General features: G+C 42.7%; 44 protein-coding genes, 2 tRNA genes and 1 pseudogene. 32 read left to right on the forward strand and 15 right to left on the reverse strand.

Features of this window, described 5'->3' with window-relative positions:
- Positions 1–167 precede the first annotated feature (167 nt).
- Positions 168–1,391, reverse strand: coding sequence for an HDOD domain-containing protein (locus tag ABFY09_RS13855; protein ID WP_347984870.1), 1,224 nt, complete (start codon positions 1,389–1,391; stop codon positions 168–170).
- A 190-nt stretch (positions 1,392–1,581) separates the two neighbouring features.
- Here ABFY09_RS13855 and ABFY09_RS13860 point away from each other — a divergent pair.
- From ABFY09_RS13860 to ABFY09_RS13895, 8 genes are all read left to right on the forward strand, one after another.
- A tRNA-Ala gene (locus ABFY09_RS13860) sits at positions 1,582–1,657 on the forward strand.
- Positions 1,658–1,843: 186 nt separating this feature from the next.
- Positions 1,844–3,310, forward strand: coding sequence for an NAD-dependent succinate-semialdehyde dehydrogenase (locus ABFY09_RS13865; RefSeq protein ID WP_347984871.1), 1,467 nt, complete (start codon positions 1,844–1,846; stop codon positions 3,308–3,310).
- Between the two features lie 99 nt (positions 3,311–3,409).
- The gene (gene recC, locus ABFY09_RS13870; protein WP_347984872.1) at positions 3,410–6,796 is read left to right on the forward strand and encodes an exodeoxyribonuclease V subunit gamma; all 3,387 of its coding nucleotides are present in this window, start codon (positions 3,410–3,412) and stop codon (positions 6,794–6,796) included.
- Positions 6,793–10,557 carry an exodeoxyribonuclease V subunit beta gene (recB, locus tag ABFY09_RS13875; RefSeq protein ID WP_347984873.1) on the forward strand — a complete coding sequence of 1,255 codons (3,765 nt, stop codon included), beginning with the start codon at positions 6,793–6,795 and terminating at the stop codon, positions 10,555–10,557. The genes recC and recB overlap by 4 nt, the downstream gene beginning before the upstream one ends.
- On the forward strand, positions 10,544–12,532 hold the full coding sequence (gene recD / locus ABFY09_RS13880) for an exodeoxyribonuclease V subunit alpha (protein ID WP_347984874.1): 1,989 nt from the start codon (positions 10,544–10,546) through the stop codon (positions 12,530–12,532). The genes recB and recD overlap by 14 nt, the downstream gene beginning before the upstream one ends.
- A gap of 174 nt (positions 12,533–12,706) precedes the next feature.
- Entirely contained in the window at positions 12,707–13,714 is a 1,008-nt protein-coding gene (locus tag ABFY09_RS13885; RefSeq protein WP_347984875.1) for a tryptophan--tRNA ligase, read from the forward strand.
- 22 nt (positions 13,715–13,736) lie between these two features.
- Positions 13,737–14,582, forward strand: a complete 846-nt coding sequence (locus ABFY09_RS13890; RefSeq protein ID WP_347984876.1) for a Tim44-like domain-containing protein — start codon at positions 13,737–13,739, stop codon at positions 14,580–14,582.
- Between the two features lie 107 nt (positions 14,583–14,689).
- Complete coding sequence (locus tag ABFY09_RS13895; RefSeq protein ID WP_317004763.1) at positions 14,690–15,199, forward strand: chemotaxis protein CheW; 510 nt, start codon at positions 14,690–14,692, stop codon at positions 15,197–15,199.
- Between the two features lie 101 nt (positions 15,200–15,300).
- On the opposite strand, the gene ABFY09_RS13900 is transcribed toward ABFY09_RS13895, so the two are convergent.
- On the reverse strand, positions 15,301–16,599 hold the full coding sequence (locus ABFY09_RS13900; RefSeq protein ID WP_347984877.1) for an inosine/guanosine kinase: 1,299 nt from the start codon (positions 16,597–16,599) through the stop codon (positions 15,301–15,303).
- 96 nt (positions 16,600–16,695) lie between these two features.
- Between ABFY09_RS13900 and ABFY09_RS13905 the strand changes: the two genes are divergently transcribed.
- Together ABFY09_RS13905 and trxB are read left to right on the forward strand one after the other, a co-directional pair.
- Positions 16,696–17,448 (forward strand): HesA/MoeB/ThiF family protein, encoded by a 753-nt coding sequence (locus ABFY09_RS13905; protein WP_347984878.1) that lies wholly within the window; start codon positions 16,696–16,698, stop codon positions 17,446–17,448.
- A gap of 126 nt (positions 17,449–17,574) precedes the next feature.
- Positions 17,575–18,528, forward strand: coding sequence for a thioredoxin-disulfide reductase (trxB, locus tag ABFY09_RS13910; protein ID WP_347984879.1), 954 nt, complete (start codon positions 17,575–17,577; stop codon positions 18,526–18,528).
- Positions 18,529–18,615: 87 nt separating this feature from the next.
- On the opposite strand, the gene ppa is transcribed toward trxB, so the two are convergent.
- The gene (gene ppa, locus ABFY09_RS13915) at positions 18,616–19,146 is read right to left on the reverse strand and encodes an inorganic diphosphatase (RefSeq protein WP_347984880.1); all 531 of its coding nucleotides are present in this window, start codon (positions 19,144–19,146) and stop codon (positions 18,616–18,618) included.
- A 209-nt stretch (positions 19,147–19,355) separates the two neighbouring features.
- Between ppa and ihfB the strand changes: the two genes are divergently transcribed.
- The 5 genes from ihfB to ABFY09_RS13940 all read left to right on the forward strand — a co-directional run bounded on the left by ihfB (position 19,356) and on the right by ABFY09_RS13940 (position 22,438).
- Entirely contained in the window at positions 19,356–19,661 is a 306-nt protein-coding gene (gene ihfB, locus ABFY09_RS13920) for an integration host factor subunit beta (RefSeq protein WP_347984881.1), read from the forward strand.
- Positions 19,662–19,735: 74 nt separating this feature from the next.
- On the forward strand, positions 19,736–20,059 hold the full coding sequence (locus ABFY09_RS13925) for a LapA family protein (protein ID WP_347984882.1): 324 nt from the start codon (positions 19,736–19,738) through the stop codon (positions 20,057–20,059).
- Positions 20,060–20,064: 5 nt separating this feature from the next.
- Positions 20,065–21,243: a lipopolysaccharide assembly protein LapB gene (gene lapB / locus ABFY09_RS13930; protein WP_347984883.1), complete on the forward strand. Its 1,179-nt coding sequence runs from the start codon at positions 20,065–20,067 to the stop codon at positions 21,241–21,243.
- Positions 21,244–21,286: 43 nt separating this feature from the next.
- Entirely contained in the window at positions 21,287–21,994 is a 708-nt protein-coding gene (gene pyrF, locus ABFY09_RS13935) for an orotidine-5'-phosphate decarboxylase (RefSeq protein WP_347984884.1), read from the forward strand.
- A gap of 135 nt (positions 21,995–22,129) precedes the next feature.
- Complete coding sequence (locus ABFY09_RS13940; RefSeq protein ID WP_347984885.1) at positions 22,130–22,438, forward strand: helix-hairpin-helix domain-containing protein; 309 nt, start codon at positions 22,130–22,132, stop codon at positions 22,436–22,438.
- Between the two features lie 34 nt (positions 22,439–22,472).
- Here the strand turns inward: ABFY09_RS13940 and sulP are convergent, their stop codons facing one another.
- On the reverse strand, positions 22,473–24,194 hold the full coding sequence (gene sulP / locus ABFY09_RS13945; protein ID WP_347984886.1) for a sulfate permease: 1,722 nt from the start codon (positions 24,192–24,194) through the stop codon (positions 22,473–22,475).
- Between the two features lie 200 nt (positions 24,195–24,394).
- Between sulP and uvrB the strand changes: the two genes are divergently transcribed.
- The 3 genes from uvrB to ABFY09_RS13960 all read left to right on the forward strand — a co-directional run bounded on the left by uvrB (position 24,395) and on the right by ABFY09_RS13960 (position 26,791).
- Positions 24,395–26,422 carry an excinuclease ABC subunit UvrB gene (gene uvrB, locus ABFY09_RS13950; RefSeq protein ID WP_347984887.1) on the forward strand — a complete coding sequence of 676 codons (2,028 nt, stop codon included), beginning with the start codon at positions 24,395–24,397 and terminating at the stop codon, positions 26,420–26,422.
- A 20-nt stretch (positions 26,423–26,442) separates the two neighbouring features.
- Complete coding sequence (locus ABFY09_RS13955) at positions 26,443–26,631, forward strand: hypothetical protein (protein WP_347984888.1); 189 nt, start codon at positions 26,443–26,445, stop codon at positions 26,629–26,631.
- An 83-nt stretch (positions 26,632–26,714) separates the two neighbouring features.
- Positions 26,715–26,791, forward strand: a tRNA-Val gene (locus tag ABFY09_RS13960).
- Positions 26,792–26,979: 188 nt separating this feature from the next.
- Here the strand turns inward: ABFY09_RS13960 and ABFY09_RS13965 are convergent.
- The 3 genes from ABFY09_RS13965 to ABFY09_RS13975 all read right to left on the reverse strand — a co-directional run bounded on the left by ABFY09_RS13965 (position 26,980) and on the right by ABFY09_RS13975 (position 31,721).
- Entirely contained in the window at positions 26,980–28,056 is a 1,077-nt protein-coding gene (locus ABFY09_RS13965; RefSeq protein WP_347984889.1) for a GGDEF domain-containing protein, read from the reverse strand.
- A 191-nt stretch (positions 28,057–28,247) separates the two neighbouring features.
- Complete coding sequence (locus ABFY09_RS13970; protein ID WP_347984890.1) at positions 28,248–29,546, reverse strand: NtaA/DmoA family FMN-dependent monooxygenase; 1,299 nt, start codon at positions 29,544–29,546, stop codon at positions 28,248–28,250.
- Positions 29,547–29,633: 87 nt separating this feature from the next.
- Positions 29,634–31,721, reverse strand: a complete 2,088-nt coding sequence (locus tag ABFY09_RS13975; protein WP_347984891.1) for a TonB-dependent siderophore receptor — start codon at positions 31,719–31,721, stop codon at positions 29,634–29,636.
- A 139-nt stretch (positions 31,722–31,860) separates the two neighbouring features.
- On the opposite strand from ABFY09_RS13975, the gene ABFY09_RS13980 reads away from it, so the two are divergent.
- From ABFY09_RS13980 to ABFY09_RS14000, 5 genes are read left to right on the forward strand one after another with little or no spacing between them, the layout of a single operon-like run.
- Positions 31,861–32,775, forward strand: a complete 915-nt coding sequence (locus ABFY09_RS13980; RefSeq protein ID WP_347984892.1) for a helix-turn-helix domain-containing protein — start codon at positions 31,861–31,863, stop codon at positions 32,773–32,775.
- A 23-nt stretch (positions 32,776–32,798) separates the two neighbouring features.
- Entirely contained in the window at positions 32,799–33,710 is a 912-nt protein-coding gene (locus ABFY09_RS13985) for an ABC transporter substrate-binding protein (RefSeq protein ID WP_347984893.1), read from the forward strand.
- Positions 33,711–33,713: 3 nt separating this feature from the next.
- Entirely contained in the window at positions 33,714–34,691 is a 978-nt protein-coding gene (locus ABFY09_RS13990) for an iron chelate uptake ABC transporter family permease subunit (protein ID WP_347984894.1), read from the forward strand.
- Complete coding sequence (locus ABFY09_RS13995) at positions 34,684–35,631, forward strand: iron chelate uptake ABC transporter family permease subunit (RefSeq protein WP_347984895.1); 948 nt, start codon at positions 34,684–34,686, stop codon at positions 35,629–35,631. The genes ABFY09_RS13990 and ABFY09_RS13995 overlap by 8 nt, the downstream gene beginning before the upstream one ends.
- 8 nt (positions 35,632–35,639) lie before the next feature.
- Complete coding sequence (locus ABFY09_RS14000; RefSeq protein WP_347984896.1) at positions 35,640–36,395, forward strand: ATP-binding cassette domain-containing protein; 756 nt, start codon at positions 35,640–35,642, stop codon at positions 36,393–36,395.
- A gap of 81 nt (positions 36,396–36,476) precedes the next feature.
- Here ABFY09_RS14000 and ABFY09_RS14005 read toward each other — a convergent pair whose 3' ends face one another.
- Positions 36,477–37,679: a bifunctional alpha/beta hydrolase/OsmC family protein gene (locus tag ABFY09_RS14005; protein ID WP_347984897.1), complete on the reverse strand. Its 1,203-nt coding sequence runs from the start codon at positions 37,677–37,679 to the stop codon at positions 36,477–36,479.
- A 622-nt stretch (positions 37,680–38,301) separates the two neighbouring features.
- Here ABFY09_RS14005 and ABFY09_RS14010 point away from each other — a divergent pair.
- Positions 38,302–39,108 carry an abortive infection family protein gene (locus ABFY09_RS14010; protein WP_347984898.1) on the forward strand — a complete coding sequence of 269 codons (807 nt, stop codon included), beginning with the start codon at positions 38,302–38,304 and terminating at the stop codon, positions 39,106–39,108.
- 59 nt (positions 39,109–39,167) lie between these two features.
- Entirely contained in the window at positions 39,168–39,494 is a 327-nt protein-coding gene (locus tag ABFY09_RS14015) for an antibiotic biosynthesis monooxygenase (protein WP_347984899.1), read from the forward strand.
- 4 nt (positions 39,495–39,498) lie between these two features.
- Here ABFY09_RS14015 and ABFY09_RS14020 read toward each other — a convergent pair.
- From ABFY09_RS14020 to ABFY09_RS14030, 3 genes and pseudogenes are all read right to left on the reverse strand, one after another.
- Positions 39,499–39,771, reverse strand: a pseudogene (locus ABFY09_RS14020) (type II toxin-antitoxin system YafQ family toxin).
- Positions 39,771–40,043, reverse strand: a complete 273-nt coding sequence (locus ABFY09_RS14025; RefSeq protein ID WP_347984900.1) for a type II toxin-antitoxin system RelB/DinJ family antitoxin — start codon at positions 40,041–40,043, stop codon at positions 39,771–39,773. Before ABFY09_RS14025 ends, ABFY09_RS14020 begins: the two are co-directional and overlap by 1 nt.
- Positions 40,044–40,214: 171 nt before the next feature.
- Complete coding sequence (locus tag ABFY09_RS14030; protein ID WP_347984901.1) at positions 40,215–41,348, reverse strand: MFS transporter; 1,134 nt, start codon at positions 41,346–41,348, stop codon at positions 40,215–40,217.
- Positions 41,349–41,460: 112 nt separating this feature from the next.
- Between ABFY09_RS14030 and ABFY09_RS14035 the strand changes: the two genes are divergently transcribed.
- Positions 41,461–42,387, forward strand: a complete 927-nt coding sequence (locus ABFY09_RS14035; RefSeq protein ID WP_347984902.1) for a LysR substrate-binding domain-containing protein — start codon at positions 41,461–41,463, stop codon at positions 42,385–42,387.
- Here the strand turns inward: ABFY09_RS14035 and ABFY09_RS14040 are convergent.
- The 3 genes from ABFY09_RS14040 to yjeH form a co-directional block, all read right to left on the reverse strand.
- Complete coding sequence (locus tag ABFY09_RS14040) at positions 42,384–42,734, reverse strand: sodium-independent anion transporter (RefSeq protein WP_347984912.1); 351 nt, start codon at positions 42,732–42,734, stop codon at positions 42,384–42,386. The genes ABFY09_RS14035 and ABFY09_RS14040 overlap by 4 nt on opposite strands.
- Positions 42,735–42,923: 189 nt before the next feature.
- On the reverse strand, positions 42,924–43,436 hold the full coding sequence (gene luxS, locus ABFY09_RS14045) for an S-ribosylhomocysteine lyase (protein WP_347984903.1): 513 nt from the start codon (positions 43,434–43,436) through the stop codon (positions 42,924–42,926).
- An 86-nt stretch (positions 43,437–43,522) separates the two neighbouring features.
- The gene (gene yjeH, locus ABFY09_RS14050) at positions 43,523–44,800 is read right to left on the reverse strand and encodes an L-methionine/branched-chain amino acid transporter (RefSeq protein ID WP_347984904.1); all 1,278 of its coding nucleotides are present in this window, start codon (positions 44,798–44,800) and stop codon (positions 43,523–43,525) included.
- Positions 44,801–44,973: 173 nt separating this feature from the next.
- On the opposite strand from yjeH, the gene ABFY09_RS14055 reads away from it, so the two are divergent.
- On the forward strand, positions 44,974–45,402 hold the full coding sequence (locus ABFY09_RS14055; RefSeq protein ID WP_347984905.1) for an Lrp/AsnC family transcriptional regulator: 429 nt from the start codon (positions 44,974–44,976) through the stop codon (positions 45,400–45,402).
- Between the two features lie 110 nt (positions 45,403–45,512).
- On the opposite strand, the gene argC is transcribed toward ABFY09_RS14055, so the two are convergent.
- A complete protein-coding gene (gene argC / locus ABFY09_RS14060; protein ID WP_347984906.1) occupies positions 45,513–46,544 on the reverse strand; it encodes an N-acetyl-gamma-glutamyl-phosphate reductase in 1,032 nt (343 codons plus the stop codon).
- A 67-nt stretch (positions 46,545–46,611) separates the two neighbouring features.
- On the opposite strand from argC, the gene ABFY09_RS14065 reads away from it, so the two are divergent.
- From ABFY09_RS14065 to ABFY09_RS14085, 5 genes are all read left to right on the forward strand, one after another.
- Complete coding sequence (locus ABFY09_RS14065; RefSeq protein ID WP_347984907.1) at positions 46,612–48,378, forward strand: chloride channel protein; 1,767 nt, start codon at positions 46,612–46,614, stop codon at positions 48,376–48,378.
- A gap of 85 nt (positions 48,379–48,463) precedes the next feature.
- A complete protein-coding gene (hemL, locus tag ABFY09_RS14070; RefSeq protein ID WP_347984908.1) occupies positions 48,464–49,747 on the forward strand; it encodes a glutamate-1-semialdehyde 2,1-aminomutase in 1,284 nt (427 codons plus the stop codon).
- Between the two features lie 24 nt (positions 49,748–49,771).
- Positions 49,772–50,542, forward strand: a complete 771-nt coding sequence (gene pssA / locus ABFY09_RS14075; protein ID WP_347984909.1) for a CDP-diacylglycerol--serine O-phosphatidyltransferase — start codon at positions 49,772–49,774, stop codon at positions 50,540–50,542.
- Between the two features lie 99 nt (positions 50,543–50,641).
- On the forward strand, positions 50,642–51,634 hold the full coding sequence (gene msrP, locus ABFY09_RS14080; protein WP_347984910.1) for a protein-methionine-sulfoxide reductase catalytic subunit MsrP: 993 nt from the start codon (positions 50,642–50,644) through the stop codon (positions 51,632–51,634).
- A gap of 1 nt (position 51,635) precedes the next feature.
- On the forward strand, positions 51,636–52,244 hold the full coding sequence (locus ABFY09_RS14085) for a protein-methionine-sulfoxide reductase heme-binding subunit MsrQ (RefSeq protein ID WP_347984911.1): 609 nt from the start codon (positions 51,636–51,638) through the stop codon (positions 52,242–52,244).
- Positions 52,245–52,344 lie beyond the last annotated feature (100 nt).

A 52,344-nucleotide genomic window follows, 5' to 3' on the forward strand; every position in this document is an offset into this window, starting at 1 on the left:
CAGTAGGCGGACTCGAACCGCCACGCCTTTCGGCAACGGATTTTGAATCCGTCGTGTCTACCAATTCCACCACACTGGCCTTGAAAAAGGTGATGGGTATTTTATGACTTTTTCTTTAAGTGTCAATCGTTTAAAAGGAAAATATACAGATTAAATCACAGGTAGAGTCAATTTATTGATCCCATAACGTCTTTCGCCCAGATCATTGCATCTAGGAACGATCGGTTTAGGTTTGCAAGTTGTTCGGGTTTCATGGCTTGCATTTTTTCCCAGTCTTGATTCTCACAAAGTAATGTTTGACTGAGATAATCGCCTAACTCACCAGTTTGGTGGATTATGGAGTCAAGCATATTTCTCTCTAAGGCTATTTGACTCAAGGCGCTCTTTTTTTCCAAATTAAGCATAGCGTCAATGCCAGACATTAAACCGACCATAAAAGCAGAATCAGTATTTCTGGATCGATTCCTTTCTGCAAGTAACTGACAGCAGCGTCCACGCGTTAGTAGCACTTTAAGTAGTGATGGTGGCTGAGATGTAGACGATGTCATTGTGATGAGTAGAGCCCATTTTTTAAGTTGGTTAAGACCTAAGTAAACAACGGCTTCTTTAATTGAAGTGACTTTTCTTGGCATGCCACAAATAGGGCTGTTTAAAATCCGAAGCAATTGATAAGAGAGCTTGGGGTTTTTTGTAACAAGTTCGGTGATGTTTTCGATGCTTATGTCTTTATTTTGAAGCGCTTTCAATAATGTGATGGCGCTTTGAGTTGCTGAGCTAATCTTTTTGCCCTTAATTATTTCTGGACGTTGTAGAAAGTACCCTTGAAATAGTTCGAAACCAAGTTGTGTACATTGTTCGAACATTTCAGCGTCTTCAATTTTTTCAGCTAATAAAGTAATACCTTTACTTTTTAAATCTGCGATTTCTTTTGCGTATTGGTTTGGTGGTGTTGACAGAACATCGACTTTTACAATGGAAACCCAAGGTAAAAGAACTTGATAATCAGCACTGAATTGATAATCGTCTAAGGCAAACTGATAGCCAGCGGCTTGCCATTTTTTTAATGCGTCTAAGAAGTCTGGAGTTAATGTTTGGTCTTCAAGAATTTCAATATATACAGAGCCTGGATTTATTGGAAAAAAAGCATCAGACAACATGAGGTCTGTGGTCATGTTGATAAAAAATGGCTTGTTAAGTTGGGCGCCGATTTCAGTAATGCCAATGCATAAATTCACCAAAACTTGGCTTGTTGCTGTTTCGCCATCAGTAACATTGGCATTCTCTGTATTTTTATCTCGAAATAGCAATTCGTACCCAAAAATCTCCTTCGATTTTTTTAAGATAGGTTGTTGAGCCATCATAAGATCATCTAAAGCGCTTGGAAATTCCATCGATGTACTTCTTACCTGTAAAGTAGTTGCATATGTTTTAACCTTTAATCAAAACATATTGTTTCGTAGAGCCATAGCACTAGAATTCGGACTTTTGTAGCTTTATGTACGAAAATCTCCGTGCTTAACAAAACTATGGATTTCAGTTGACACTCAAATAAAGTGCTCATAAAATTCTGCGCTGTTCGATGGGGCTATAGCTCAGCTGGGAGAGCGCTTGCATGGCATGCAAGAGGTCTGCGGTTCGATCCCGCATAGCTCCACCATTGAATACAAAACTCTTAAGTCAATTCCCCGATCCAATTACTTTCCCTGAATGAATTCCTCATATTTGTTGCTTCTAGAATGTTTGATTGCCTTCAAACATTAAGTTGATTCCCAGTGATCTTTTACCTAAGCCATATTGTTTAGTATTGTGTGAGCTACTTAAATAAATCGAGCTGAGACTTCTTATGAACGCACAATTAGCATCAATTTCCTTGTTGAAATGTCAGTCTTATATTGATGGCAAATGGCAAGAGGCAGAATCTGGTAATACCTTTGCCGTGACGAATCCAGCGAATGGTGAGCACATTATAGATGTGGCCGATTTAGGAACCGAAGAAACCATCTTGGCAGTAGAAGCGGCTGCAAAAGCTCAAAAAAGCTGGCAGGCATTAACCGCCAAAGAGCGTACAACCCTGCTACGTCGTTGGAATCAACTCATTCTCGATAACCAAGATGATTTAGCAAAACTAATGACTTTAGAGCAAGGCAAGCCACTGGCAGAGGCCAAAGGGGAAGTAGTCTATGGCGCTTCTTTTATTGACTGGTTTGCCGATGAAGCACGTCGTTTATATGGCGATGTGATCCCCACCTTTGCTAATGATCGTCGTGTCTTAACCATCAAACAAGGTATTGGTGTGGTTGCGGCCATTACACCGTGGAACTTCCCCATCGCCATGATCACCCGTAAAGCCGGTCCTGCTTTGGCGGCAGGTTGTACTATTGTGATTAAGCCGTCTGAGGAAACGCCTTTGTGTGCTTTGGCTTTGGCCGAATTAGCTCATCAAGCTGGCATTCCTGCTGGTGTGTTGAATGTGGTTGTAGGTAAAGATTCTAAAGCCATTGGTGGCGTACTGACCAGTCATCCAACCGTTCGCAAATTGAGCTTCACAGGTTCAACGCCAGTGGGCAAATTGTTGTTGTCTCAGTGCGCACAAACCGTCAAACGGACCTCAATGGAATTAGGTGGCAATGCGCCATTTATTGTGTTTGATGACGCGGATTTAGACGCGGCAGTTGAAGGAGCCATTGCTTCAAAATACCGCAATGCAGGTCAAACTTGCGTGTGTGCCAACCGAATTCTTGTGCAAGATGGCATTTACGATGCTTTTGCAGAAAAGCTTGCGGCGCGAGTGGCGACCTTTAAAACCGGAGAAGGATTTAAGGATGGTGTGACCATTGGTCCACTGATTAATCCAGCCGCTATCAGTAAAGTTGAAGAATTAGTACAAGACGCTGTGAACAAGGGCGCGAAGAGATTACTTGGTGGTGCAAAAGCCAGCGAGGCTGGTGCGCAATTTTTTGAGCCAACTATCCTCACTGATGTTACCCGTGATATGGAGATTTTCTCTAATGAAATTTTTGGCCCTGTTGCACCATTGTTTCGTTTCAGCACAGAAGAAGAAGCCGTTACATTGGCGAACGATACGCCATTTGGTTTAGCGGCTTATTTCTACACTCAAAATATCAGCCGCACTTGGCGTATGGGTGAAGCTTTGGAATATGGTTTAGTGGGTATTAATGAAGGTCTTATCTCAAATGAAGTGGCGCCTTTTGGCGGCATGAAAGAATCCGGAAGTGGACGTGAAGGATCTAAATACGGCATTGATGAATACGTCGAAATCAAATACCTATGCATGGGCGGTTTGGCGTAAGCCTCACTGCGTTTTTCGTCTACATGAAATGTCTTCTTTTTTGAGCCTTGCAGGGTTAGGCTTATTTCGGTTGTTTCTTTGAAATAGTAGGATTTGTAAATGTTTCAACTTTATACAGGTAATCGGCTAGAGGATTTGGCCGTATTGCTTGCTAAGATTTTATCTGTCTCTCCGCCAGAAAACCCATTTGATGACGAGTATATTTTGGTGCAAAACCCTGGGATGGCTCAGTGGTTGAAGATGTTTCTAGCTCAGTCTCATTCTATTTCAGCAGGTTTTTCTTTCCCGTTACCATCTACTTTTGTTTGGCAGACCTTTGCCCAAACGCTGAGTGATATTCCATCACAAAGTGAGTTCAACAAGCCTTTCTTAGTCTGGCGTTTGATGCGCCTTTTAGACTCTCGTTTAAGTGACCCTGAATTTCAGGCATTACACTGGTATTTAGAAGAAGATGATACGCAAGTTAGGCGCTTTCAACTGTGTAGCAGCATTGCCGATATTTATGACCAATACCTTGTTTATCGACCAGATTGGATCAAAGCGTGGGAAAGTGACGACCAAAGCGATCCTGCGTTAAACGCCTTATTTGAACAGCAGCCTTGGCAAGGTATTTTATGGCGTGATTTAGTCGGTGACATCAGCGCACAAGGCACGTCTTTGTATCACCGTGGTAACTTGATTGAAGCGCTGCAAGACGCGTCGCAGTCTTCAGCTCGCCCCGTTGATATCCCACAGCGTATTTTTATTTTTGGTGTTTCTTCTTTGCCTCCGAACACGCTGGAGTCGTTACGCGTTTTGGCGGTATCTGGTTGGATTGATGTGCATTTATTTCTGCAAAACCCTTGTCGTTTTTATTGGGGCGATGTGGTGGACAAACACTATTTAGGCCGAGAAATAAAACGCCAAACGCTTAAACCAGGATTAAGTACAGACACCTTGCATCTTGATGCGAACCCTTTACTGGCAAGTTGGGGGCGTTTAGGGCGAGATTACATTGCTCAGCTACAAGAAATGGCTGACAACGAAGTTGAGATATTTGAAGACTACCAACGTCCAGAATCAAACGGTTTGTTGCAATGGGTTCAGCAAGATGTGTTAACGCTTGAAAACCATGGCGCGGAGCAAGAACGAGACAGCGCAATGACCAGTGCGGAATACCGGCATGTTATTGCACAAGATGACCAAAGTATCCGTATGCACCTTTGCCACAGTGCTTTGCGTGAAGTGGAAGTTTTGCATGATCAGCTGTTGGACATGTTTGAGAAAAATCCGGAACTGACACCGAAAGACGTGATTGTCATGTTGCCAGACGTGAACACGTACAGCCCTTTTGTAAAAGCCGTTTTCGGTGGTCAAAAGCGGACTTTTGAGCAAAACGATAAGCAGATTCCGTTTGCCTTAATTGACCAATCTGGCGGCATGGAAAACCCCATTGTTGACGCGTATTTGTATTTGCTTGGATTAGGCGAAAGTCGTTTTACCTTGTCTGAACTCATCAGTGCATTGGAAGTGCCTGCGGTATTGAATCGCTTTGAACTGACGCCAGAGGAATTGGAGCGTATTCGCCAATGGTCTACCGAAGTGGGCGTCCGTTGGGGGTTAGATGAGAAAACAGCGCAACAACATGACCTTCCCGCACAGGAATCTCATACTTGGCTTAATGGCGTACGACGTATGTTGCTTGGTTACGCCATGGGACACGATTATATTTGGCAAGGCACATTGAGCTACGGCGACGTTGAAGGGTTAGAAGCATCCGTTGCCGGTAAATTAGCAGAATTCCTTGTGGCAATTGATGATGCGCAATCTCGTCTGATGACATCGTTAACACCGAAAGAATGGGTGTCGACCTTGTATTATTTATCGAAGCGTTTCTTTTTGTTGGAAGAAGACGATTCGTTTGAAAAATTACTAAAAAACCAATTAGATACACTCACCAAACAATGGCAACAAGCACATTTTAATGACGCCTTGGATCAGCAAGTATTACGACAACTTTTGTCGCCGATGTTGCAAGAATCTCAAGGCGGGCAACGCTTTCTAGCTGGTCGCGTGAATTTCTGTACCTTGATGCCGATGCGCTCTGTGCCATTCAAAGTAATTTGTGTTTTAGGGTTAAACGAAGGCGATTACCCTCGCAGCGTCGCGCCAATGGGATTTGATCTCATGGTTGGGCAATATCGCAGTGGCGATCGAAGCCGACGAGAAGACGACAAGTATTTGTTCCTTGAAGCCTTGATGTCGGCCCGAGACTGTTTCTATCTCAGTTACGTTGGACGCAGTATTCAGGACAACAGTGAGAAGAACCCATCGATCTTGGTCAGTGAATTGTTGGAATACATAGGCCAGAGTTGCGTGTATGAAGGTGATCAATCGCTCATGCCAGACGACGCGCAAGCCGCCCTGTTGAAAAAACTGATTATCGAGCATCCATTACAACCTTTTAATGGTGCGTATTATTCTGAGTCACAACTCGCTGGCTCAACCCCAGAGCCTTACTTGTACAGTTATGATGAGCAATGGCTGCCAGCTTTGTTAAGTGTGAAAGCAGAAGAAAGCCATCAGGTCATTACGCAGTTGGCGAATTTAGAACAACCTCGTTTGGATTTAGCATTAGACGAAGTGTCACGGTTTATCAGTCATCCAGCGCGATACTTCACTCAACGTCGACTAAAAGCCTATTTGAGTTTAAGAGAAGAAGAGGAATTAGAAGACGAGCCTTTTGCTTTGGAGGGCTTAGCGGGATACAAGCTGAGAGAGGAATTGTTGCAGTCTATGTTGAAAGGCAACGAAGGCGAATTTGTTGAGCGATTGTCGTTAATGGGGGAGTTACCTTATGGCGCAATTGGGCGTTTGTCATTGCAAAATAGCCAGAATCAATGCCGAAGATTACTAAACGTTCTACAAGGTTACGCCTTGGAAGAATGCGAGCCTGTGGAAGTGTATTTGCCTCTAGACACATTGTTGTTGCAAGCGTGGTTGGATTTACCGACTGCAACAACGCGTTTGTCTTATCGTCTTGGGGATTTATCAGCTCATCAAAAAATGCAGTTTTGGATTGAACACTTGGCTTTGTGCGCCCAAGGCACACCAAAACAGCATCATTTTATTAACCTGACGAAAACAGGAAAGTTGCTTCAACAAGGTTTTATCATTCTTTCGCCAGAAGACGCCAAACAGCGCTTTTTAGAGATGTTGACGTTGTTGCAAACGGGCTTATGTCAGCCGCTCATTTTACCTGCTAAAAGCGCCGATGCGTGGTGCAAAAGTTTCTGTTCCAGTAAAGCGTCTGAAGACGCTGATATCGCGTGGGAGCAAGCGCTAAAAACCTATCAAGACAACAGCAGTGCGTTTACCAGCAGCGAAGTGGAAGACGCTTATTGGCAACGTTATTTCCCGAATTTGATGGAACATAAAGAAGTGTTTGTGAGCATGTGCGAACAAATTTGGTTGCCGATGCATCGTCATTTGGAGGTGCTCGAATGAGCCTTATTAGTGAACGCTCCACGTCCGAAAAAGTGACCACAGAAAAGCTCGACGCATTGTCGTTTCCATTGTTCGGTAAGCGCTTAATCGAAGCCAGCGCAGGCACAGGTAAAACCTACACCATTGCGAATTTGTATTTGCGGTTATTGGTGCCAATTGGAAAAGAGGGCGATTTAGACAAAGCGCTTACCGTTGATCAAATCCTCGTGGTGACGTTTACAGAAGCCGCCACAGCGGAATTGAAAGCTCGGATTCGTTCTCGAATTCGTGCCGCTCGCAAGGCGTTGCTGCTTATCAGTAGTGACAATGGCAAGGATAATATAAACAACATTCAAGACGCTTTTTTAGCGGATTGGATCGACCAAATGACGCCTGTACAACAAGCAGACGCGATTGAAAAACTGCTCTACGCCGAGAAACAAATGGACGAAGCAGCAGTGTTCACGATCCACGGTTTTTGTCAGCGCATGCTGAGCCAGAATGCTTTTGAAAGTCGCATGCTGTTTCAACAAACCATTGAGACCGATGAGCAAGCGCCTTTGTCATTGGCGGTAAAAGATGTGTGGCGCAGTGTGTTTTATCCAATGGATGATACCAAGGCGGCGTTAATTCAGCCGATTTGGTCGGGACCTGCTGCGCTGCAAAAAGACTTATCGTTATTGAATAATCAGCCAGACGCAAAATTGGCGGTGCCAGATTACGATTGGGAAAATGCCTTAACTCGCGCTCAACACATCATGGCGCAAGTAAAAACGACGTGGCTTGCTCACTCTCAAGACATTATCGACGCCTTAGAGCGCAGCGGCATTAAACGTACTTTCTGGAAAAAAGACCCAACGAAAGACATTCAAGCGATGACACAATGGGCTCATTCGCCTCGTTTTGAATTAGACAAAAGCCTCGAAAAATTCGACTCCAATGAACACGCTTCACGCCTTAGTAAAAATGGTGAATTGCCTGCCCATGAATTCTTTGGCTTGGTGCAATCCCTGCGGGAAAGTTTCCCAGATTCTGGACGATTAAAAGCCGTGTTGCTGGCGCAGTTGTGGACAAAAACACAAGAGCGTATGACTCGCTGGAAACGCAGTACGCAATCTCTGACGTTTACCGATTTACTGACGTCTCTTGATGTGGCGTTATCGAAGGATGAAGCAGGCAAGTTAGCGGAACGCATACGACACCTTTACCCTGTTGCGATGATCGACGAGTTTCAAGACACGGATGCGGTGCAATATCGTATTTTCTCGACCATTTATCATTCAGCGGACACTAACCAAAATGCCCTTGGCTTGATTATGATTGGTGATCCGAAACAGGCGATTTACGCGTTTCGTGGTGCGGACATTTACACCTATTTGGCGGCTAAAAAACATGTTCATGGTGTGTATTCTTTGGCGACCAATTACCGATCGTCGGCGACCATGATTCAATCGGTGAATGGTTTGTTTAGCACACAAGACAATCCCTTTCGAGTGTCGGGCATTCCTTTTGTGGAAGTGCAAGATCGAGGCATAAAAGGTCGTTTTACTCGCCAAGGTGAGACGCAAGCAGCGCTGCAGTTTTTGTATCAACACACGGACGAACCCGTTTCCACAAAAGATTATCGCACCTCAATGGCAGACTCTTGCGCCGCACATGTCCATGAGCTTTTACTAGAAGGAAAAGAGTTAGAAGGACAAGAATTAGAAGGGCAAGAGGCAGAAAGACAAAACGCAAGCGCCTTGATTGGCGAAGAAGGTGTGAGACCAAAAGACATTGCACTCTTGGTGACCAACTTCAGCCAAGCCAATGCGTTAAAAGACGCTTTACGCCAACGTGGCATTGCCAGTGTGTATTTGAGTGATAAAGGCTCGGTGTTTGAAACCGTAGAAGCGCGTGAATTGCTTATTGTGTTAACGGCGATTTTGTCGAACGGGCAAGAGGTTAAATTACGTTCAGCCTTGGCAACAGGGTTAGTGGAATGGACGTTAGAAGAGCTTGATACGCTCAATCATGACGATGTGGTGTATGAGAAGTGGGGACAAGCTTTCCGCCATTATCTTGAGGTTTGGGACAAACAAGGCTTGTTGCCTATGTTACGGGAATTCATGCAAGACGTTTCCTTAGCCAGCAATATGTTGAGTTATTTGGGTGGTGAACGACGTCTAACTGATTTCTTGCACCTCACTGAAAAACTCCAACAAAAATCCCTTGAACTGGATTCAAAAGAGGGCATTTTACGTTACCTTAAATTGGCGATTCAGAACCCAAACGGTAACAGTGACGAGCAAAAAATCCGTTTAGAAACCGACGCGGAATTGGTGCGAATTGTCACCATTCACAAGAGTAAAGGTCTGGAATACCCCATTGTGTATTTGCCATTCGCCTTTATGCCGTATCGAGATCAAGACACTTCCGCTCTGTATCACGACAATCAAGAGCAGTTGTGGATTGCCGTGGACCCAGACGAAGAACAAAGTGAGCAACACAAAGAAGAATTGTACGCCGCCGAAATACGCTTAGCGTATGTGGCGTTAACACGTTCTAAAGAAGCGTGTTTTATTGGCGCGATGGAAGTGGGTAAAAAGTCCACCAAAACCCGTGGCGCGATGTGTGATGTGCATTTAAGCGGCGTTGGTGCGTTAGTAGCAGAAGGTGAGCCATTAGATGCGGGGGAATTGTACGCAAGCCTTGAGCGTTTTTGTGGACGTTATTCTGCTGAGCAAGTAAAGCTGGTGGATTTACCAGATGAGCCAAAAACGTTACCTCGATACGAAATGGCGCAAAGCAAGCCGAGTTCACCGAGCGCCCGAACCTTTTCAGGTCGAGTAGAGCGAGATTGGTGGGTGGGAAGTTATTCGTCTTTGGTGGTGGAAGAAAAAGATCATCATGATGAAAGCGTGCCAGGGTTGGACGAAATGACCAAGGCGTCGGAGCCTTTGGTTGATGTCATAGAAAGCGCGGAAGAGTCGCCAGCGCAGACGCGTTTTACGTTTCCGAAAGGGGCGAATCCCGGGACTTTCTTGCATGACACGTTAGAAGGAAAAGCCTTACACGATGTGCTGCCAGATCCGACGTTCAAAGATTTATTGAAAAACAGTCATCATTCCTTAATGGCGGAGTTTTATGATCGCCAAGGCTTTGCTGAATGGCAAACGGTGTTAGAAGACTGGTTGCCAGACATGATAAACACGGAACTCATGGACGGCATGAGTTTAGGGCAATTGCCTGCAAAAGCGTGTCGTAAAGAGTTGGAGTTTTTCATTCCAGTCGGTGGTATGAATGCTTTGCAATTGGATCGAATTTCAAGGGAATACGATGCGGTGTCGCGTGTTGCGCCAGCGATTCAAGATCGACCATTGAAAGGCATGTTGAAAGGCTTCATTGATTTGTTGTTTGAATGGGAAGGTCGTTATTACGTATTGGATTACAAATCGAATTATTTGGGCGATTCTTTTGCTGACTACGAGTCAGAAAACTTGATTCATGCCATGGCAGATCATCGATACGATTTGCAGTATCAGCTTTATACCTTGGCTTTGCATCGATTATTGAAACAACGTTTGCCAGAATATGACTACGATAAACACGTTGGCGGTGTGGCGTATTTGTTCTTACGAGGCATGGCGGTTGGGCAAAGGACAGGTATTTTCCAAACACGTTTGAGCTTGGCGCATGTAAATGCATTGGATGCTTTGTTTACGGGCCAGCCAGACTCGAAAACGCAAGGTTTGAGAGAAGAGCAACAAAACGACGAGGCGGTGCAATATGGACTTTTCTAATCAATTAGACCTTCTCGGCGCAATGGACGACAACGCAGTAAACACAGTCGACGAACCACTTCCAAACGCTGTGATGACCTTGGCTGAGTTACAGGAGCAAGGCGCATTGCGGGCCATAGATCGTCAATGGATCGAGCAATTAAGCCATCAAGTAAATGAAGCGTCGTTTGCTGTTTTGTTAGCGGGCGCCTTGTGTAGTGCGTATCTTGGTGCTGGACATATTTGTATTGATCTTGCGATGTTGTGGAAGAAACCACCTGAAGGGATCGATCAGCAAAGGCTTCATGATGCTTTGCTCGTTGCTGGCGTGACGAGTGCCGAGTCTTGGTGTGACGCGCTTGAATCCAGCGTTTTGGTGTCTATTGTGTCTAACGTTATTGCACCAAATGCCTCTGTTAGTGAGCGGCCATTGGTCTTGGTTGGAACGCGTTTGTATTTGTTCCGTTATTACCAATACGAGCAACAGGTTTTGCATTATCTACAAAGTCAGTTCAATGCTATGCCGTTTGGTGTGGACGGAGAGTTGCTTGGACAACTTTTTCCTGATTCGGCTTCTAGCAGTGGGGAATTTTCTACTGGAGAGAGGATTGTGGATTGGCAAAAAGTCGCTGTGGCGAATGCGGCAAGCTTGCCTTTTTCTGTCATCAGTGGTGGTCCAGGAACAGGGAAAACAACGACGGTGACTAAGTTGTTGGCTCTATTGGTGGCGCAGTCTTTTTCGTCGAATCAGGCGACAAAGTCGCTCCGTATTGAATTAGCCGCGCCAACAGGTAAAGCGGCGGCACGATTAACAGAGTCTATTTCTAAAGCCAAAGCGAGTTTGCCTTTAAATAATGAGATTAAGAAGGTGATTCCAGAACAAGCCAGCACATTGCATCGATTGTTAGGGAGTGACTTTGGTCGCAGTCGCTTTAAACACAACAAAGAGAATCCGCTGCATTTGGATGTGTTATTGGTGGATGAAGTGTCTATGGTGGATTTGCCTATGATGGCGAAACTGATCGACGCTTTGCCGCCTCACGCTCGTCTTATTTTGTTGGGAGACAAAGACCAACTTGCCTCAGTGGAGGCGGGCAGTGTGTTGGGGGATTTATCCTTTGGTATTGAAGACGTGTATTTCCAACCTGAATGGGCAGAACGTTTGGCCAATATAACAGGCGAAAATATAAGGCCGTTTGGTAATGCCTCTGCACCAAAAATTAGCCAAGCGTTGACCTTGCTTCGTACCAGTTATCGTTTTGATGCAAACAGTGGCATTGGTCATTTGGCAAAAACCATGAACGCAGGTGATGCGCAGGCTGTCTTGGCTTGCCTGCAAGCAGAACACAGCGATGTACATTGGCAAATACCGGAAGAAGGGCAAAAGAAAGCCGATATTCCTGCTTTGGCAAAAGGTTATGACGACTATTGGGAAGCGGTCAAAGTAGGCGGTGATATTGCCAAATTGTATGGCGTGTTTTCTCGTTATCAAATACTCACTGCTGTGCGTCAAGGCGAGTTCGGTGTGGAGAAAGTCAATGCGCAATTAGAGCAATATTTTTACCAAAGAGGGCGCATGAAAGACCCTCATGTTTGGTATCCTGGAAAAGCCGTTATGTTGACGCGAAATGACGCCGCATTAGGTTTATTTAACGGAGATATTGGGCTTTGTATGCCAGACGAGTCGCAACGATTACGAGTTTGGTTCATGCAACCTGATGGCTCGTTTACCGGTTTATTGCCAAGCCGACTGAGTGAATTTGAAGTGGTTTTCGCCATGACAGTGCACAAGTCCCAAGGCTCAGAATTCGAGCGAGTTGCCTTGCTATTGCCAACCACGCCATCGCCAGTGCTCACTAGAGAGCTTCTCTATACAGGCATTACTCGCGCCAGAAAAGTATTTACCTTATGGGGCGGAAGCGGTTTGATTCGCACCGCAACACAAACGAGAATCGAAAGGTATTCTGGATTAATGGAAGCGTTGTGGGGCCATTAGGTTTTTGTATGCCAATGAATGTCTCAAGTATTTTTTACTTGATTTCGCCGCTTTTGGCACCATTAATAAAGACAGTTTTTAAATTATCGTGTCGGATGATTCTTGCGCTTGCTGTTTTGTGCTAGTGTAAGCGCAAATTTCGATACGATGTTATGTAGGATAGAGTAATCAGTAATGGCTAAAGAAATTGTTTTAACCGGTGTTACTACGACAGGTACGCCACATCTGGGTAATTATGTGGGCGCGATTCGTCCTGCGATTGAAGCAAGTCGTCAGGATAATACTGAGTCTTACTTTTTCTTAGCGGATTACCATGCTTTGATTAAATGCCAAGACCCTGAGCGTGTTAAGCAATCTAGATTAGAAATTGCCGCCACTTGGTTAGCGTGTGGTTTAGACACTGATAAGGCAACGTTTTACCGTCAATCTGATATTCCTGAAATTGCCGAGTTAAATTGGTTGCTGACCTGTGTGACAGCGAAAGGTTTGATGAACCGTGCTCATGCTTACAAGGGGGCGGTGGATGAAAACGTGGCGAATCAGCAAGACCCTGATTTCGGTATCACCATGGGGTTGTTTTGTTACCCAGTTTTGATGGCGGCGGATATTTTGGCGTTTAATGCGAACAAAGTGCCTGTTGGCCGTGACCAAATTCAGCACATTGAAATGGCCCGTGACATTGCAGGTCGATTTAACCATTTATTTGGTGAGCATTTTGTTCTACCTGAAGCGGTAGTAGGTGAAGAAGGTTCTATCTTAAAAGGCTTAGACGGCCGCAAGATGAGTAAGAGCTACAACAATACGATTCCGTTGTTTGATACAGAGAAAAAATTGCAAAAAGGAATTAATAAAATCAAAACCAACCTTTTGGAACCTGGTGAAGCGAAAGACCCAGATGACTCTGTTGTTTTTGATGTTTATAAATCCTTTGCTACGCCTGAACAAATTACAGAAATGCGCCAAAAGTTTGCGGATGGGATTGCATGGGGAGAGGCGAAAAAGGAACTTTTTGCTTTAGTGAACGGTCAACTTAGCGGGCCAAGAGAAAAATATTTAGAACTAATGGCAAACCCTTCTCATGTGGAAGACGTATTACAAGCAGGTGCAGAAAAAGCCAGAGCTCGTGCGCGAGCAATGATTGCAGATTTGCGTAATGCAGTAGGTTTAGTGAACTTCAAATAATAACTTTTTAAAGGAGAGTTTTGTGAGAACAACCGTATTTGCCATGTTTATGGCGTTTGTTTTAGCGATAGGTGCCGGTGGTTACAGTGCCGATGTCCAAGCTAAAAAGTTCGGTGGTGGTAAAAGTTTTGGAAAAAGCTTTTCTATCTCAAAGTCTAAAACGTCATCTGCTGCAACAACAGGAGCTGCATCTACTACGAAAAAGTCAGGCTTCTTAGGCGGTCTAGGCGGTGGTTTGTTAGGTGGGTTACTTGTTGGAGGTTTGTTCGCCAGCCTAATGGGCGGCGCTTTTGAAGGCATTTCTTTCGGTGACATCTTGTTGTTCGCTTTGATTGGCTTCCTAGTTTATAAGTTTTTCATCGCGCCAAAACGTCGTGCTGCTGAGCAGGCTGCTGGAAATGGTATGTTCCGTGAGATGCCAGGCCAAATGGGGGGGCACTCTCAGCCTTCACCAATGGGCGGAATCAGTGGTTTTGGCGGTCAGCCAGAAATTCAATTGCCACCAGGCTTTAACGAGCAAAGCTTTGTGAAAGAAGCAAAAGACCATTACATTACTTTGCAAAAAGCATGGGATGACAATAATTTTGATGAGATTCTAGATTATGTTAGTCCTGAACTTTATAACTTGTTGGTAACAGAACGAGCTTCTTATGGCGACGATAAGCCTCGCACCGAAGTTGTTTCGTTAATGGTTGAGATTGTTCGTGGTGAAATTGTTGGCTCTACAGCGTCTCTTTCTCTACAATTTTCTGGTTGGATCAAAGAAGGTGATGAAACATCTGATACGAATGAGATCTGGCATTTAGAGAAAAACATGGTAAATGTGAATAGTAACTGGACGATTGTTGGTATTCAGCAAGACAGTTAATTATTAGAGAATTAGTACTCGTAGACTCGTCATGGTGTGTTTTAAACTAGACAAAGCTCGTGATGAGTTCTACATTATTCTAAACAAATTGAATACGGATGTGAGCCATGTCTGAATTAGCGCCTATTAAAGAAAATGGGAAAGCCTTAGCAGAATCGCAAAAAGGTGAGTTGTTACAGTATCTGACGTTTAAATTGATTGACGAGACCTACGGGATCAACGTCATGCAGATTAAAGAGGTGCTTAGATATAGTGAAATTGCCCCTGTACCAGGTGCGCCTTCTTATGTACTAGGTATCGTTAACTTACGTGGTAATGTCGTTACTGTGGTTGATACGCGTGTTCGCTTCAGTCTACCTGAATGTACTATTACAGATGAAACTCGAATCATAATTATTGAACACGATGGCGAACAAATTGGTTTGCTTGTTGATGCCGTTCAAGAAGTATTTTATCTATACCAAAATGAGATAGAGCAAAGCCCAAGTGTTGGTAATGACGAAGCTTTGAAATTTATTCAAGGTGTTTACCAGAAAGAAGAAGAGTTGGTTATTCTGCTTGAGCTTGATCGTATGTTTGAGCGTAATGAAGCGCTTGGAATTGAAGCAATGTCTTAATACTCGTTTTAAGAACTCAGTATTTTAAACATAAAAAAACCATGCCATGGCATGGTTTTTTTATGTTCTGAATCATGTTGTACAGCTTAGTGCGTAAGACGTTATTTTTCCCAATAGGCTTCTTCGAGGCTGTCTTCTCTTTCTGGTAAACCACGAGATAAGCGTGATGCATTTTGTACCAGAATCTCGTAGCTAACTCGGTTTGAGTATTTACAAATCTGGGCAAAGGATGAATAAGTCAAGAATGGTGCTGAGTGTTTGCTGGAATTCGGGATGGTTTCCTTATGGAAGTGATTTGCTGAAATGTCATGTAATAACGCAGATAAAGCAGCGTCTCCAGCACCGTTTGTGTTGCGTATTTTCTCTGGCCCGCCCATATAAGGGTCAATGTGAGAAAAGACTTTAATTGGATTCTTACAGGTATTTCGTAGCATAGGGCGACTAAACTCCCAGCGATTGAAATCAGCTAAGCTGCCAGATTTTATGGGGTTGCTTGTTTCGCGCTTTTGTTCGTCATCGGTGTGGCCGCATAGATACATGCCATCTGGCCCTGCTGTCAGGAGCACAATGTCAACATGCTCTAGTATTGCATCTGCAGCTTGAAGTGGGTCTGAAAAGCCAGTGAGAGCTTCTGCTTCCAATTCATTCATCGCTAATACGTTGACATAGTTTTTGATAAGTTCAAGCAGCTCTTCTTTGTGCTCGTCTACTACATGCTTTGTGCCTAGGGTCAGCACGGTTGGCACATGATGATTATCAGCATATTTTAATGCTTGAATCATGGCCTGCTTGATTGGTTTACCTTGATGTCGCAATGGATATGCGCAAGTAACGAGTGCCGCACTGCCTGCAATAATATTTTCTGGAATGTGGTCTTTGTTTAAGTCATCCATATCCCCAGGAGCGATTGCAAAGGTTCTTTCGCCATCAGGTGTAATCAAGGTGATACCGCGACCAATATCGCCAGATACACCTTGTAAGTGATTCATATCAACTTTGCTGCTGGTGTGACAAATATAGTGATAAGCTGGTGAACCTAGGGTGATGTTAGCTGACATTACACCTAATAAAACAGATTTATCATCGGCAAGCACTGAGTAGTTATGGATTGTGTTGCCAATGGTGCCACCAGCAAAGTGGTCAGAAATACAGCCTTGATTTGTCAGTTCTCGATAAATTGCAGAGGCGTTGTCTGCATCAACAAGATTCGAAAGACCTTTTTGGATATTAAAATTTTCCAGAAATTGATCAGAAACATTGGCAACCACATCGACAATGGTTTCATCTAAACCAACAATATAAGTATCTTTGTCGGGTTTTACTTCGTGAGTAGGTAAAATGGGTTTTGGTTGAGATACTGGGAAATAATGTTTAAGTTTGCGTTTGCCGGGAAACTTCATTTAGATGCTCATGGTCGATGGTCCTAGGTAATCTGTTGAGTTTATCAAAGAATGGAACGATCGGGCAGAAATGACGAAAAATAAAGTAAGGTATGCATGAACGAATTAGAGTTAGATCGTTACAGTCGACAGTTATTGTTGTCCAATTTTGATGTAGAAGGGCAATTGGCGCTTTCAGGAGCCAGCGTTTTAATCATCGGGTTAGGTGGGTTAGGTAATGTGGCGGCGACTTATTTAGCTACATCTGGCGTTGAAACTTTAGTGTTGGCAGATGGCGACCAGCTAGAACGCAGCAACTTGCCACGGCAAGTGCTTTATAATGAATGTCATATGGGTCTGAATAAAGTCGTCGCAGCAAAAGAGCAAATTTTAAAGAAAAACTCGGCGGCGAAAATACGTACGATAGATCAAAAACTATCAGGGGAAGTTTTATTTAACGAAGTCATGAAGGCTGATATCGTATTAGATTGCACGGATAATTTCACGACAAGGCAAGCAATTAATCGAGCTTGTTTACAGCATAAAAAGCCTTTAGTAAGTGCCGCCGCCATTCGTTGGGAAGGGCAATTGGTGAGCTTTTTGTATCATCAGCAGTCGTCTCTTTGCTATGAATGTCTTTACCCTTCCTTATCAGATCAACAATTGAGTTGTAATGAAAGTGGTATAGTGGCGCCAGTCGTTGGTATGTTGGGCGTTTTTCAAGCTTTGGAAGCCTTGAAAGTAGTCAGCAAATGCGGCGAAGTGAAACACGGCGTATTAAAGCTATTTGATGGCTTTGAAGGAAGTTGGCGTGAGATGCGTCTTACACAAAACTCAAAATGCTTAGCTTGTTCGGTTGAAAAGCCATAGAAAGCCCCTATGTTAGTAATTAATAATTTTTGCTAAGAATGTCATCCGATTTTCATTAGAATTCATACAAATTTTTAAGCGGTACATAATAGTTGATGCCGCGCACTCATTTTCAGGAGTAATAACATGAGCGATGTTAAGCACGCTAAATTAATGATTTTAGGTTCTGGCCCGGCAGGTTATACAGCAGCGGTTTATGCAGCACGCGCCAACCTTAATCCGGTGATGATTACAGGTATGCAACAAGGTGGTCAGTTGACAACAACAACAGACGTTGATAATTGGCCTGGAGATGACCAAGGTGTGCAAGGTCCTGAATTGATGGATCGTATGCGCAAGCACGCTGAACGTTTTGAGACAGAAATCGTTTTTGATCATATCAACAAAGTAGATTTAGAAAACAGACCGTTTCGCTTAGAAGGTGATGCGGGTGTTTATACTTGTGATTCTTTGATTATCTCAACAGGTGCAAGTGCTCAATACCTTGGTTTAGAAAGTGAAGCGAACTTTATGGGACAAGGTGTTTCTGCTTGTGCAACTTGTGATGGTTTCTTCTACCGTAACCAAGATGTTGCAGTTATCGGTGGCGGTAACACAGCGGTTGAAGAAGCGCTTTATTTGTCTAACATTGCTAAAACAGTGACGGTAATCCATCGTCGTGACAAATTCCGTTCAGAGAAAATTTTATCGGATAAACTACTAGAAAAAGCGAAAAACGGAAACGTGAAGATCGAATGGCACTCCGAGTTGGATGAAGTGCTTGGTGATGGATCTGGTGTGACTGGTATTCGTATTAAAAATAATGAAACGGGCGAGAAGAAAGAAATTTCACTTGCTGGCGTCTTTGTCGCCATTGGTCATAAGCCAAATACAGACATTTTCCAAGGTCAGTTGGAAATGAAAGATGGTTACTTAAAAGTTCAGTCTGGTTCTGAAGGTAATGCGACTCAAACCAGTGTAAAAGGGGTTTTTGCTGCGGGTGATGTGAGCGATCACATTTATCGTCAGGCTATTACTTCTGCTGGAACGGGTTGTATGGCTGCGTTAGATGCTGAGCGTTTCTTGGATTCTTTAGAGTAAGTTTTCGATGTAAATTGAAGACATAAAAAAACCGATCTTATGATCGGTTTTTTTATGTTTCAAATAACAAGAAAATGATCTGTTATTTTATTGAGCGTTGTAAGCTTCGATACCTTCAACGATAGCTTTACGTGCTTCGTCAGCATTTGCCCAACCGTCAACTTTTACCCACTTACCTTTCTCAAGTGTTTTATAGTTCTCGAAGAAATGCTCGATTTGGTCACGTAGTAATTGAGGAATATCGTTGACATCCTGAATGTGGCTGTATTCTTTACTTAGCTTTTCATGAGGAACTGCAACCAATTTTGCATCCATTCCAGCTTCGTCTGACATATTTAATACGCCAACAGGACGGCAACGAATAACAGAGCCAGCAACAACTGGATGAGGAGTGATAACCAGCACGTCAACTGGATCGCCGTCGTCAGCTAATGTGTTGTTTACATAGCCATAGTTAGCTGGGTAAAACATTGGTGCTGTCATAAAACGGTCAACAATAAGCGCATCCATGTCTTTATCAATTTCATATTTGACAGGGTTTGCTTGTGCTGGAATTTCGATGATTACGTTGATGTCATTTGGGGCATCTTTGCCCGCTGGAATTTTACTATAGCTCATTATTATTTCTTCCAATGTGGTAAATATGGGCGCTATTATAAAAGTTAGATTGCTTCTATGCTAGTTATGGAAGGCTTCCTTTTATGATATTCGCTATTCTTAGTTAAGAAAATACGTAAAAAATGCAGCTTAAACGTGTTAAGTTATTGCTTTCTTTCTGAATTTAGCTAGTCTTACAGTGTGATCAAAATATAGTCGCGAGGACAGTAATGACAAAATCTGAGCTGATAGAGCTGCTAATAGATCAGCAATCCCATTTGCCTGTAAAGGATGTAGAGCAATCTATTAAGGCGATGCTAGAGCATATGTCTGATTCTTTGGCGAATGGTGAACGCATTGAAATACGAGGTTTCGGTAGTTTTTCTCTTCATTATCGCGCACCTAGAATAGGACGAAATCCTAAAACTGGTGAGTCTGTAGAGTTGAACGCGAAATATGTTCCTCATTTCAAACCAGGGAAAGAATTAAGAGAATTGGTTAATTCACCTGATGATGAGATGAATGAACTTAACTAATTTACTTCTAATCTCTCGAAATTTTTGAGCTATCACGGCATAATGTAGCCATTATATTTTTGGTAGGTGGTTTTATGCTTAAATGGCTGAAAAGAGTTATCTACATTATTCTTGTTGTCTTCTTCCTCGTCGTAGGAATGTTTTTTGCCATCCGTAATCCGCAACTTATTAGTCTTGACCTTGTCTTCTGGGAAGCACCAGAGCTGAGCGTGGCTTTGTATGTTATTTTATCTTTCATGTTTGGCGCCAGTGTGGCTCTACTCGCAAGCTCGGTGAACTATTTACGTAGTGAGCGAGAGATTCGAGTGTTAACTCGAAGATATGAAAAAGCACGTCAAGAAATTGATGCTCTGCATAAGACCTCTATCACCAAAGAGCTGTCTATTGAGAAGAGGTAATTGAGTTGACCGAAATTGGTTTGTTCTTGGTTCTCTTCATTGCCCTTTTAGTTGGTTGGTCAATGGGGCGTAAGAACTCTGCGAAAAAAACTAAGCAGGTCAGTAAAAGTATTCCTACCGACTACTTTCGTGGTCTTAATCATTTATTGAATGATCAGCATTCAGAAGCGATAGATGCTTTTGTTGACTCATTAGAAGTTAATTCAGATACCTTTGATATTCATCTTACCTTAGGGAATTTATTTCGTAAAAAAGGTGAAATCCAAAAAGCCATTCATATTCATCAAAGCCTTCTTGCTCGTCCTGAAATCTCTCCACGTGAAATGGGTATGGTGCAATTAGAATTGGCCAGTGATTTTATGTCAGCCGGTTTATTAGACCGAGCAGGGCGTCTGCTTCTCAACATGGCTTCGACATCTCGAAAAAGCGAGTTCCACCCAAAGATTTTGACTTTGTTAGTGGATCTTTATGAGTTCGAGCAAAGTTGGGATAAGGCCATTCAAATAGGCACTGAATTAATTAAAGCAACCCCAATCAAAAAAGAAATAAAACGATTAGCGCATTTTCATTGTGAACTGGCGCAAGAGCAGCAAAGCAAAGAACAATGGAAAACGGCTTTCCAGCATTACAAATGGGCGTTAGAAGTAGACTCTACTTGTATCCGTGCCAGCATTGGTGCTGCAGATGTATTGAATAGTCAGCGTCGTTATCGTGATGCGATTAAAGAGCTTAAGCATGCGGCAGAACAAGATCCAGAGTTTATGTCATTGATTATCCCCAAGCTCAAAGAATGTTACCAGAGTATTTGGGGTAGTAGTGGTTATATAAAATTTCTGCAAGAAAAAAATCAAAAACGACCAACAACAGCACTTATTAAGGCGCTGGTTCAGCATTATATGGAAACAGACAAAGACTATGCTGAAATGTTTTTGGTGGAGCAGCTTAGAGCGCATCCAACAATTAAAGGGTTTAAAGAGCTGATTAATCTGCAATTAGCCGATTCTCAAGGTTATAACCAACAACATTTGGTTGTTCTTTTCGAGCTGATTGATCAGCTTATTCAAGCAAAACATAAATACCAGTGCCGCCAATGTGGCTTCCCTGGGCACCAACTTCACTGGCAATGTCCAAGCTGTAAAAGCTGGGGAACGGTGAAACCTATCCACGGCCTAGAAGGCGAGTAATTTCTTGTACAGATTAATTAAAACATTAAAAAGAGGACACTGAATGAGCTGTCAATCACCTATAGTCGTAGCCTTAGATTTTCCAACTATGGCGCAATCTATTGAAATGGTAAAACGACTTGACCCTAATCAGTGCCGAGTGAAAGTAGGTAAAGAGTTATTTACTACAGCGGGACCTGTGATCTTAGATGAGCTTCATAAATTGGGCTTTGATATTTTCCTTGATTTAAAATTTCACGATATTCCAAATACGGTTGCGAATGCTGTTAGCGTTGCTGCTAAAGCGGGAGTTTGGATGGTCAATATTCACGCTTCTGGTGGACGTCGAATGATGGAGGCGTCTGCGAATGCATTGCAGCAATTACCAGATCAGAATACGTTATTGATTGCTGTTACTGTCCTGACTAGTATGGATCAATCTGATCTTATGGAAATTGGTATTGATGGATCGCCGGAGCAACATGTGAAGCGTTTGGCCTCTTTGGCTAAATCATCTGGCATGGATGGTGTGGTTTGTTCTGCTCAGGAGTCGAGCATGCTTTCTACTGATCTTGGTAAAGACTTTGTATTAGTGACGCCGGGAATTCGCCCAATGGGCTCTGATCAAGGAGATCAGAAGCGTATTATGACACCCACTGAAGCAATGGCGGCCGGTAGTCATTATCTTGTTATGGGACGTCCTATCACTCAAGCAGCAGACCCAATTGCAGTTTTGACACAGGCCAATTCTGACTTAGGTATCGTGCTGTAAATATTTTCATTGACTATTGATGTCTTAGAAAAAAGATTTTACTCTAAAACCACTTAGCGTTTTTCATGAAAAAGGCTAAGTGGTTTTTTATTGGCAAGATGCCATCTTTCGAAAGACGAATCTGAAAAGGAATTTATGATGAACCTAAAACGTATACTCCGCGTAAGTATTTCCCGCTCCCTTCTTATATTTTCTCTGGCTCTGATGCCTTTCTCTTTGCTCGCTGCAACGCCTTTAGACATTAATACCGCTACAGTGGTGCAACTAGCGGCTGTTATGTCGGGTGTTGGCGAAAAAAAAGCAGAAGCCATTGTGGCTTATCGAGAGGCTCACGGCGGCTTTAACTCTATTGAAGAGCTGTCTAATGTTAAGGGAATTGGCAGTGCTTTATTAGAACGTAATAAAGTGTTGTTGCAGGTTGGTAATGAAAAGAGCTCAGAATAACCTCTGCTTTTTAAGGCCAATAAAACAAGCTAATTTAAGTATTAGCTTGTTTTTCTTCCAATTCTTTTATGGCTTGATGCTGAGTAATAAAGATCTTGCCGCTCAGATTTTTGATTAAATCAGAGCCTTCGAGTTTGTCCATAACAGGACCTTTCACTTCTGATAAATGAAGCTGCACTTCAGCGTCATTTAAGCGGTCAGCAATTTTTTCTAAACTTTGTAGGGCGCTGGCATCGATCATATTGATGGCAGTACACATTAATACAAGATGTTTGATTTCTTTGTTTTGAGATACCAGTCCTTGCAATCTTTCTTCAAGGGACCTTGCGTTGGCGAAGAATAAGTTTTCATCAATACGAACTGTGAGAATACTTGGGTGCGTCTCAACAGAGAAACGCTGAACATTTCTAAAATGCTCAGTCCCTGGAAGTCGTCCAACAATGGCAATATGTGGGTGGCTGGTGTGCCATAGGAAAAACAATAGAGACAAAATAACACCGACAATTAAGCCAGATTGCATTCCATCTATTAGTACAATGAAAAAGGTCACCAATAATAAAATTGCCTCCTTACGAGAAAAACGCCACAAATACCGCAAGTCTTCTAAGTTCACCAATTGCATCATGGAAATAGAAATGATGGCCGCCAAAATAGCCTTAGGCAAATAGAAAAATAATGGTGTTAAGAACAGCAAAATTAACAAAATGAAAACAGCAGAAAAAATGCCTGTCATTGGTTTTTTGGCCCCACAATCGGCATTGAGAACAGTACGTGAGAAGCCCCCAGTAACTGGAAAAGCACCTGATAAAGCGGAGCCAATATTAGCAAGTCCAAGCCCAACCAGCTCTTGGTTTGGATTAATATCCTGACGGCGCTTCGCGGCAAAAGATTGTGCAACAGAAACGGATCCAATAAAGCCCACAATAGTGATTAAAAATGCCCCTGGCAGAAGTTGCCATATCATCTCTAAGTCAATTAATTCTGGGTTAATGCTCGGTATCTCACTAGGAATAGCGCCAACGATACTCACACCGTCTTGATCCAGAGACAGAACTGCGACACTTATGGTGGTGATAGCAACGATAATGACAGGACCAGATTTGCCGAATAGCTGAACGATTTTTACTGAACATCCAATGTATTTCAAAAAGCGAGCGAAATTGCGTCTTACAAATAATAGCGCCGAAATAGAGACGACGCTTAATATAAACGTTGGCGTGTTTATATCTGTAATATGAGCAAACAAGCTGGTGGTCAAAGGGATAAGTGTGTCACCTTCTGATTGAATACCAAGTAAATACTTAATTTGCCCAATGACAATGAGAAGTGCAGATGCACTAATAAACCCTGAAATAACAGGATGACTTAATAGGTTGGTTAAAAAGCCTAGCCGTAACAGACTTAAAACCAGTAAAAATACGCCAGATAATAAAGCTAATAAAATAGCGATAGTGGCGTATTGTTCCGTGCCTGATACGGCAGAAGGCATTATAACAGACGCCGTCATAACGGATGTTAATGCCACCGGGCCAACAGCTAATATTCGGCTTGTACCAAATAGAGAATATAAGATAGAAGGCAAAATACTGGCGTATAACCCCGTAACAGCAGGTAACCCAGCCAGCATGGCATAAGCTAAACTTTGCGGAATCACCATAATTGTAAAAACAATACTTGAGACAGTATCTTGCTGAAAATCACTTTTACTGTAGGTTTTTAGCCAATCAAGGGCTGGAAGAAGCTTGCTTAGTTTCATTATATCTACGCTATGTTGAAGGTGAGCGAATCAATATCGACCATATATTTTAATTGTTATAACCTTATATCTTTATGGTATATGTAGGGGGGCATCAGGTAAAGTTGAATTTTTATTCTTTACGAATCTTGTTTAAAAGTCAGACGCACGTTGTAAGATTTGCTATTCTGTGAAGTCAATTTAAAGCTTAGGAAAAATCCGTGTCGCAAGAGTTTCAAGTTGTCTCACCATACTCTCCCGCAGGTGATCAGCCAAAAGCCATAGAAAAGTTGGTTCAAGGTGTTGAAGCCGGCTTAGCCCATCAAACCCTATTGGGTGTAACTGGCTCAGGTAAAACTTATACCGTTGCTAATGTTATTTCTCAGGTAAAACGCCCGACTATTGTTATGGCTCATAATAAGACCTTGGCGGCTCAGCTTTATGGAGAGTTCAAGGAATTCTTTCCACATAACGCAGTGGAGTACTTCGTTTCCTATTATGATTATTATCAACCTGAAGCCTATGTTGCCGCCTCAGATACTTTTATCGAAAAAGATGCATCGGTAAATGAACACATAGAGCAAATGCGCTTGTCTGCTACGAAAGCCTTGCTTGAACGAGAAGACGTTATTATCGTCGCGACTGTTTCAGCAATTTACGGTTTGGGTGATCCTCAATCCTATTTGAAAATGATGCTTCATCTAGATCGTGGTGATCGTATTGATCAAAGAGACATATTGCGCCGCTTGGCTGAATTGCAATATAGCCGAAATGATTTGGTGCTAGAGCGTGGTAACTTTCGTGTACGAGGCGATGTGATTGAAGTGTTTCCTGCTGACTCTGAAGACATAGCGGTTCGCATCGAATTGTTTGACGATGAAATCGAAAACTTATCGATGATTGATCCTCTTACCAATAAGATAATTCGTAAAGTTCCTCGTTTGACGATATATCCGAAAACCCACTACGTGACACCAAGAGAAACAGTAGAGGGCGCTATAGAACGCATTAAAGTTGAATTAGATGAGCGTTTAGAACAGTTAAAATCGTTAAACAAATTGGTTGAATTGCAACGTCTTGAGCAACGTACTCGCTACGACTTAGAGATGATGCAAGAGTTAGGGTATTGCTCTGGAATAGAGAACTACTCTCGTTATTTGTCTGGTCGAGAAGAAGGGGCACCACCACCAACATTATTTGACTATTTGCCCCCGAATGCACTGTTAGTCATCGATGAATCTCACGTAACCGTTTCTCAGATTGGCGCCATGTACAAGGGTGACCGATCTCGTAAAGAAAACCTTGTGGAATATGGTTTTCGCTTACCTTCTGCGTTGGATAATCGACCAATGCGATTTGAGGAGTGGGAGCAAATTAAACCGCAAACTATTTTTGTCTCTGCAACGCCAGGAAAGTATGAAGAAGAGCATCAAGACTGGGTTGTAGAGCAAATTGTTAGGCCGACAGGGTTGACTGACCCTGTCCTAGAAGTTCGACCTGTTGCTACTCAAGTTGATGATTTACTATCTGAAATCAACCTTAGATTGCCAGTAGGCGAACGTGTTCTGGTCACGACTTTAACCAAACGTATGGCAGAAGACTTAAGTGACTACCTGGATGAACATGGTATTCGAGTTCGTTATTTACACTCAGATATCGACACTGTTGAACGGGTTGAAATCATCCGGGATCTTCGTTTGGGCGAGTTTGATGTGTTGGTGGGGATCAATTTGCTGCGAGAAGGTTTGGATATTCCAGAGGTAAGTCTCGTTGCTATTTTAGATGCGGATAAGGAAGGCTTCTTGCGCTCTGAAAAGTCTTTGATTCAGACAATCGGTCGTGCTGCTCGTAACGTAAATGGTAAAGCCATTCTCTATGCTGATCGCATAACAGGTTCCATGGAACGTGCGATAAACGAAACAGACCGTCGTCGAGAAAAGCAAATCGAGCATAACAAAGAACATAATATTATACCCAAGGGCATCACTAAATCTGTTGAAGATATCATGGAAGGGGCTTACAACCCTGGAGCGGGTAAGCGTGGTAATAAAACTAAGAAAGTAGCTGAAACAGCAAAAGATTACCAAGTGGAAAGCATGGAAGACGTGGCTCAAGTTCGTAAAGCTATGGTTCAACTTCAGAAAGAAATGACATTGGCATCGGAAGAGCTCAAGTTTGAATTGGCAGCTGGTTATCGAGATCAAATACGCCAGCTTCAGAAAAAACTAAAAGATGTAGGCGAATCATAAACGAATTTGGGAAGTAAGACATGGCAATTACCTTAAGAAATTACAACATAGTCCGAGTCATCGACAACGATGTTATTGTGAATTGCACCGTTATCGAAATGTGCTACGACTATGCGCTTGTGAAATTCAAAGGAAAAAAATACAAAGTGCCTTATGACCTGATTGACGAGGTGATAGGACATGAATTACTCATCCCAACCAATGAGTAATCTATTTGAAACAAAGGCGTCAAAAAGTACTATCGAGGGCTTGTCAAAACCGCCTCTCTGCGTATAATAGCCAACACTTTTTTAGGACTATAGCTCAGTTGGTTAGAGCGCTACCTTGACATGGTAGAGGTCAGCAGTTCGAATCTGCTTAGTCCTACCACTATTTTTATAAGATACAAAAAAGCCGAACCCAGTGTTCGGCTTTTTTGTGCCTAATTCTCCTTTTCTTTTTTAAGTCTGATATTTATGGTAGCAATATTAGAGGCGTTTGGGGTTCTACTAAGGACTAAATTGAGAAGAGAGAAAAGGAAGAGGAGATAAGAAGGGCAGCTAGTATTAAGCTCAAAATTAGAGCCTAATACAATTGCGTCCGGCTTTTTTTGCTTCGTACATTAAATCATCTGCACGCTTGAGCAAGGCTTGGTATTCTTCTTTACCTTGTCTTTGAGCTATGCCTGCGCTGAAGGTGGTCAGTTCATTTTCAAGTTTGACCGAAGCAAAGCTGCTCGCCAATTGTTGAAGATATTCTTGGCTTTTCACTAGGTTTGTTGGCAGTAGCAGAACAAATTCTTCCCCACCTAATCGAATCGCGTGCCCAGCGTATAAATTAGCAATTCTCCGTAAAGCGTTGGCGAATTCACACAGCACCACATCGCCGTAGTTATGTCCCCATTGGTCGTTTATCGATTTAAAGTGGTCTAGGTCAATTAGGGCAAGGCTAAAGGTTTTTCCTTGAGCGTCCCATTGATCTAAATAAGTGTCTAATACGCGGCGATTGTTTAGCCCTGTTAATGGGTCTTGTTCGGATAATGTTTGCAGCTGAATAGATAGAGCGTTTGCTTTATCTCGCTCGAGTTTGTAACGCTTGGAATGGTTTTCCATCATGAGCATTAAGAAAAAGCCAGTAACAATGAAGCTGATGGTTAAGTCTAATTGGAGCAATTCTGTCGTTGGGTGTTTGAAAATCAAATCAGGGTAGTTATTTTCAATGAGAATAAGAGGAACAGGCATAAAAATAGCTAAGGTTTGACCTAGTCTTCGGTAAAACCCAAAATCACGGAAAGCGACGGAAATATAGATAAGTACGCCTAAATTCATGAAATACGTCGGTCCGCCATAACCGCCATTGCCAATCCAATTGAATGGCAACGAGACTAAGGTAACCAAAAGCATGAACATAATGGCCATGCTTTTAAAATAATTACGCCAGCGAGATAAGTACCAAGCACCAAGAATGACAGGGCATAAAGCAAGCTGTAATAGAATGTTTGGCATGCTAGCCAAATCAAAAAGATAGTTAGCCAAAGCGCAGTAGAAATAAACAATTGAGCCAACCAGTAAAACAGCATGATGGGTGTATTCGAAGGTTTTGTCTCGACTTCCTAACAGCCAAGTCAAGATTCGTCTTATTACGCCATCATTCACTGAAAGCTCCTGTTATGTGAAAGTTTGGGTGAGAGTCTTTAATGATTGCTGTATATGCTATTTTTATAGCACCAGAGCAATTGGTTGGGGTCGCTTAGATGATATGAAATTTTACCTCCGTTGATCTCTAAGTCAACGTTCGTTCGATAAAAAGCCAAGAATATACTTGGCTCAGTTACGTTTTCATTTTGCTAAGATGCTAAGCGTTCTTTGAGGTTCACGTCTCTGTATTCGTCTCTGAACCAGCCGCTTTCAACTAGCATGGGAATCACTTCTTCGAAAAACAATCGCATGGAGTTTTTATCTCCACCAGGAATGGCAATAAATCCGTCTAACGCATTAGCGTTCGCTCTTTCTACAATAGAGTGAAACGCATCCTCTGGCGTGCCAATGACCAGCCAATGAGAAGAGCCAATAACTTCAGGTCGCTCAAGCAATTCTGCCAGTGTAGGAGACTCTCTATGAATGTAGGTTAATAAAAGTTGGCTGTGTGTTTTGCTACGAACATTCTCATGTATTTTTGTTATGTTGGTTTTTATCGGTTCATGAAGAGGCCAATTTGAAAGGTCGAGTCCTATGGCGTCTTTTATATAGTCTATTCTCTTTTGTTTGCTAGGTTGACGATGAGTTGATCTATACAGTTGCAGAGCTTCTTCTTGAGTTGATGCTAAGAACAAACTTAAACCTGGAAAGACTTTTATACTGTTTTCGTCTCGGTGTTGCGCCTTGGCTTTGGCTCTAAGGTCTTGCCTAAGTTCGATCCCAGATTCTATATCTGGCGTCGCTGCGAAAACGGCATCCGCGATGTTGGCAGCAAAGTGTCGTCCAGATTCAGAAGCGCCTGCTTGAAACAACGCAATGTCTTTGAATGGTGACTCAGGTAAATTTAAAGGGCCTTTAACGCAAAGGTGTTTGCCTTCGTGATGAACCGGTTGCACAAGCGCTTTATCGGCAAAAGTGCCTGTGGTTTTGTCTTGCTTTAATGCTGCATTAGGAAAGCTCTTCCAAAGCTTCATGACCACTTCTAGAAACTCGGAAGATTTCTCATAACGTTCGTCAGAGCTGAGTCTTTCTTTTTGGCCGTAGTTCTCGTGCCCATCAATGGCAGTGACAATATTCCAACCTACTCGCCCTTGGCTTATCCATTGTAACGTTTGCAATTGTTTTGCCACGTAATAGGGAGGCAATAATGTGGTAGATGCGGTAGAAATTAAACCAATGGACTCTGTGTGTTCCGCGATGGCAGCAAGCAGTAACATAGGGTCGAGATTACAAAAGCCAGGTTCAGTATCAAAGAGCTCTTCATTCAGAAACTGAGTGTCAGGGCGAAAGACAAAATCCAGTTTATAGGCTTCTGCCAGCTTGGCCATTTCAATATAGGGCGCTGTGTTGAAGGCGGATTCTACTTCACTGTTTGGGCGTTGCCAGCCTTTACCGCTTAACCAGCCCATTGCCAGAGCCAATCCTATGTGCAATTTTTTGGGTTCCATTTTGTTCCTTACGCAAATAGAAAATGCGTCATTAGCTATCTAATGACGCATTTTGGGTGTTCGTTGTTATTGGTTATTGGTTATTGGTTAAAAGTCGTAATGAGCACTTGCTTTAAAAGACCTTTCAGCACCTGGATAATTAAATATTCCTGAGCCACCAACTCGTGCGTAATATTGTTCATTAAACAGATTGCTCACATTGAATTGCGCTCGTAAAGACGGTGTAATTTGGTAAGATGCCATTGCACTTACTGTTTTATAAGCGTCGGCGTCGGCACCTGAATCATTGATGATTTCACTCATGGCGTTTAAACCAGCACCCACATTGAGTTTTTCATTCACTTGATAATTGCCCCATAGGTTTATCATGTGCTCAGGCATATAACTGATGAGCACGTCATAAGCACTCGCCTCTAAGATTTCAGTGTCTATGTAGCTGTATCCCGCTGTCATTTTGAATCGTTCTGAAAGTTGTCCAATGACTTCAAACTCTGCGCCTGTCATTTGACGTTCGCCAGTGGCTACGTAGTTATAAGAGGAGTCAAAGGCGAACGCGTTTTCATCATGAATGCGATAAAAAGACAGGCGGGCTTGTAGGTTATTATTTAAGTAACTGCCTTTAATACCAACTTCTATTTGGTTGCCTTCGCGTGGGTCTAAGATGTCACCGTACTCATCAATATATTCTTGAGGAATGTAGAGTTGAGAGGCACTTGCATACAAGCTGTGTGAGTCATTTAGATCATAAACAGCGCCACTGTATCCAATCAATTTACTGTCAGAGCGAGTGGTGGTTGAGTCGGTTAGCTTATTGTTGTTTGTGATATCCCACTGACTGGAGCGAGCCCCCACGATTAAAGCCAGTTCTTTTATAGGTCGAAGAGTCAACTTACCATAAACGCCTGTTTCTTCTCGAGTGACATTGCTGTAGCTAGAAGCTCCGTTTGTTCCCAGAATGTCGTAATAAGCGATACTATCAAGCGCAGAAATAGAGTAGGTTGTCGCAGATCGAGACTTGTATTCTTCTCGATCATCTTCGAAGTTTTTGTAATCAAGTCCTGCGACAAATTCTGAAATATTGCCTAAAAACTCAAATGGTTGGCTGTAGCTGCCATCGACCACAAAGGCTTTTTGTTCTACATCGCCTGCATAAGGTAACAGGTCGATAGTGTCGGTTGAGGAAATGGCGCTGTTGGCATATAAATAGCTCCAGTCAGCCGTGTTTTCACGGTATCGCATGCCCACTTTTCCGTAGCCACCATTGTCAAAGTGCGTGGTAAGGTCAGCAAAAAAATCGTCACTGGTCATTTCAAAGCTGTTCCAGTTTGGGGCGTAATAATCGTTGTTTGGTAGGCTTAATAAGTTGCCATCAGAGTCGAGAGGCAAACCGTTGTTTGGTATAACAGATCGTTCTTGATGAAGGAAACCTACGCCTAAAATAGTGTCTTCGTCCAAGTCAAAGTCTAATGAGCCATAAATGGTTTCATGGTGCTCGTCTTTATCGGTTGCTTCTGGCGTTTCACCAAAGCCATTAATGACCAAACGCCCACGAACCGTGCCTTCTTCATTTAATGGAGAACTCACATCTAACCCGACTTCATAATATTCATCACTGCCGATTGCTAGATCTAGGTCGCCATCAAATTCATATCCGCCTCGTTTTCTAATGAGGTTAATAATGCCGCCCATTTCTCCGCTGGCGTCGAACAATCCTGATGGGCCACGCATGATTTCAATGCGATCAAATGGCGCTAGATTTGGCATGGTTCCCAAGCGACTTTCCATCTGCGCTGGTAAGCCATCAACATTATATTCTGAATATTTATAGCCACGGGCGATAACCGATGAACGTCCTTTTTCATTTGGTAGCATACGCAGTCCAGGCGTATTTTCAGCGACTTCCTGTAAAGTATCGACACTTTGGTCTTCGATGGTTTGATTGGTGACAACGCTAACAGATTGAGGAATATCTTTTAGTGCGGCTGGTGCTTTCGTGCCAACAAAAGCACCCTTGTTTGTGTAGCTGTCGGTGTCTTCTGTAGGTTCTTCCAAATAAAGCGAGTTACCTTCAATGGTGAGGGTTTCTATTTGAGTGTCGTTTTCAGCATAGGCATTGACTGAAATAAAAAGTGCTGCGTAAACAGCTGTCAGCGGAAAAGAGATTTTATTTGTCATAGTTGTCCTGAAATTGTATTTGTTAATGAGAAGGGTTATTGTTTGCGTCAAATTGTATTCGATAATGTTTCAGCTTCGGTGTTGAAAACAAGCCAACCTATATTGAAAACACGACAACCTATTTAGAACGGAGGGAATTGTGGCTCATACTTCTTCCTATGACATGACCAGACACTCTGATACGCACAGCATGACAGAGGGCTGGCGCGGTAAATCTTGGCACTATAGATTAAAAAGTGGTGTGCAGATTCGCGGTGCTCAGACCCGATATGTGTGCGATGTTGATAGCAGTGCAGAAGTGCCACCTCAGATTACTTTTATCTATCTTTTACAAGGAAATATGACACTCATACTGCGTAGGAAAAAATACGTATTTTCTGCCGGTGAACATGGTTGTTGCATCATGATGAGTTCAAAAGAGAGTGAAGTGTTGAGGCGTTTGGCAAATTCTGGAGAGTGTAATAAGCATGTTGTACTGACTGGAATGGAACAGTGGTTAGACGAAGATGTTATGGAAAACGTCGAAGAGTATGACTTGTATAACGAACGTTTGAGAAGTTGGCCAATGACCGCTTCGATGCGAGAAGGTTGTGAACAATGGATGACGCTAGACACTAGTTTAGGCTCATTGCAGCGTGACCTTTTGGGTCTGACTTTACTAAATGCAACATGGAATTATTACCTCTGGTGGCGTAACCGAATCACGCTCTGTATTGGAAGCCCTGATTATCACCGTCTTGAGCTAGCGCAATCTTTGGATGTGTTGATGCGCAAGGGCATTTTTGATGCTCAAAGGTATGCGGACGCTTTGAATATGAGTGTTCGGACCCTGCAAAGACGAGCCAAAGAGCAATTGGGTTGCACTCTTAAAGAATGGATTACCGAACAGCGTTTGTTATTAGCAAAGAACGCCATGTTAGAAAAAGGGGTCTCTATTTCGGAGGCAAGTTGGATTGCAGGCTATCAACATAATTCGAGTTTTATTCTGGCTTTTCGTAAGGCTTTTAACGTGACACCCAAGGTATATCTGTCACTTCAAAAGAGACATTATTAACTCCAAAAATGGTTCAAAATTAAATGAATGTTAGCGTTTTTATTAGCTTAGTAAGTCTGTGTTTCCTGTTTTCAAATGCCGCTCAAGCACTCACTGTGTCGACTTTCCGTGGAGAGGTGTCTTTCCCTCAAACGCCACAAACTGTGGTCGCCTTTCCTGCCGGTGTTATTGATACATTGGACGCTTTAGGTGTCTTAGTACAAGGTGTGCCAGAAAACCTTTTTCTGGATTATGTCGATACGCAAAAGGCGCAAACTGTCGGCACACTTTTTACCGCAGACATTGAGAAAATTCATAAAATGTCGCCAGATTTGGTGATCATTGGTGAGCGTTCCGCGCTGCAATATGAAGCCTTAACGGACGTGGCGCCCGTGATTGATTTATCCATTCCAAGAGGAAACACTTTTCAAGAAAGTCTCAAAAGAATGCACAGCCTTGCCAAATTGTTTGATAAAGAAGACAAGGCAAAAGAGATAGAAAATAGGCTTTATGAATTACGCGATCAGGCAAAACAATGGATTAACCCAGACGAGTCTGTGATGGTGGTGATGCTGATGGGGCGAGCTTTAAACGTACTCAGTAGTCAAACTCGCATTGATTGGTTTCAAGAAGAGTTAGGAATGAACTTGGAAGCCAGCGATGTGAAAAGTTTGAACGAGGTGGCTCCCATTTCTTATGAGTATATTTTGTCTAAAAATCCCGATTGGCTGATTGTCATGGACCGAGACGCATCCGTAGGAAGAAGCGCGAAGGATTTATCGAAAGAATACATGGACACACCGCTCATTCACGCAACGAAAGCGTGGCAAAAGAATCAGATTATTTATTTGAATGGGGTAGGAACACTCAATTCTGTGGGGGGCGTACAAGGTATAAAACACACTCTCGAAGAGCTGATTAAGACATTTTCAGTGCGCATTAATGGACAGTCATAATAGATGATACGACACACTGGGCTGACTCAGTCTCTGCTCTTGTTATTGTTTGTTTTATGCTTGATGACACTGATGCTCGCCAGCCTATTTATTGGTACTTATGACTTAACCTTGGCAAGTGTATTTGAAAACGAACAAGCCAGTATGGTGATGTTATTAAGCCGTGTTCCTAGAACATTGGCTGTTGTCATCGCAGGCGGTGTGCTTGGACTTATTGGTGGCTTATCGCAAGTGGTGTTGAACAACCGCTTTGCCGAACCAACAACAATAGGCACAGCCCAAGGCGTTGCCATTGGGTTATTAGGCACGCATATTTTATGGCCCGAATCGCCTTTGTATGTGCACACACTGGTTGCTTCAGGCTTTGGTCTATTAAGCCTTTTTGGCTTTTTCTCCATTATCCGCCAACTCAAACTCAATGACCCAATGTTGTTGCCTTTAATCGGTTTAATTTATTCTGCCATTCTCGGCGCAATCGCCACCTTTATTGCTTTTGAATTTGATCTCATGCAGTTTTTGATGGTTTGGCTAAACGGCGATTTTTCCACCGTGATCAGCGGTCGTTATGAGTTGATATGGGGCGCTGCGGCGATTGCTGTTCTGGTCTATTGGTTAGCGAATCAACTCAACCTGCTTAACTTGGGAGAACAAACCGGTCGCGCTTTGGGAGTACCGTTTAGAACGCTGGTTTTTATTGCCATGATAATGATTGCTCTGTCTACTTCTATGGTGGTGGCGACCGTTGGCATGATCAGCTTTTTAGGTCTGGTTGTGCCAAATATTGTGCGTTATTACTTGGGCGACAATTTGAAGCAGAGTTTGCCTTGGTCAGCCTTGATTGGCGCTTGCCTGTTATTAGGTTGTGACATGCTAGGCCGCTATTTGTCGAACCCTTTTGAACTCCCAGCAAGCTTGGTCTTTGGTGTGTTGGGTGGCTGTTTTTTCATTTGGGTACTTTATAAAGGTGAGCCAAATGTCTAAACATGCTTTGACCATGATCATCGCAATTTGGATTGTGTCGTCCTTATTGTTTCTCTTGCTCGGCAGTGGTGGAGATTTGGATTTTGTGTGGCGGTTTCGTGTCAATAAATGGTTGGCGCTGAACTTTGTGGGAGTTTCCGTTGCCTTGGCGACCTTTTTGTTTCAAACCGTTTCTCAAAGTAGAGTGCTCACGCCTGCCATAATGGGGTTGGACTCGGTGTTCTTATTGTTCAATGTTCTATTAATTGGAATCCTTGGCGGTGCTGAGTACGCCAAGATCTCTGGCTCCATTAAATTTTTCCTACAAGTCGTCTTGATGATGCTCTTTGCTGTGGCGGTATTTGGCCTGCTGGTGAGGCGCTTTTCAATGGATATTAGCCGACTCTTGCTGATAGGCATTGCGCTTGGCTTATTGATTCAATCTTTGGTTGAGTTCTTTGCAAGACTGATTACACCAGAAGATTTTTCTCTGTTTCAGGGCATTGCGTTTGCCCAATTTAACCGTGTTCAAACAGAGCTTTTAGGTGTCGTCGCAGGTGTTCTATTGTTTGTTATTCTTATGTTGTGGCGCATTTATCCGGCAATCGACATCTATCGTTTAGGACGGAATAGCGCCATCAATCTTGGTATTCCTTATATAAAAATGACCACGAATCTGCTGATGCTGGTGGCCATATTAGTCAGCGCCTCTACGGCTTTAGTCGGTCCTATTTTTTTCTTTGGCTTGTTAATCACGGCGATTGTTTTTGCTCTTTTTCCCACAGCTCGATCGGGTTCATTCATGATCATGGCGGCTTTTATTGGCGCGATTTCTTTGGTAGGCGGGCAGGCAATTTTTGAACATGTGTTAGGGCTAGCATCCACATTAAGCGTCGTCATCGAGTTTATTGGTGGCTTGGTGTTTTTTATGCTTTTACTGAAGAGCAGAAAATCTAATTGAGTGTATGAATGATTGAACTATTAAACGTACAACATAGCATTTCAGGCAATAGCGTGCTTGAAAACACAAGCTTGACGCTCACTGGGAATCAGGTCATTGCTCTGATCGGGCCGAATGGTGCAGGCAAATCGACGCTCTTGTCTTTGATGTCTCGTTTGTTGCCCCTGCAAACAGGTAAGATACTTTTTGATGGAATGGACATATCGACCACGAGAAGTGACGAAGTGGCTCGTAAAATGGCAATACTTCAACAAAGTACGCACTTTATGAGTCGTTTAACGGTAGAGGATTTATTAATCTTCTCTCGTTACCCTTACCATAAAGGCAGACCGAAAACCGAAGACAAAACCAAGGTAGAAGACATCATTCAATACTTTGGCTTAGAGGCTTTAAAGCATAAATTTATTGATCAATTATCAGGTGGACAAAGACAAATTGCCCTTGTTGCAATGACATTTTGCCAAGACACCGATTATATCTTGCTGGATGAACCTTTAAATAATCTCGATATGTATCATGCTCGACACTTGATGAGAATACTCAAGCAAGCGATTGCAGATTGGGGGAAAACCATTGTGGTCGTCATGCATGACATTAACTATGCCAGCCAATATGCGGATTATATCGTCGCCTTACAACAGGGCAATGTACTCTTTCACGGCCAAACACTTGAAGTATTAACCGAATCCAATATAGGACAACTGTATAACCTTGATGTATCCATGCTAACGCTTGGAGACAAGCGATTTTGTGTTCACTTTTGAGGATAGACATAAGTGGTCAGATTACTCACCTTAAGTAATTGGTTAAAGATAGCTAGATGCTGCTCCTGATTCAGTTTAGGTTTAGGTTAACAGTTTGCTGATCACGGCAACCTGACTGTGGAGTGTTTTATGAACCGGGCATTTATCGGCAATCTCTAAAAAGCGTGCCGCTTGTTGTTCATCTAAGTCACCTTGGAAACGGATGTTTCTCACAATGGCTTCAATGCCGTTTTGCTCTTCACAATTATCACAATCCTCTTTGTAGTTTCGAGTGTGGGTGAGTTCTACCTTAATGTGTTCGACAGGTAAGTTCTTACGTTCTGCATACATTCTGAGTGTCATTGCGGTACAAGCCCCCAAGCCTGCTAAAACGTGATCGTAAGGGTCTGGGCCAGAATTTTTTCCACCCACTTTTACAGGCTCATCCACTATCCAGTAATGGCTTGAAGTGCTCACGTGTTGAGCGAATTTGTGGTCTTTTTCTTCTACCAATACATGACCTTTTGCCACATTACTTTGGTAAGCCGTTTCTTCGCTTGGAACGTATCGACTTGCCCAAGCAGCAATCACATCAGCAGCGTATTCCGAGTCTTTTTTATCACTGAGTAAATGATCCGCATCATCCAAACTGACAAAGCTTTTTGGGTGCAGCGCCGCTTGGTATATTTTCTCAGCTTCAGTGATATTCACTATGCTGTCGATAGGAGAGTGCATAACCAGCAAGGCTTTTTTCAACTGACTAATATGCTGATTGCCATAGCTATTGATATCATCTAAAAACTGCTTTTGAATATGAAAACGACGGCCAGCAAGGCTTACTTCTGCCTCGCCATTAGCTTCAATATCGTCAATGTGAGCGGAGAAATTATGGGCAACATGAGCCGCATCCGACGGTGAACCGATGGTGACTAATGCCATGGATTCCGGCACTTTTTGCGCCACGCCTAAAACAGCGGCACCACCAAGGCTGTGACCAATTAACAACTTGGGTGCGGCGTATTCATTACGTAGAAAATCCGCTGCCGCTACAAGATCTTGAATATTTGACGAGAAGTTCGTATTAGAAAAATCCCCATCGCTGTTGCCTAACCCCGTAAAGTCAAAGCGTAATACGGCAATGCCTTTTTCCATCAACGCGCGACTAATCCGAGAAGCCGCCGCCACATCTTTACCGCAAGTAAAACAGTGGGCGAAGAGGGCGTAAAATTTGATGCCCGATTCAGGCGTTTCTAACAAGCCACTCAGTGTATGATCACCACTGGTAAATTCTACTTTTTGACGCATAAGGTATTCCTTCAATCAAAACCAAATAAGAGAGCACAATATCATGCTAAAAATTATGCCCAGTATGGCTGAAAAGCAGAAAAACAACTCAAGAAACTGAGCAAGAAAATAGAAATCTACAAGGAAGGTTAATTAATGCGTCCAAACTTAAAGCAGCCATACGTAAGTCGAACTCTTTTCCTATAAAAGGGGTTTGACCCTGACTATTTGTACCGTTCCGCCATTTGAAAATGACATTCCTCCTCGAAACTTTCCTCTATAAAAGAGCCGCCTACCTCGTCGGAATGCCATGTTCAAACGTCCTATATCGTAGATCACGATGAGAGAGGAACGACCGTAACCTGACACTGAAAGCGAAGCTTTCACCTTCTGTATCTGACTGACGAATCATCATAGGCAAGCTATATTAACCAATTGGCTATTTTTAAACTCTCCTATACCTTGCTTGTTTATACATTTTAAATAACTCGATTTTGCGTGTTTACACTGGCAGGAAATAAAAAGTCGTCGTAATATCAATGATTAAGAAATCACCGTGCTGAGATAACGCACAGGGGATAAAAGGAATAACGCGAATGCGCACTATTAAAAATGTTACACCCCAGCCACAAGGAATTAGCTTTTGTCTAATCTGACGAGATCAGAAAAAAGAAAATTAGAACGAATGCTTGGTATGGCCAGTGGCTATGTCATAGATTTCTCAAATCGTACTTTGGAAGAGTTTGTCCTCGAAAGTACAGGTAAGGAAATATATGATGAAAAATATGAACTCAATAGTGGGTCTAAAGCCAACAGAATGAGAGCTTTTTGGGACATTGAATCAAATTATGTCGTTGGAAAACTGCTAGGTGATATATTCGATGAATGGGATGAATATAAAGGCTATAACAATACAGAAACTCCGAGTGAGGAATGCCTAAAAATCGTTCAACGTTTAAAGCTGAGCGCTCCCGTTCCTGATATAGATGCAGTTGTCGCAAATTCTGAAGATAAAGACTTCGAGAGTCTTGCGAAAGCAGTGCGTGATTCAATTGATAGAAATGAACCCGAAGCTGGTCTTGATAGGCTACACACATTTCTTGTCAAATATTTCAGGGTTCTTTGTGAAAAATATGGAATTGATACCAACCAGAAAAAACCTCTTCATGGTTTAGTCGGTGAATACATCAAAAAAATGAAAGCTATTGGTGCAATCGAATCAGAAATGACCGAGCGGATTTTGAAATCGAGCATTGCCAATATGGAGGCTTTTAACCATGTTAGAAATAAGCAAAGTTTTGCGCATGATAATAATATCCTGAAATACACCGAAGCAATGCTCATTTTTGGGCATGTTACTAGTTCTATTCGGTTTATAGAAGAATTGGAAAATAGCCAAAAAAAGCTAGTTGAAACTAAACCTACAGAATGGGAAGGTATTCCGTTCTAATTCGCAAAAGGTGACAGGTTGCTACGCAGTTGAGGCGGGCATTCCCCCTAGAGAAATATATGTATCACAGAGAATGGAAGTGTCGTTGTCCCAAAGAAACTGCCGATGGGTTTGTTGAATACCTAGCTGAAACGGGTATTAAAGATACTCAGAGCATAGAAGGTTGCACTGGATATCAAGTGTTAAAAAGAGAAGTCGGAGATGAAGTAGAAATAACTTTTGTCTCGTTCTGGCAAGAGTTTGAATTGATGAAGGAATACGCTGGAGACAATCTTTATAAGGCGGTGCTTTACCCAGAGGATCACAAATATCGAATTGTCCCTGATACTGAAGTAAAGGTGTATGACGTTATTGAGACGTTAACTGCTAGCGATTTCATCAATTAAAACCTTATCGAAACAATTCACTGTGGCTGCCGATTCTTGCTAATTTCAAAACCTCGCTTTCTGCTTTATAAATGAGTACTAAGTCAGGTTTTACATGGCAATCTCGGTAGCCTTGTCAACCTCCGTGTAGAGCGTGGTCTACATATTTCTCAGGTAATTCATTTTCGAGTTGCAGTTGTTTAATAACATGGCCAACTTCCACCACATCTGGAATAGACAATTTAGCGATCTTTTTAAAATCTTTTTTAAATTGTGTCGAGTATTCGAGGCTCAGCATTATTCTGCTGCACTAATTTCTAAGTCATTAAATAACTGATTAAGAGTTTGAGCTTTGTTGCCCTTGTTTGATTCTAGCTCTTCAATTGCATTGGCCGTTAAGCTGTTTGGTGTTTGGGCCTTGAGCTCAAAAGGTATTCCTCCATGATTAATCACAGCTTTCGCAAACAGTTTGAGTGCCTGAGAAGGGCTTAGCCCTATGCCTTCACAAACCTGAATGAACGCCAATTTGGTGTTGTGATCTATACGAGTGCTTAACATTTCAGTTTTCATTTTTTCACCTAAATGCAGTATATGTCATACAATGTTGTACAAAGTATGGCTATTGCTATACGGCAAAGCAATCTATTCAATAGTAAAGATCCCCTCATAAAAAAACGCCATCTTAGTTTTCTAAGGTGGCGTTTTTTATGGGTGAAGCAGTAGGGTATTTGTAATGAACGATTACTTCGTTTTGCCTTTAAAGAGTGTGACGATATAGAGAAAGTAGATTCCAGCCGCCACAGAGACAAGGGCAAATACGGCTTGGGCGTTGCCGGGGATGAACTCCATAAAGGAGGTGAGAAATTGCCCTAGAAATACAGCCATGGCGAAGTAGGATAAGTTTTTCCCTCTTTGGCTTGGGAGGCTTCTTTCGACGGTAATGTGGTTCAGTAATGGAATGGATAAGCCAAACCCTACGCCTGAGAAAATGCCGCCAAGAATGAGTATGTAAGGATTCTCGCCAAAGTAATACGCGGCGTGTGACAAAGCGTAGAAACAAAAAGCAAAACTCAGTGAACCTTTGTCTTTAAAGCGTGTGTATATTTTCGGTAAAAAGTGCGCTGTGATCACCGCCATTAATGACACAAAAGCGAGGAATAAGCCGATTTTGTCTTCTGTGTATCCTGAATGTTCCATGGTGATTGGCAGTACCACAAAGCCAGAAAAGAAGAAGGTCATTGCGATACAGGAAGTAATGAAAATCGGCTTTAAAGACACTTGCTGAGCGTTTTCTGATGCATGACTTTCTGTGTCTGGCTCGACAGGGTATTTATTCGGGACTAATAACAGCATCATTCCTAAGAAAATCCACGCCATGGCGTACAACAAGAAAGGTTGATTCCAGCTATTTATGGCGAGCAAACCGCCGATGAATAAAAACACCACGCCGCCAAGTTCTATTGCCATGCCTTGTTTTGCCATCATGGCGAGGCGTTTATGACCAAAATAGAATTGGGAAATGAGAGTTGTGCTACCTGCCATGGTTAATGCGGTGACCGCGCCTAATAAAATACGATTGGCGAAAACCGTTTCTGGGCCGTAGAGCCATTGTCCTGAAAGACCCAATGCACCATATAAAAATAACGCGATGGCGGTGCAGTAATAAGCGCCGTATTTGTCGATCAGCCGTCCAGCGAAGGGGGCAAAAAGCACGACACCCAAAGAGGGCAATGTGATGAGCAAGCTGGCGTAATCTGCCATGCCGAGGTTTTGAGCAATGTTAGGTAACGCGGGGGCAACGATAGAACCAACCATAATGGTTAGACTGGAAATACACAGTAAGGTGAGGCTTCCTAAAGTAGAAAGGTAACTCATGATGACTCCTAATAACGTGATCTTTGGGTTAGTTGTGGAGTATTTTAAGTGGCTGGCTTTTATATTAAAAATGATTTAATTTGATAGAATCTATACGATTTTGGTATTAATTTTGGATGTTAAATCTTTAAAAAGCTTTGTGGCGGTGGCCACATTAAAAAGCTTCTCTGCGGCGGCGCGAGAGCTTCACACGGTTCAGCCTGCGATTAGTCGGCATATTGCGGCTCTTGAAGAAGAGTTAGGTACGAGCTTATTTATTCGCAATACGCGTGATGTGCAAATAACGGCCGCTGGCTTGCAGCTTTTGAGTGATGGTAAGGCGTTATTAAAGCAATTTGATGATGCTAAGAGTCGTACTCAAAAAGCGGCGAAAGGTGAGTTAGGGCATTTACGAATTGGGTATTTGCCATCGGCTTGCTTGACCTTAATCCCTTATTTAGTGAAACGCTTTCATGCAGAATTTCCTCATGTGGACATTAGTTTGTATGAAATGACGGTGGCGGAACAGCTGATTGCTTTTAAGAACGATGACATTGATGTGGGTGTGTCTCGTCCATTGCCAGCGGATAATATGGCGGGATTAAACAGCGCGTCTTTATACCGAGATCATTTGTGTGTGGTTGTTCCGCAAGAACACGCTATGGCGGAACAGGGCGAAATCAAACTCAGTGATTTGCAGGAAGAAAACATTATTTTGTTTCATCGAGAAGAAGCGGTGGGCTTGTTCGATACGATTATTCATTTGTGTCAGGCCAATGGTTTTTCACCAAATTTGTCCGCTCAGCCAAAGCATATGCAAACATTGCTGACGATGGTTGCTTCTGGATTGGGTGTGGCGATTGCGCCATATTGTGTCGCGAAGCTTTATACAAAAGGATGTTGTTTTATTCGGATAGAAAGGGATGACACTGACATATGGACGCACATTCATTATCAAGAAAAAGGCCTAACGCCAACGGCCAATGCCTTTGTGGAATTGGCGAAAGCGTCGGCTGATGTGATCCAAGAACAAATGAAAGTTCTATCATTTGACGCTTAAGATAAGGCTCCAAAAGCTTGATAATGGGAGAGGTAAACTTTCCCTGACAAGTGCGTCATAAAATCACTTGCTTTTAATTGGTCCATCACTGGGCCTTTTATTTCAGATAACGACAGCTTGATGCCTTTATCCAAAAGTTGCCTGTTGAGGGACTTCAGCATTTCAAGTGCACTAAAATCAATCTCACTGATCGAGTTACATTGAATAATAATGTGCTCGATTTCCGCTCTGTTCTGAATCATGTTTAATATGGTTTCTTCGAGAAAGGTAGAGTTGGCAAAGAACATACTTTCATCTAATCGCAGGCTTAATAAATGCGGTAGGGTTTTTACGTCATGTCTTTGTATGTTCCTAAAATGTTGTGTTTTTTTCTAAATTTCAGCAATTAAAATTGTTAGGGCAGATTGATCATTGAGCAGAGATGTTGCTGGTGGTTTTCTTTCGCAGTGAGGTGATTTGAGCCTGAATAAAATAAAAAAGGTGGTCATATAGACCACCTTTTTAGGATTCGTTTTAGCGTTTTTGGCAGTGTTCTTTTAGCTGTGTTCTTTTAAGAACTCTTCGCTTAAGTACAGCTCTTCGTTGCTGTTTACTTTTACGTCACGGTCTAGAATCATTTGTGCGATTTTCTTCGCTTCTTCTAGGGAGTGCATTTCGTATGTTCCGCATTGGTATTCGTTAAGCTCTGGAATGTCTTCTTTGGCTTTTACGGTTAATACGTCAGCCATGGCCGCTTTCCAAGAGACGGCAACTTTATTTTCGCTTGGTGTACCGATTAAGCTCATGTAAAAACCAGTGCGGCAGCCCATTGGAGAAATGTCGATGATTTCTACTTGGTCGCCGTTTAGGTGATCACGCATGAAGCCAGCAAACAAGTGTTCCAAAGTGTGGATGCCTGTTTCAGAAAGGATCTCTTCATTTGGAATACAAAAACGTAAATCGAATACTGTGATGTCGTCGCCCTTTGGCGTTGACATAGATTTAGCAACGCGAACGGCTGGTGCGTCCATTCGCGTGTGGTCTACGCGAAAGCTGTCTAGTAATGGCATAAAGTTCTCCTGCTTGTACATATGATAGGCAACATGGCATGTGTTGCTGTCATTAAGTTTTTATCTTGAGTGATAAACAATGTTGGTTATTGTACAGGAACTTTTGAATCTTTGACGGAGGTTTTTTGTCCTTTTATGAATTCATAACACAAGGCTAGGCAAAACATCAGGCTGGCAAAGAGCATGCTTTGGCCGATGAAAAATACCATGCCGCCGCAACTGATTAAGGCAATTACAGCTGATATTTGTGTCATTCGGTTTACCAATTTTATTGCCGCTATGCAGGTAAGTGTGTAGATAAGCAAGAAGCTTCCGTTCGTCATTTCGATGAACCATGTCATTTTCCAGCCAGATAACTCCGAAAAAAGAATGGAAAACAGCGTAACCAATCCAACTAATAAAACGGCTTTTTCTGGTGCGCCATTTTTATTAAGACGAGAAAAAAGTGTCGGCAATGCGCCTTGTTGAGCCATGGATTGCACCATGCGTGAGAAGCCTAGAATATAAATTCCAACATTGGCAAAGGCAATAATATAAGCGCCAATGGCAAATATTCTACTGCTGGTTTCTCCCATCAGTTTACTAACGAGAAGGGCCAATGATTGACTGTTGGTGACTTCGTCTCCATAGGTATGATGCCACGCAATAAGAAGAACCAAGCTTAGATAAGCTAAAATGACCAAAGCCATACCGCCTAATAGCGCGATGGGGAAGTCTCGTGCTGGGTTTTTAAACTCAGCACCCATGTGGGCCATCACTTCGATGCCAAGAAAACACCAAAAAATCACACCTGTTGCGTACAGTGTTTGTTGCCATTGACCTGGATTCTCAGGTGTTTCAATCACTCGTAAACTTGATTGGATATCACCGATTAAGCACAACCATAAAATGGTGATGATCATGCTGATGACAACGCCTGTTTGAAAGCGCGCAGACGTTTGCATACCAACAATGGCAAAGATCAGCATGCCTGCAAGGGTCAATAGGCTGAAAGCTAAGATCCATTCGTCTGATGTTTTAAACACAATGGTTAAATAGGCCGCAGCAACTTTAATCGCAACAGCAGGCCCGACTAATAAAATGCTGAGAAATAGCCAGCCTACGGCTTTTTCATATCGAGACCCAAAGGCGCGGCCAATGTAATGAGAGGCTCCGCCAGCAGAAGGGTATTTTGAGCCGAGTAGGGCAAAAATAAAAGCAATCGGAATCACCATTACGGCGGTAATTAACCAAGCGTAAAAAGCAAAAGAGCCTGCTTCTGCAACAGACATGGCCGGTAAAATCATCAAGCCAGTACCGATGAAAGTGGTGACTGTCATGGCAATTCCTTGTATTGGGCCTAAGGTTCTTTGGTATTGAGACATGATTACCTTCTTAGTGAATAGGGTGTAATTGGTGTGAGTTAATAGCTGTTTTTTAATACGGCTAAGGATAAAATGCAGGGAATAAAAAAGCCCTAAGCAAGTTGTCGCCATTTGGCGGCATTTTGTCTGAATGACCGTCAAAATGACAGGGTTTTAAGTTGAGAGGAAATAAAGTGGCTGATCAATACGATCAAAAGATATTAGGTTTGTTGGTAAATGATGCCAGATTGTCAGTATCGGATATTAGTCGTCAGGTGAATTTATCTCGTTCGGCTGTGAGCGAACGTATTAAACGTATGGAAGATAATGGCACCATCACTGGCTATCACGCGCATACTTCTGTTTCAAAAGAAGAAGGAGTGACAGCGTATTTGGCGTTGACGTTTCGACCTTTATCTTGTGACTTGGTGCAACCTTTGGTCGAAGCCATACCTGAAGTCAAATTGTCTCATTCCATTAGCGGTGATCTAGATCTCTTGTTGCTGGTTCAAACTCCTTCAATGGCCCGTCTTAATGACATTCGCAACGAAATGGATAGCTGGCCAAATCTTGATAAAATTGTCACACACATGTGCTTGTCGAAACGGATTGATCGATGGTAATGGACTAGACGGGAAGTCGTTTAATTACTGAATGCGTATAAAAAACGGGCTTCTTAAATTGAAACTAAGAAGCCCGTTTTTTTATGAATCTTGTGCGATTACAGTAATTGTTAAGGCATCATGCCTAGGGCGGTTAAACCTAGGTTTTCTGGTAACCCCAACATAATGTTCATGTTTTGAATGGCTTGGCCTGATGCGCCTTTTACCAGATTATCAATCACAGATAGGACAACGACCTTGTTGCTGTCTTGTGGGCGATATACTGCAATGCGACAGAAGTTCGCACCTTTGGTGCTGCGAGTTTCTGGTGTGCTTCCTGCTGGCATAACATCGACAAAGAATTCATCTTTGTAGCGCTCTTCAAATAAAGCTTGTAGATCAACCGATGTATCGGTCAATGTGGCGTATATAGTGGAGTGTATGCCACGAATCATAGGCACTAAATGCGGTACAAATGTCAGTCCAACTGGTGAGTCACTTACCGCTTGTAAACCTTGTTTGATCTCGGGAAGGTGACGGTGTCCTGCTACGCCATAAGCTTTGAAACTTTCACTGGCTTCACACAATAGTGAGCCAACGTTTGTGCCTCGACCTGCGCCACTGACACCCGATTTTGCATCGGCGATTAAATCAGACGGATCAATAATTCCAGCTTCCAATAATGGAATAAGCCCCAGTTGTGTTGCTGTTGGGTAACAACCTGGATTAGCCACTAATTGCGCACCTTTGATTGCGTCACGGTTCATTTCGGGTAAACCGTACACTGCTTTTGCTACATAATCTGGTGTGCGATGATCCATGCCGTACCATTTTGACCACTCCACTGTGTCTTTAATACGGAAATCGGCACCCAAATCCACAACCTTGATTCCGCGATCGATCAGCTCTGGTACTTGATCCATGGCGACGCCATGTGGTGTTGCATAGAAAACGAGATCGCACTTGGCTAATTCTTCAATGTCTGGATTTGAAAAGCGAAGGTCATAGTGACCGCGTAAGCTAGGATATATATCGGAAATGAGTTTGCCTTCTTCGCTACGTGATGTAATCGCAGCAACTTCCACTTCTGGATGATTGGCTAAAAGTCTTAATAATTCGGCTCCGGTATAACCCGTTCCACCTACGATGCCTATTTTATACACTGTTTCTTCCTAATAAATGATGCCTTGATAGAGGCAATTGCGAATTTGTTATATAACTGCTTGAATAGTGCACGAAATTCGCTCCCGTTTAAAGAGAGGTGGGAATCTGAAAGGGTTAAATTTAAGGGAAAAATGGTCGCGTAAGGCGAGAGCTTATGACGACTTATCCATATTAGCCGCTTTAGGCGCTTTGTGTGGCTTGCTCAGCGGTCTGCTCATGGCGTTGTTTTATGCTGTGATTTATCTGCCCGCACGTTATTTTATTGGTGCGGATTTTGATGCTTTTGAGACCTTATCTGTTGAATGGCGTGTTGGTTTATCGGTTTCTGCTTGCTTCCTTCTTGCGTTAGTTTTTACAGGCTTGCCCAAAAAGCTACATAAGGTCGGAGTGCCTTATGTGGTGGAAAGGTTAAATTATTACAATGGTAATTTGCCTTTCTGGAATGGTGTGGTGCAGTTCTTTACGGCTGCATTGGGTTTAATTGGTGGACTTTCCATTGGTAAAGAGGGCCCGGCTGTTCATCTGGGTGCTACTTTGGGTGGCTATTTGGCTGGAAAAGCTAAGTTGCCTCAATATGGTGTTGAAACATTGCTGGCATGCGGTGTGGCAGGTGCTATTTCGGCGATTTTTCAAACACCTTTGGCAGGTGTTTTGTTTGCATTTGAAGTGATCTTTTTAGAGTATCGGCAGCGTTATGTGTTGCCTCTTCTTTTATCTTCGGTCATTGCGACGCTCGTTAGTCATTTTTTGATTGGCCCTTTGCATATTTTCAGTATCGACAGTATTTTTTCTGTGGTTCTGTCGTTGGATATGTTTCTTGCTTGTTTTGTGTTGGTTGTGTTTATTGTGCTTTTGTCCGCACTTTTTCTGCATACGCAAAAAATCCTGTGGCGCCTTAGTGGTTTTTCCGTTTGGATTCGTTTCACGGTAGTAGCGGCACTTACTGCGTTAGCAGCGGTTTATTTTCCTCAAACGTTGGGAAGTGGTTATGCCTCCCTATCAAACGTACTTTCTGGTGAACTGGTTGTTTATTCTTTGCTTTTGTTGGTCATCGTTAAAACATTATTGACGGCGTTTACCGTTGGTTTAGGTGTTCCTGGAGGCATGATTGGCCCAACTTTTATTATTGGTGGTTTGGCTGGTGCGCAAGTCGCTCAGATGTTTGAGAGTGAATTTATCTATATCGTTTTGTTTGCTTTGCTGGGCATGGCAGCGATGATGGCAGCGAGCTTTCAGGCTCCTTTGACGGCGTTGGTAGCAATTGTGGAGATGACGCATTCATCCGAAGTGATTGTGCCGGCGTTGTTTGTGATTGTTTTATCGTGTTTGCTGACACGAGTCTTTTTTCATCAGGAGTCTGTATTCACGGAGAGATTAAGCTATATCGGAATGGTCTCTTCTATTAACCCGCTTCAACGTTATTTGCGACAGCATACGGTTAAGCCTGTGGCAGAAGATGTGTTATTGATTTCTGCTCAGCGACCTCTTGAACGAGTAAAAGATTTGGCGTTAAGTGTGGTAGACTACGCCGCATTCGAGCAGGCTGGAGAATGGTATTTTGTTCGACGAAATTCGCTGTTAGAGGCTTTGCAAACATTAGACTTTGGTCCTCAGCCTTGGCTTGTGACTGATGGCGAAAAGGTGTTGATGGATTTAACCAAAGCCGTTGAATTTTTGCCGATTCAGCGAATAGACGAGCCAGCTTCATTGGAAATTATTTTGAATTGGTTTCAGACCACTGAGTTGTCTGAAGTGTTGGTTTCTTTATCTGATAATTCTTTGTGTCTTGTCACTCGACAGCGCCTTGACCAATTTTTGTTAAAAAGTGAATGATCGAGAAAGCGATTGTTTGCGTTTAGTCTTTACTTGCTTTGTTATAAAGCGAAATACATTACTAGTTTATGGAACTTAAGAAATTATGAGTCGATCAAGTGATTTATATGCACGAGCACAACACCGTATTCCTGGCGGCGTAAACTCCCCAGTACGAGCTTTTAATGGTGTGGGCGGAACGCCTGTTTTTTTCCAAAAGGGAGAAGGCGCTTATGTTTATGATGAAGATAAGAAACGTTATATCGACTATGTTGGATCTTGGGGGCCAATGATTTTAGGTCACTCTCATCCAGATGTGTTGGATGCGGTAAGGCAGCAACTTGATTTTGGCTTAAGTTTCGGTGCGCCAACAGAAGTGGAAATCACCATGGCAGAAAAAGTGTGTGAGCTTGTTCCTTCTATGGATATGGTTCGCATGGTGAATTCTGGTACGGAAGCGACCATGAGTGCGATTCGTCTCGCCCGTGGTTATACCGGACGAGACAAAATAGTGAAGTTCGAAGGCTGCTATCACGGGCATTCTGATTCATTGTTGGTGAAAGCGGGATCGGGTGCGTTGACTTTGGGTGTGCCAAACTCTCCTGGTGTTCCTGCTGATTTAGCCAAGCATACAATCACATTGCAATATAACGACATTGATGAAGTGAAACGTTGCTTTGCTGAAATAGGTGATCAGGTTGCTTGTATTATTGTTGAACCAGTTGCAGGCAATATGAACTGCATTTTACCTGTTGACGGTTTCCTTCAAACTCTTCGAGAAGTGTGTGATGAATCTGGTGCGGTGTTAATTTTTGATGAAGTAATGACTGGTTTCCGAGTTGCGCTTGGTGGAGCGCAGGAGCATTTTGGTGTTGTGCCAGATTTAACAACGCTTGGTAAAGTAATTGGTGCTGGAATGCCTGTTGGTGCTTTTGGTGGAAAACGTGAAGTTATGGAATGCATTTCACCGTTAGGGCCAGTTTATCAAGCGGGTACTTTATCGGGTAATCCTGTTGCTATGGTCGCTGGTTTGGCTGTGTTGAATAAAATCAGTGAGCCAGACTTTCATAAAACATTAGGTGCTAAAGCAGCTCGCCTTGTGTCTGGATTGAAAGCAGCGGCGGATGAAGCAGGTGTTCCATTTTGTGTTGTTAGTGTGGGTGGCATGTTTGGCTTCTTCTTTTCTGAAGCGGATGTTGTGAGTAGTTTTGCCGAAGTTCAAAACTGTGACCTCGCTCGATTTAAAGCATTCTTCCATTGCATGTTGGAAGAAGGAGTGTATCTTGCTCCTGCGGCTTTTGAAGCTGGCTTTATTTCTCAGGCACACACAGATGAAGATATTGATTTTACAATTGCAGCGGCTAAACGCGCTTTTGCAAAGCTCCTATAAAGTGAGCAAGGTGAGGATGTTTGTATGTCGATAGACGATATAAAGAAAGCGCCAGTGGATGATATTGAAGATATTGATCTTGGCGATGAGAAAAGACAGCCGCGAAAAGGGGTGTATTTACTTCCTAACCTTTTTACAACGGCGGCGTTGTTTTCCGGTTTTTATGCAATTATTGCAGCGATGGACGGTAACTTTTCAAATGCTGCTGTGGCTATTTTTATCTCTATGGTGTGTGATGGGTTAGACGGACGAGTGGCGCGGTTAACTCATACACAAAGTGCTTTTGGCGCAGAATACGATTCGCTCGCTGATATGGTGTCGTTTGGTATCGCACCAGCATTGATTGTTTTTACTTGGTCATTAGAACCGCTCGGTAAGATAGGTTGGATTTCGGCTTTTATTTATGCTGTAGGTGCAGCACTTCGTTTGGCTCGCTTTAATACCATGCTGTCAGTCGAGGAAAAACGCTATTTTACAGGGTTGCCAAGCCCAGCGGCGGCGGCTATTTTGGCTAGCGTGATTTGGGCTGCCAGTGAAAAGGGGGTTTCAGGTGATAGTTTGTCGATTCTGATGGCTTTGCTTGTGCCTGTTGTTGGTTTGTTGATGGTAAGTAATGTTAAGTATCGCAGTTTTAAGGATCTCAACTTGAAAGGGCGAGTGCCTTTTGTTGTGTTCTTGATTGCTATTTTGGTGTTTGTGTTAATTGCGCTTGAGCCGTCATTAGTCTTAATGGCTGTGTTTTGCGTGTATGGTCTTTGGGGGCCTTTAGGGTTCATATTCAAAGGATTACGTTAGCTCTTAGTTTAAAATAGAATGGATTGCTTGTTAACTGAAGCTTTTTTGAACTAGCGGAGATAACCTATGTCTATAGTTCAACTATGAGGGAGGTTGCTTATGCTAATTCGTGTAAAAAAAGCGTCTGATTGTTCTGAATCAGAAGTCATAGATGAGTCCGTTTATTTGAATCGACGCCAGTTTATGAAGGTGACTGGTGGTGCTGTTTTAGGCGCTGGAACGATTGGTTCTGTTTCAGCTGCCTTACAAGGTGGAAATCCTCTTGTGCCTTCCTCTTCTTTGGCTCCCGCATTTCAAAATATCATTGAGACACCTTACGGTGCCGATGAAAAGGCCGCTCCATTCGATGTTGCTACCTCTTACAATAACTTTTACGAATTTGGTTACGGTAAAAACGATCCAAAAGAAAGAGCGACACAATTCCAAACTTCGCCTTGGACAATTACGGTAGAAGGCGAAGCTGAAAAAACAGGCGTTTTTAATCTCGAAGACATTATAAAAGAGTCGATGCTTGAAGAGCGTATTTATCGCCTTCGTTGTGTTGAGGCTTGGTCAATGGTGATTCCTTGGGTTGGTGTTTCTTTGGGAGATGTTCTAAAGCGTTTTGCGCCGACGTCCAAAGCGAAATATGTTTATTTTGAGACTTTGTACGATCCTAAACAGATGCCAGGTCAAAACGGTAATGGCTTGGATTGGCCTTATCGCGAAGGCTTGCGTATAGATGAGGCAATGAATCCGTTAGCCCTATTGGCAGTTGGAATGTATGGCAGTGTCCTTCCTAATCAAAATGGTGCGCCTGTACGTCTAGTCTTGCCTTGGAAGTATGGCTTTAAAAGTATTAAGTCGATCGTGAAGATACGTTTTGTTGAAACTATGCCAGAAACAACTTGGAGTATGTTGGCTCCGAGCGAATATGGTTTTTACGCTAATGTGAATCCAAATGTCGATCACCCTCGTTGGACTCAAAAGCAAGAAAGACGTTTGCCAAGTGGTGTGCTTTTTCCGAATGTTATCGAAACCAAAATGTTTAATGGTTATGAAGATGAGGTTGCTTCTTTATATTCTAGTATGGATCTAAGTAGGTTTTATTAATATGGCGTCGTTCTGGGATAGGAAAGAGAAGCCTTATGTGGTGCTTTTGTTTCTTTTGCCGTTGCTTTGGATGGTTATTTCACTTTTATTAGGGTGCTATTTTCCTGATCCTGGAAAAGCTCTGATGAATTTGAGTGGTATTTGGGCGAGCGTCTTCATTGTTGCTGTTTTGTCTTTAACGCCAATAGCTAGGGTGAAGACGTTTTGCGTTATTTCTCGGTATCGTCGTTTTGTGGGTTTAACAGCCTTCTTCTATTCATTATTTCACTTGCTTGTTTATCTAATCTTGTTTGCAGGGTTAAGTGTTTCATGGATTTTGTCGGATCTTGTGCAGAAACCTTATATTTATGCAGGAGTGGCAGCGACCGTTATTCTTTTTTTGTTGGCGATTACCAGTACTAAGAAAATGATGAAAAGGTTAGGTAGGAAATGGAAGAAACTTCATCAATTAGTGTATTTGGCTGCAGTTTGTGTTGTCGCTCATTTATGGTTGCAAGTGAAGAGTGATATTGAGCTTGCTGTTTGGGTAACTGTCTTTATTGCTCCTTTACTACTCCTTCGTATCTATCAAAATCCGCGTTATAAAAAATATTTCAAGAAAATCTCATAAAACACTTGCACAAAATCTGTATATCCTTAATATACGCCCTCGCTGACACGGACAGGGCTTAGCATCTTAATTAGATTTAGGAAGTTGAGTGGCTTAAGTG

Source organism: Marinomonas sp. 5E14-1 (assembly GCF_039939215.1).
Lineage (GTDB): Bacteria > Pseudomonadota > Gammaproteobacteria > Pseudomonadales > Marinomonadaceae > Marinomonas.

What these genes read in the sequence shown, in the direction of transcription:
- ABFY09_RS13855 (WP_347984870.1), bottom strand. Translation starts at nt 1,391, where the DNA reads ATGGAATTTCCAAGCGCTTTAGATGATCTTATGATGGCTCAACAACCT.
- ABFY09_RS13865 (WP_347984871.1), top strand. Translation starts at nt 1,844, where the DNA reads ATGAACGCACAATTAGCATCAATTTCCTTGTTGAAATGTCAGTCTTAT.
- recC (WP_347984872.1), top strand. Translation starts at nt 3,410, where the DNA reads ATGTTTCAACTTTATACAGGTAATCGGCTAGAGGATTTGGCCGTATTG.
- recB (WP_347984873.1), top strand. Translation starts at nt 6,793, where the DNA reads ATGAGCCTTATTAGTGAACGCTCCACGTCCGAAAAAGTGACCACAGAA.
- recD (WP_347984874.1), top strand. Translation starts at nt 10,544, where the DNA reads ATGGACTTTTCTAATCAATTAGACCTTCTCGGCGCAATGGACGACAAC.
- ABFY09_RS13885 (WP_347984875.1), top strand. Translation starts at nt 12,707, where the DNA reads ATGGCTAAAGAAATTGTTTTAACCGGTGTTACTACGACAGGTACGCCA.
- ABFY09_RS13895 (WP_317004763.1), top strand. Translation starts at nt 14,690, where the DNA reads ATGTCTGAATTAGCGCCTATTAAAGAAAATGGGAAAGCCTTAGCAGAA.
- ABFY09_RS13900 (WP_347984877.1), bottom strand. Translation starts at nt 16,599, where the DNA reads ATGAAGTTTCCCGGCAAACGCAAACTTAAACATTATTTCCCAGTATCT.
- ABFY09_RS13905 (WP_347984878.1), top strand. Translation starts at nt 16,696, where the DNA reads ATGAACGAATTAGAGTTAGATCGTTACAGTCGACAGTTATTGTTGTCC.
- trxB (WP_347984879.1), top strand. Translation starts at nt 17,575, where the DNA reads ATGAGCGATGTTAAGCACGCTAAATTAATGATTTTAGGTTCTGGCCCG.
- ppa (WP_347984880.1), bottom strand. Translation starts at nt 19,146, where the DNA reads ATGAGCTATAGTAAAATTCCAGCGGGCAAAGATGCCCCAAATGACATC.
- ihfB (WP_347984881.1), top strand. Translation starts at nt 19,356, where the DNA reads ATGACAAAATCTGAGCTGATAGAGCTGCTAATAGATCAGCAATCCCAT.
- ABFY09_RS13925 (WP_347984882.1), top strand. Translation starts at nt 19,736, where the DNA reads ATGCTTAAATGGCTGAAAAGAGTTATCTACATTATTCTTGTTGTCTTC.
- pyrF (WP_347984884.1), top strand. Translation starts at nt 21,287, where the DNA reads ATGAGCTGTCAATCACCTATAGTCGTAGCCTTAGATTTTCCAACTATG.
- ABFY09_RS13940 (WP_347984885.1), top strand. Translation starts at nt 22,130, where the DNA reads ATGATGAACCTAAAACGTATACTCCGCGTAAGTATTTCCCGCTCCCTT.
- sulP (WP_347984886.1), bottom strand. Translation starts at nt 24,194, where the DNA reads ATGAAACTAAGCAAGCTTCTTCCAGCCCTTGATTGGCTAAAAACCTAC.
- ABFY09_RS13955 (WP_347984888.1), top strand. Translation starts at nt 26,443, where the DNA reads ATGGCAATTACCTTAAGAAATTACAACATAGTCCGAGTCATCGACAAC.
- ABFY09_RS13970 (WP_347984890.1), bottom strand. Translation starts at nt 29,546, where the DNA reads ATGGAACCCAAAAAATTGCACATAGGATTGGCTCTGGCAATGGGCTGG.
- ABFY09_RS13975 (WP_347984891.1), bottom strand. Translation starts at nt 31,721, where the DNA reads ATGACAAATAAAATCTCTTTTCCGCTGACAGCTGTTTACGCAGCACTT.
- ABFY09_RS13985 (WP_347984893.1), top strand. Translation starts at nt 32,799, where the DNA reads ATGAATGTTAGCGTTTTTATTAGCTTAGTAAGTCTGTGTTTCCTGTTT.
- ABFY09_RS13990 (WP_347984894.1), top strand. Translation starts at nt 33,714, where the DNA reads ATGATACGACACACTGGGCTGACTCAGTCTCTGCTCTTGTTATTGTTT.
- ABFY09_RS13995 (WP_347984895.1), top strand. Translation starts at nt 34,684, where the DNA reads ATGTCTAAACATGCTTTGACCATGATCATCGCAATTTGGATTGTGTCG.
- ABFY09_RS14000 (WP_347984896.1), top strand. Translation starts at nt 35,640, where the DNA reads ATGATTGAACTATTAAACGTACAACATAGCATTTCAGGCAATAGCGTG.
- ABFY09_RS14005 (WP_347984897.1), bottom strand. Translation starts at nt 37,679, where the DNA reads ATGCGTCAAAAAGTAGAATTTACCAGTGGTGATCATACACTGAGTGGC.
- ABFY09_RS14015 (WP_347984899.1), top strand. Translation starts at nt 39,168, where the DNA reads ATGTATCACAGAGAATGGAAGTGTCGTTGTCCCAAAGAAACTGCCGAT.
- ABFY09_RS14025 (WP_347984900.1), bottom strand. Translation starts at nt 40,043, where the DNA reads ATGAAAACTGAAATGTTAAGCACTCGTATAGATCACAACACCAAATTG.
- ABFY09_RS14030 (WP_347984901.1), bottom strand. Translation starts at nt 41,348, where the DNA reads ATGAGTTACCTTTCTACTTTAGGAAGCCTCACCTTACTGTGTATTTCC.
- luxS (WP_347984903.1), bottom strand. Translation starts at nt 43,436, where the DNA reads ATGCCATTACTAGACAGCTTTCGCGTAGACCACACGCGAATGGACGCA.
- yjeH (WP_347984904.1), bottom strand. Translation starts at nt 44,800, where the DNA reads ATGTCTCAATACCAAAGAACCTTAGGCCCAATACAAGGAATTGCCATG.
- hemL (WP_347984908.1), top strand. Translation starts at nt 48,464, where the DNA reads ATGAGTCGATCAAGTGATTTATATGCACGAGCACAACACCGTATTCCT.
- pssA (WP_347984909.1), top strand. Translation starts at nt 49,772, where the DNA reads ATGTCGATAGACGATATAAAGAAAGCGCCAGTGGATGATATTGAAGAT.
- msrP (WP_347984910.1), top strand. Translation starts at nt 50,642, where the DNA reads ATGCTAATTCGTGTAAAAAAAGCGTCTGATTGTTCTGAATCAGAAGTC.
- ABFY09_RS14085 (WP_347984911.1), top strand. Translation starts at nt 51,636, where the DNA reads ATGGCGTCGTTCTGGGATAGGAAAGAGAAGCCTTATGTGGTGCTTTTG.